Here is a 57,082-nt window from a genome sequence, read left to right as displayed (position 1 = left end):
GCTGAAGAAGCGCGAGCTGGACGACAAGCGCCAGCTGTCCGCCGAGACCGACCCGGAGCGCCGCAAGGATCTCGAGCACGACCGCTACGCCGCGAAGTCGCGCATCGCCGACCTGCTCTCCGAGCTGAAGGAGGCGCACAACGAGATCGCCGCGCTGCGCAACAACCGCGACGTCCACGCCGCCCGCGTCGACGAGGCCAACCGCAAGGTCGAGGCCGCCCAGCGCGCCGTGGACGCCCTGCCGTCCGAGGAGGTCGTTGACGTCGAAGCCCTGCGTGCGCAGTTGCCCGCCGAGGTATTGACGGCCTACGACGAGATTGGCGCCGCCAAGTTCAACGGCCGCGCCTGCGGCGGCTGCTTCATCCAGCTGCCGCCTGCCGAGCGCGCCGAGGTGCTCGCCGAGCCGGAAGACGAGCTGCCCACCTGCCCGAACTGCGGCACGCTGCTGGTGCGGGTTTCTCCGGCGGAGTAGCTGATGCAGGTATCCATGTACTGCGACGGCGGCTCCCGGGGGAACCCGGGTGTGGCCGGATCCGGCTCCGTGGTCTACGACTCTTCCGGGGAGACCCTGGGCGAGATCGCCTACGTCGTGGGCAAAAAGTCCACCAATAACGTCGCCGAATACTACGGCCTGATCCGCGGCCTGGAGGCCTGCCGTGAGGTCGGGGCGACGGTGGTGGACGTGTTCATGGACTCCAAGCTGGTTGTCGAGCAAATGACCGGTCGCTGGAAAATCAAGCACCCCGATATGCAGAAGCTGGCGCGGGAGGCCCGCGATTTGGCCTCCTCGTTTGAGAAGGTCACCTACACCTGGGTCCCCCGCGCGAAGAACAAAAAGGCCGACGAGCTGTCCAACGTGGCCATGGACGCCGCCGCCCGCGGCGACAAACCCGGCATCGTCAAAGGCACTGGCGTGTGGGTGGGGGAGAAGGCCGGGGAACCGGAGGGCGTCGAGAAGCCCTCGCACCAGACCGCGAGCCCCGCGCACTGGGCCGGCGAGGGTGCCCCGCGCACCCGGTTCATCCTGTTGCGGCACGGGCAGACCCAGCACTCGGCCGAGCAGCGCTTCTCCGGCACGTCCGATCCGGAGCTGACCGACACTGGCCGCGACCAGGCGCGCCGGGCCGCCGACGCGCTGCGGGGGTTCGGACGCATCGACGCCATCGTCGCCTCGCCGCAGGCCCGCGCGCAGGGCACCGCCCGCATCGCCGCCGGGGCGCTCGGGCTCGACGTGGTTGTGGAGGAGGGGCTGCGCGAGATCGACTTCGGCGACTTCGAGGGGCTCACCCGCGACGAGGCCGTGGCGCGGGATTCGTCGGCGTTTGAGCAGTGGCAGTCCTCCCCGAACAACGCGCCCCCGGGCGGCGAGTCGCTGACCGCGCTGCACCGCCGGGTCACGCGCACGCGGTCGAAGCTGCAGGAACGTTACGAGGGGAAGACCGTGCTGGTGGTCACGCACATGACGCCGGTGAAGTCGTTCGTCCGCCAGGCCCTCGGCGCCGGGCCGGAGCTGTTCAAGCACCTTTTCCTCGACCTGGCCAGCATCAGCGTCGTGGACTACTACGGCGACTTCGGCGTGGTGCGCTGCGTCAACGACGTCGCGCACCACCGCGGGTAGGTTTCGGGGCTAGATGCTTACCCCAGGATGCTTACTCCTCGAGTGGCCGCGAGAAATGCTCGGCAACGCTCTCGAGGGATAAGCATCCTTGGGTAAGCATCCTCGCACGATGCCCGACAGTTCCGTTCCAACCGGCGGAAAGCGTATGCTGTACCTCGCGAATGAGCCGGCCGGGCGGCCGCGGCACCGCGAACCACCGTTGAACGGGAAGGCGCGGGTCGAGGAAAGTCCGGACTCCACAGGGCACGGTGGTTGCTAACAGCAACCCGGAGCGATCCGCGGGAAAGTGCAACAGAAAGTAGACCGCCTCGGCAACGAGGTCAGGGTGAAAGGGTGCGGTAAGAGCGCACCGGCATCTGCGGTGACGTAGTTGGCCAGGTAAACCCCACCGGGAGCAAGGCAAGAGCCCCCGCCGCAAGGCGGAGGTCGTCGGATGTAGGCTGCCCGCCCAGTCCGAAGGTAGCTGCTTGAGGCGCCCAGCGATGGGTGGTCCAGATGGATGGTCGCCGCCCCGCAAGGGGAACAGAATCCGGCTCACAGGCCGACTCATTCGCCCTTTTCGTGGCACGATGGCTTCCTATGAAGCTCTACGCCGCGCCCCTGAACTTCCGCTCGATTGCGCGCGAATTCGACGTGCGCACCTCATTCGCGCCGGAGCTCCACACCGAAGCCGCCGAGCTCGAAGACCGCTTTTCGCATTTGCGTATCGACGCCCGCTCCGTGCCCCTGGTCACCATCGATCCCGTCGGGTCGAAGGACCTGGACCAGGCAGTGCACATCGAGGCCCGCGACGGCGGCGGTTACGTGGTGCGCTACGCCATCGCGGATGTGGCTGCGTTCGTGGAGCCGGATTCTGCGGTGGCGAAGGAGTCGCTGGAGCGCGGCCAGACCATCTACTTGCCAGACGAGCCCGCGCGCCTGCACCCGGAGGAGCTGTCGGAGGGCTCTGCCTCGTTGCTTCCCGACGTGGACCGGCCCGCCGTGCTGTGGACGTTTGAGCTCGACGAGCGCGGCGAGGTCGACTCGGCGCACGTGGAGCGCGCGCTGGTGCGCTCCGTGGCGCGGCTGGACTACGAGGGCGTGCACGAAGACATGCAGGCAGGGTCGGTGCACCCGTCGATTGCGCTGTTGGAGGAGGTCGGTCAGCTGCGGCAGCAGTCTTCGCTGCGTAGGCACGCGATCAACCTGCGCCTGCCGTCGGTGCGTGTGGTCGGCGACGGCGACACATTCGAGCTGGTCATCGAGCCGCGCCACCCGGTCATGGACTACAACTCGGAGATCTCGCTGCTCACCGGCATGGTGGCCGGGCGGATGATGGTCGACGCCGGGGTGGGCTTCCTGCGCACGTTGGGTCCGGCGGATGAGGGTGGCGAGGCGGAGTTCCGTCGAGAAGCACGCAACTTGGGCTACGAGGTCGCCGGCGACATCGGCGAGTTTTTGGCCGGCGTGGACGCCGACACCCCGCGCGGGATGGCGGTGATGCGGGAGGCGCAGAAACTGCTGCGCGGGTCCGGCTACGTGGACCTGTCCGAGAAGCAGGCGGAGGTGCACGCCGGCATCGGCGGGTTCTACTCGCACGTCACCGCGCCCTTGCGGCGGCTGATCGACCGCTACGCCACCGAAGTCTGCCTCGCCATCTGCGCAGGTGAGGACGTGCCGGAGTGGGTAGAGCGCGACGCCCCGCGCGTGATGAAGACGATGGGTCGGTCCTCCCAGCTCGCCAACACCGTGGAGAAGGCGTGCCTGCACTTGACGGAGGCGACGGTGCTCGAGCCGTGGGTGGGCCACAACTTCGACGGCGTGACCTTAAAGAGCGGGGAGGACGCTGCTCGCGTGTTCATCGTGGACCCGCCGGTGCTCGCGCCGTCCGCGGGCGCGCCCGAGGAAGGCGAGGAGACGAAGTTCTCCCTCGTGCGGGCGGACCCGGCGGCGCGAGAGGTCGGCTTCGCCTGGCCCGCGGACTAAGGGGCGGAGAGGCCTACCCCTCGAGGCGGGCGGGTTCGCCGGCGGCGACCTCCACCACCTCGAACTCGCGCGCCATCGCGGCCGCGAACGCGTCCGCCTCCTGCACCGGCACGAACGCGATCACGGCGTCGGAGGTGCCGATTGCGGCGGGGCGGGCGGCGACGGCGCCGCGCTCGCGGGCCAGGGCGACCAGGGCGTCGGGGGAGGCCAGGCCGTGGGACTCGGAAGGTGAGTTGAGCAGGGTTAACAGCTCGTTGGCGCGGCGCGAGCGCAGGGCCTTCGCCGCGGCGAGGGAGCGCAGCGTCTCCGATTCGCAGAACTGTACCCAGCGCCGCGCCGCCTCCGGCTCCGGTGCGGCGGTGTCACCGGCGGCGCGACGTGCCTCGACCCATTGGACGGCGCGGCCGGGGGCGTCGGGAAGCTGGCGCAGCGAGGACACGCCGAAGTTGGAGCAGGCGGCGTCGATGAACTCGCGTCGCTCGGCGATCGCCTCGCGTGACTGCGTAAACGGTGCGCCGAGCTCCTTCGACACGGAGAACACGCGCACGCCGTGGCGCGAGGGGTGCGGTGCCTGGGTCAGCGAGCCGTCGGCGTAATCCACCACCGACACCCCGTCGGCCCCGCGCAGCGCCACCGAGTGGCGGGCGCGCAGCACCGGCTGCGAGGAATAGGTGGCCACGGCGTGCGAGCAGATCTCTGCAAGCCGGGCCCGGAACGGGGCAGTGTCCACGTCGTCGTGAGAACCTGCCAGCGCCAGCGCAATCGCGGCGTCGGCGGCGTACAAAGCGCCCAGGCCTGCGCCGACCGGCACGTCCGACTCCACGGTGATGTCCATGCCAGCGGTGTCGCGGGAGAGCACCTGGCGCTGCACCAGCGTGTGCACCAGCCCCCACCAGCGGCGGGCGAGGCCGTGGGCGGGTTGGTCGTCGTAAGGCAATTGCGCCGAGAATTCCTGGCCGAGCGGGCCGTTAGCCGCAATAGAGATCACGCCGTCCGAACGAGGGCTTACCGACGCGGCCGCGCGCAGCGACGCGGTGCCGGCCAGGGTCACGCCGCCGAAGTGGTCGACGTTTTCACCGATGAGCACCCACGTGCCCGGCGCGGATGCGACACGCCCAGACGCTGCACGGACGCGCTCCACAGGGGACTTGGAGGGGGTTTCAAACAATGCCATGTCACGCTCCTTTTAACCGCCACCACACTACCAACCGCCCCGGTACAGTCGGACGGGTAAACAAACCACGAAAGGAACGAAACAATGGCAGACGAGCAGTTCTACTACAACCCCTCCACCGGCGAGGTCACCCAGGGCAAGGAGGCCGCCTGGGATAACCGCATGGGCCCCTACGCCACCCGCGAGGAGGCCGAGTCCGCGCTGCAGATCGCCGCGCAGCGCAACAAGAGCGCCGACAACCAGGACGAGGCGGACGACAACTGGGGCGAGGCCCCGTCCTGGGAGAAGTAGCCCGGGTAAGCCCTACGGCTTGATCTTCTTAAACGCCTTGCGCACCTCGCGCACGGCCTCGTCGTAGCCGCTCAAGGCCTGCTCCCCGCGGTCGAGTTCGCGCTGGTAGAGCATGCCGTAGCTGAAGGTGTCCTCGCCGCGTTCGCGGGCCTCCTCGGCAAGCCGCTGGATGCGGTCGCGCGAGGTCACGGCGTCCTGGAAATCGCCCAGCTTGGACTGCAGCGCCTTGCACGCCTTCGCCAGCCGCCCCGCCTTCAACCCCGCATCGGCCGCGGCGTTAGCGGAGTAGCGCAGTTTCTTCGCAGCCTTGCGCACGTCGTGGACGTAGTCTTCGCGCTCGTGCAGCGGCAGGTCGGTGTCGTGGTAGTGCTCGTCCACCTTGTCGTGGCGCTTCTTCAGTTTCTTGTAGCCGCGCTTCAAGTGGTCGTAGAGGACCTCCTTCGACTCTGCCGGGGGTTCTTCAGAAGCCTCTTGCTTTGCGACGGGCGGCTCAGCCAACAACCCGTCAATCGCGTCCAGCAGATCCATGAACCGCTGCGAGTCGAGCATGGCCACGATCTCGGCGTGGGCCTCGTTGTAGTCGCGGCGCATGTCGCCGGCGATGTGTGCGCGGGCGGCGTCGTCCACCAGCCCGGACTCGTCCGAATCCAGAAGCTCCAGGAAACGCTCTTCGACAACCTCGGCGTCGCGGGCCACGCCCAACACGCCAGCGGCGTGCTTGAGCTCGTCTTCAAGCGCGCCGAGCTGCTCGCCCTCGAGGATGCCCTCGAACGTCTCCAGCAGGGAGCGCATCTCGCGGGTGGCCACGCGCAGCTGGTGCACCGAGTCGTACTCGTCGGCGCGCACGCGCGGCTCCCAGGAAACGATGGCGTCGCGCTGCTTGCGCAGGGAATCCACCACTGCCGCCGCCGGGGAGTCCGCCTCAAGCTCCGCCTGCATGTGCGGCGGCAGGGGAGCGGTCTTCACCGAATCGCCCAGCGCGGTGGCCAGCTTCGACGGAGAGGACGACTTGCGCGCGCCCGCCGAGATCAAAAAGCTCGTGCCCTGGTTAATCAGCGTCTCGCCCGCCTCGGTGCCGGCGAGCGCCTCGGCCAGCTCGAGCTCCCACTCGCGCCAGTTGGTGCGCTCGCCACCGGGAAGCAGCGACCAGGCGGTGACGTGGTCGTCGCAAAACTCCGCGACAGCGCCTTCGGCGCCGGAAAGCAAAATTTCAACCCGACGGTTGTCCACCTGCGCCACCGGCGCCAGCTCCTCGGTGCGCACGATCGACCGCACCTGGGCCAGAAGTTCCTCGGGCACGGCCGATGGATCGTCGAGAGGCATCCGCACCTCGTTGCGCCCGCCCTCCTTGGGCAGCTTGAGGTGCCAGCCGTCATCTGCGCCGCCGGTGCGGCGGCGCAGCGTGATCTTGGAACGCGTCAGGCGCAGATCCTTGGTGTCGTAGTACACGGCGGAGAGGTTGTGCTCGCGCATGCTGGCGATTTCCTCCACGCCGGGCAGTTGCGTCAGGTCCGGCATGCCGGTGTCCTCGTCCACGGCGAGTTTGATTTCCACCTCGAGGAACTGCTCGGGTGCTTGTGCAGCCATGATCGTTGTCCTCCTTCAATGGTTTGTTGCCCCCAAGCTTAGCCTGCCTATCGACGCCCAAAGGCCCGCTACAGTTGAGCAGCATGAGCGCCCAAACCGACAACGTGCTGCGAATGGTGGAGCAGCAGGACATCGCCTTTATCCGCCTCTGGTTCACCGACATCTTCGGCTCGCTGAAAACCGTGATGATGTCGCCCGCGGAGCTGGAAAGCGCCTTCGAGGAGGGCGTGGGCTTCGACGGCTCCTCCATCGAGGGGTTTTCCCGTGTCTCCGAGTCCGACACCCTGCTGCGCCCCGACCCGTCGACGTACCAGCCGCTGCCCTTCGACGAGGAGGCGGGCCTACAAACCGCGCGGATGTTCTGCGACATCACCATGCCCGACGGCGACCCGCTCTACGCCGACCCGCGCCAGGTGCTGCGCCGCCAGATCACCAACGCCCGCGACATGGGCTTCGAGTTCGTGGCCAGCCCCGAAATCGAGTTCTACGTGGTCAAACCCGGCCAGGGTGACCAGCCGCCGACACCTGCGGACAAGGGCGGCTACTTCGACCAGGCCAAGCGCAACGAGGCGCCGAAGCTGCGCCGCATGGCCGTCTCCGCCTTGGAGTACATGGGCATTGTCACCGAGTTCTCCCACCACGAGGGCTCGCCTGGCCAGCAGGAGATCGACCTGCGCCACACCGACGCGCTGACCATGGCCGACAACATTGTCACGTTCCGCTACATCGTGAAGACGGTCGCGGAGATGAACGGCGTGCACGCCACGTTCATGCCCAAGCCGTTCAAGGACCTCGAGGGCTCGGCAATGCACACCCACTTCTCCCTGTTCGAGGGCGACACCAACGCCTTCCACGACCCGGACGACGAGATCAGCCTGTCCAAAACCGGCCGCCAGTTCATCGCCGGTATCATCGAGCACGCGGGCGAGATCTCCGCGGTGACCAACCAGTGGGTCAACTCGTATAAGCGCCTGCAGTTCGGCTCCGAGGCGCCCACCGCCGCCACCTGGGGTATTTCCAACCGCTCCGCCATGGTGCGCGTGCCCACCTACCGCCTGCACAAGGCGGATTCGCGCCGGGCGGAGGTACGCTCGCTGGATTCCGCGTGCAACCCCTACCTGGCCTTTTCCGCGATCCTCGCCGCAGGCCTGAAGGGCATCGAGGAGGGCTACGAGCTGGACGAGCCCGCCCGCGACGACGTGTTCGCCCTGACCCGCCGCGAGCGCCGCGCGATGGGCTACCGCGACCTGCCCAACTCGCTCGACCAGGCGCTGCGCCAGATGGAGCGCTCCGAGTTCATGGCCGAGGTCCTAGGTGAGCAGGTCTTCGAGTTCTTCTTGCGCGCGAAGTGGGACGAGTGGCACGACTACACGGCCCAGATCACGCCGTGGGAGATCGACACCGGGATCGACCTGTGATTTCCCCAGCGAAGCTCGGCTTGACCAGTCCGCGCGCCGCCGAGGACATCGAGGAACTTTCGCTTATCGACGAAGCTTCGCTCTACACCCTCGCCGGCGCAAGCGACCCGGACCTGGCGCTCAACAACGCCCACCGGCTCTTCGACGCGCTTGGTGACGGCTGGGCGGAGCTGCTCGCGGCCCTACGCGACTTCCCGGTGTTCCGCACCCGGTTGTTCGCCCTGCTGGGCGGCTCCACCGCGCTGTCGGACCACCTGATCGCGCACCCGCAGCAGTGGCGGCTGCTGCTCGAGGACCTGCCCGATGAGGCCGAGCTCTACCGCACCATGCTCGCCGCCGTGGGGGTCGACGCTGACTCGCCGGGGTTGTATAAGGCGGGGGAGGGCGAAGTAAGCGCGGGTAAGCAAAAGCTCCGCGCCACCCACCGCGACCTGGTGATGCGCATCGCCGCCGCCGACCTCGCCGGCACGTTTGCCGCGGTCAAAGGCTACGGCGAGGGCGAATCCATGAGCTACGCCTACACCACCGAGCGGCTCACGTGGCTCGCGGACGCCGCGCTGACGGCCGCGCTCGCGGTCGCGGTGCGCGACGTCTACGGCGACGAGGAAGCGGACGCCGAGCTCGCCGTGATCGCCATGGGCAAGTGCGGCGCCGGCGAGCTGAACTACATCTCCGACGTGGACGTCGTGTTTGTGGCCGAGCCCGCCTCGCCCAAAATCACGCGCGTGGCCGCGGAGATGATGCGCATCGGCTCCGCGTGCTTCTTCGACGTGGACGCGAACCTGCGGCCCGAAGGCGCCTCCGGCGCGCTGGTGCGCACGCTGGAATCGCACCAGGCGTACTACCGGAAATGGGCCGAGACCTGGGAGTTCCAGGCGCTGCTGAAGGCGCGACCGCAGACCGGGACGATGGCGCTGGGGCGGGCGTACTCCGAGGCGATCGCGCCGCTGGTGTGGGAGGCCTCCCAGCGCGACTCCTTCGTCGAGGACGTCCAGGCAATGCGCCGGCGCGTGTTGGAAAACGTCCCGGCCGAGGTGCGACGCCGCGAGCTGAAACTCGGGCCCGGCGGGCTTCGCGACGTCGAGTTCGCCGTGCAGCTTCTGCAACTCGTGCACGGGCGCATCGACGACACCCTGCGCGCCCGCAACACCTTGGAGGCACTCACTGCCCTGGCTAAGGCCGGATACGTCGGCCGCGACGACGCGCGCGTGCTCACCGAGGCCTACGAGTTCCTGCGCCTGCTCGAGCACCGCCTGCAGCTGCAGCGCTTCAAGCGCACCCACCAGCTGCCCGAGCCTGACGACGAGAAACGCAACCGCTGGCTCGCCCGCGCCGCCGGCTTCACCGCGAACCACCGCGGCTCCGCCCCGGACGCGATGTACCGCGAGCTCAAGCGCGTGCGCCGCGACGTCTCTGACCTGCACGAGCGCCTGTTCTACCGGCCGCTGCTCGGCGCGGTGGCGGACATGTCCGTCGGCGAGGCCACCCTCTCCGCGGACGCGGTCAAGGCCCAGCTCGCCGCGCTCGGCTACCGCCACCCGGCGCGCGCCTTTGACCACCTTTCCGCGCTGGTCAAGGGCACCTCGCGCAAGGCCAAGCTGCAGGCGATCCTGCTGCCGTCGCTGATGCACTGGCTCGCCGATACCGCGGACCCCGGCCAGGGCTTGTTGAACTACCGCAAGCTTTCGGACGCAGCCGTGGACCGCAGCTGGTTCCTCCGCATGTTGCGCGACGAGGGCGTGGCGTCGCAACGCCTCATGCACATCCTGGGCACCTCGCCGTACGCCTCCGACCTCATCACTTCCGCGCCCGACGTGGTCAAACTGCTCGGCGACGGCTCCAACGGACCGAGGCTTCTCGACGCCGCCCCCGACCAAGTCCACAAAGCCATCCTCGCCTCCGCCAAACGCCACCAGGCGGACCCCGACAAGGCCGTCGCAGTGGCGCGCTCCCTGCGCCGCGCGGAGCTTGCCCGCATCGCGTCCGCCGACCTCCTCGGCTTCATGGAGCCGCGGCAGGTCTGCCTCGAGCTGACCTACGTGTGGGAGGCCGTACTCGAGGCCGCGCTGCGCGCCGAGGTGCACGCCGATCTCGCAAGTTCGCCTCACGACGAGCCTCCCGCCCGCATCGCCGTCATCGGCATGGGCCGCCTCGGCGGCGCCGAACTCGGCTACGGCTCGGACGCCGACGTGATGATCGTCGCCGAGCCGAGCGAGGAAGCCGACGAAGCAGGCGACGCGATTGCTTGGGTGGCGAAGATCGTCGACCAGATGCGCGCCCGCCTGTCCAAGCCCTCCGGCGACCCGCCCCTCGAGGTGGATCTGGGCCTGCGCCCCGAGGGCCGCTCCGGCGCGGTGGTGCGCACCATCGCCAGCTACGAGCGCTACTACCGCGAGTGGGGCGAGGTCTGGGAGCGCCAGGCGCTGCTGCGCGCGGCCGTCGTCGCCGGGGACCGCGGCGTGGGCGACGCGTTTTTGGAGGCCATCGACGCCTTCCGCTACCCAGCTGGCGGCGCCAAGCCTTCCGACATCCGCGAGATCCGCCGTATCAAAGCCCGCGTCGACAACGAACGCCTGCCCCGCGGCGCCGACCGCGCCACCCACACCAAGCTCGGCCGCGGCGCGCTCGCGGACGTCGAGTGGACCGTGCAGCTATTGACCATGCAGCACGCCCACACCCACGAGGAGCTGCGCACCCCGTCCACCCTCGACGCGCTGGACTTCCTCGTCGAGCTCGACGACCCGTCCGTCATCCGTGGCTCGCACGCCGAGATACTGCGCACCGCGTGGCTCACCGCCACCCGCGCCCGCAACGCCATCGTGCTCGTGACCGGCAAGCGCACCGACCAACTTCCCGCGCCGGGCCCGCAGCTCGCGCAGGTCGCGGGCTCGGCCGGCTGCGACCCCGACGACCAGCAGGAGTTCTTAGAGGACTACCTGCGCATCACCCGCCACGCCCACAAGGTGGTCGAGGAGGTGTTCTGGGGCGAGGTGCCGTCGCACGAGTTCGATTAGGGCGGGGAGGCGCAGTGGCGTCGATAGGCAATATGCTCGAGCCCATGGCAGTGAACATGACCATCGACCTGAACAACGCCACCTTCGCAGACCTGATTGCGCTGGTGGACGCCGCGCGCGTGGCCGGCGTCGACCCCAAGACCGGGCTGGAGCTCGACGGCGAGACGCTGAGCATCACCGTCGAGCCGACAACCCGCACGCCCGCGCGCGAGCACGCGCCCGAGAAGGAGCGCACCGTGCCGCCGCTCGGCGACGCCGCGATTCGCTCGGTGGTGGATATTTTGACCGGTCGACAGGAACCGCCCCGCACGTAGGCGCCCATGACGTAGACTTCGCGGGGTGGACTACATCTCAACTCGCGACGCATCGGCGCAGCCGCGCTCCTTCACAGACATCCTGCTCACAGGCCTAAGCCCCGACGGCGGCCTGTTCATGCCGGCGGTGTACCCGTCCATCACCCCGGACCTTCTGAGCGAGTGGCGCGAGCTTTTGCTTCACGACGGCTACGCTGCCCTCGCCGCCGAAGTGCTGAAGCTCTACGTCGATGACATCCCCGAGGCGGACCTCGAGACCATCGCGCGCCGAGCGTACCGCACCCCCGTCTTCGCCGACGAGGAGATCGTGCCGGTGACCCGCCTGAACGACACGCTGCACATCGGCCACCTGTCCGAGGGTCCGACCGCCGCGTTCAAGGACATGGCGATGCAGCTGCTCGGCGAGCTGTTCGAGTACGAGCTGGCCCGCCGCGGTGAGGAGATCAACATCCTGGGCGCGACCTCGGGCGACACTGGCTCGTCGGCCGAGTACGCGATGCGCGGGCGCGACGGCATCCGCGTGTTCATGCTCACCCCGGCCGGGCGCATGACGCCGTTCCAGCAGGCGCAGATGTTTGGGCTGGACGACCCGAACATCTTCAACATCGCCCTGGACGGCGTGTTCGACGACTGCCAAGACGTGGTCAAGGCCGTCAGCGCGGACGCGGGGTTTAAGTCGAAGTACTCCATAGGCGCGGTGAACTCCATCAACTTCGCGCGCCTGCTCGCGCAGGTGGTGTACTACATCGCGACCTACCTGAAGGTCACCGAGACCAACGACGAGCGCGTCTCGTTCTGCGTGCCCACCGGCAACTTCGGCAACGTGTGCGCGGGCCACATCGCGAAGCAGATGGGCCTGCCCATCGACCGCCTCATCGTGGCCACCAACGAAAACGACGTGCTCCACGACTTCTTCGCGCGCGGCGAGTACCGCCCCCGCTCCGCCGCGGAGACCTACGCGACGTCCTCGCCGTCGATGGACATTTCGAAGGCGTCCAACTTTGAGCGGATGCTTTTCGACGCCACGTTGCGCGACTCCGACCTCACCCGCGAGCTGTTCGCCAACAGGGTGAAAGACGGCGGCTTCGCTGCCACCGATCTGGGCGGGGAAGAGGCGATGGAGCGCATCCGCGGCGAGTTCGGCTTCGCCTCCGGCACTTCCACCCACGCCGACCGGGTGGCCACCATCAAGCGCGTGCACGACGAGTTCGGCGTGCTGGTGGACCCGCACACCGCCGACGGGATCCACGTGGCCGAGCAGCTCGCGGGCGAGGTGGACACCCCGATCGTGGTGCTGGAAACTGCGCTGCCGGTGAAGTTCGCCGACACGATCGCCGAGGCGATCGGCAAGGCGCCGGAGGTGCCGGAGCGCTTCGCCGGCATCATGGACGCGGAGCGCCACGTGACCGACCTGCCCAACGACGCCGAGGCCGTCAAGGCGTTTATCGCCGAGGCCATCGAGGGCACTAACGTCTAGGGCACACCAAGGAAGGAGTGCGCGCAATGGCACAGGAGCAGTTCGCAGGCCCGGAGCACTACACCGACTTCGACCCGGAGAAGTTCATCCGGGACATGAAGATCATGGCCGAAGAAAAGGACCAAGAGAAGGAGCAGGACGGCGACGAGGGCTCGGCGGTTGACGCCTCCGAGTAGCCAGGGCGGTTCAGCCAAGCGCTACCAGCCCGAGCAGGGCCCGCAGTGGCGTTTCCCGGACATGCCCGGAGAGGCCGCGCAGCAACCCCAGCAGTACCCGCAGTATCCGCTGAAGTTCCCGGACATGCCGGCCCCCGGCTCCACTGCGCGGGCGCGCCGCAGCGGGCTGCAGACGGGCGGGTGGATCACCGTCATCGTCGCGACGGCGGTGATCGTGGGCATCGTGGTATGGCTTGGCCTGAACGCGTCGAAAATCCCCACCGGCACGGTGGAGGAGCGTGAGGCACTGTCCGAGGTGCAAACGCCTGGCGACGACGCTCCCGCGCCGGAGAACGAAAACAACGTGCTCGTGCCCGCGTTCGCCCCGTGGGCACCGGGCACGAAGATCCAGACCACGGACCACCGCCCGGCGCCCGGGGAGCATTTCACGGCGCAGTCGTGCACCGCGGCGTTTTCGTTTACCGGCAAGGACGGCCGGGCGTATGCGGTGACCGCCGGCCACTGCGGCCGCGAAGGCGACCTGGTGTGGCCCACCAACGCCTCCACCGCCTTCGACTACGCCTCCGAGGTCGGCCACTTCATTTTCTCCGGGCTGTATTCGCAGAACACCCCGGAGACGGAAGGCGCGGACGTCGGCATCATCGAGATCACGGACCCGGAGCGGTTCATGGACGTGGTCGGCGCGCCGATACCGACTGGGATCGGGGAGGGCCTTGGGCCCGTCGATAGGGTGTGCAAAACGGGCGCGACCACGGGCTACACGTGCGGCGATTTCGAGGACACTGAGCGGGTGCAGATAGTCAACCTCGACCCCGGCGTGGAGGACGAGACCTTCGGCGACATCGCCGCCGTGTGCGCCGCCTCCGGCGACTCGGGCGGGCCGGTGTTCGCGGACGTGGGCGGCCGCGCCACCGTCATCGGCGTCGTCTCCGGCACGGAAGCCGGCCGCGCGGGCGAGGAGTGCTACGAGGGCATGGAGGACCCGCACCTGATGAGCTACTCCAACGTCAAGCAGGTCATGGCCGTGATCCGGCACGCCGTGCCGGACGCGGAGTTTATTCCCCGGCGTTGGTGACAGGGTTGGCAAGCAGCGGCCAGCGCTTGAGGTGCTCGCCGGTTTCCTTGTCGTTGTCCACCACCACGACCTCGTCGTCGGTGTAGCCGTTGAACGTCACGCGGTCGATCTCGTCGGGCCGCTCCACATCGAGCCACCGCTTCGACAGCGCGTCGGCGTCGTCCACGTCCATCCAGTTCAGGGTGATCACGCGGAAGTGGTTGTGCGAAGCGTAGTCCACAAACGACACCGAATCAGCGCCCTCAGCCACGCCGAAATCGATGTACTGGGCGAGGGTCTCCGGAGGAAGCGTCGAGAAGCAAAAGCCCCAGAAGTTAAAGCGCATCCCGCTTTTCGACGTCAACGTCACCGTGTCCAAACAATTCTGCTCCAGCAGACGCGACAGGTGGCCCGCGATCTCGGTGGAGTCGTCGAGGGCGCCGTCCACAACGTCGCCGCGCATCATCGCGCCCGAGTTCGTCTCGCCCACGCGCACGTTGTCGATCAGGTTCGGTCGGATGCTCGCCGCGACGTTGCCCGGATCCGCCGGCGCCGGGTTGAACGGGCGCACCGGCTGCGGCAGCTCCGCGTCCTCCGGGGTGCTCGCGGTGGTGCGGCTCGCCGCCATCGCCACCCCGAAAATCACCAGGATGACCAGCGCGCCGTACACCGCGACGAACAGGGGCGCGGGGACGCGTCTGACCCAGGGCTGCTTGTCGGAAACGGCGGTGCTCATAATTCTGGGGATTGTACACTTGCCACCATGCCTATCCCGGAGTTCATCGTGGAAACCCGCAAGAAAATCGGCACCGACCTGATGTGGGTGCCCGCCGTGTGCGCCGTCGTGCTCCGCGACTCCACCGATGCGTCGCCGTGGGCCGTCCCCGAGGTGCTGCTGGTGCGCCGCGCCGACAACGGCGAGTGGACCCCCGTGACCGGCATCGCGGACCCGGGCGAGGAGCCGCACGTCGCCGCCGTGCGCGAGGTGCTGGAGGAAACCGGCGTGCGGGTCACCGCCGCGGCGATTTTGGGCGTGGGCGCGCACGGCCCGGTCACGCACGCGAACGGGGATCAGGCCAGCTACATGACGGTGCAGTTGCGCTGCGAGCCGCTCGACCCCACCGTGGACCCTGTTGTCGGCGACGACGAAAACACCGAGGCCGGCTGGTTCCCCATCTCCCAGATGCCGGTGACGGACCCGAAGTGGCGCCTGGCCATCGCCGACGCAGCCTCGCAGCGCCGCCACCCGGGCAGCTTCGCGCCGCGCATGGGGCTGACCAAGCGGTGAGGCTCGGCGTCGACGTCTCGGAGCACCAGGCCGGGCTCGACGTCTCCCGCTTCGACTTCGTCATCGCCCGCACCACCGACGGCACGTACCAGGATGCCGCGTTTTCGTCGTTCGCCCCGCACGCGACGGCGGCGTACCACTACCTGCGCGCCCCGTCCGAAGGCACGTCCGTCGCCTCGCAAGTTGCCGCCTCGCTTGAGGTTCTCGGGGACCGCCGCTTGCCTATGTGGCTCGACGTCGAGTCCCCGGCGGGGCTTTCGCTTCTCGACGTCCGCTCCGCCCATCACACCTTCTCCTCCGCAGGCGTCGAAGTAGCCGGGGTCTACACGAACGCCTGGTACTGGCGGCGGCACATGCTGTTCGCGGACGTGGCCGAGTTCGGCGCGCTGTGGTTGGCGCAGTGGGGTTCAAACCCGGTGGTTGACGTTTCTGCGCCTCTAGACGTGGGGGAGTGGCCGCGCCCGGTTGGCTTTCCGACGCCCACGGTGTGGCAGTTCACCTCGCGCGGCCGCGTCGACGGGATGGACGTAGATTTAAATTTGGCGCGCTGACCTGCCGATTGTGAATTTCACAGGTGAAGTTATCCACAATTCGGGCAGGGTCTGGTGTTGGGGGTTGCGCTGGCTTAGCTTCTGGGCCATGAACTTCACCGACTTTGTTTCCGCAGGCGTTTCTGTGCTCGCCGACTTCGACCGCGACGTAGCCATGGCCACCGGCCTGTCCACCGGCCGGGTGCGTGATTTGGCGCGGGTGCACCACACCTACTTTGGCCCGACCCAGTTCACCCGCAAGCAACGCGACGCCCTCGCCGCCGCCGAGGGTTTACCTATCGACCAGCTCGTGCACATCGAGAAGAAACTCCTCGCCGTCGAAGGCGCCGCCGAACGCTGGCGCATTAGGTTGGATTTGGTGCGCCACCGCGGCTCCTACCGGGCCCTGACCAAGCGCATCAAACGGTTGATCAAACAACCCGTCAAACCCGCCCCACCCTCGTGCAAGTTCAGCCGCTCGAAAGCAGGCATGCGCACCATGATCCTCACCTACAACGAGCGCGACCTCGCAGATTTGGAGCACCTGCTGCGCCAACTCATCGACGCCGACGACCCCGCCGCCGCCCAAATGGCCCACACACTCATCAGCATCCTGCGCGACGGCAAAGGCGTGCCGAAGGCGAACTTCCGGCCGATCATCCTGGTGCCGATCGCCGACTGGGCCCGCATCCAATCAGGCCACGCAGACGAAGTCACCCTGATCTGCACCGACGGCACCACCATGACCGGGGCCGAGTACATGGAGCACGAATTCGGCGACATACTCGAAGTCGCCGCGTTCCACCCCCAAGAAGGACCCGTCAACCTCTACTACGGTCAGCGCTGCGCCAACGCGAAGCAGAAGGTCATGTCGAAGCTGCTCTGCCCGTCGTGTGCGTTTCCCGACTGCAAACACTCGGCAGAGACCACCCAAACCCACCACATCAATGCGTGGCGCTACGGGGGAATGACCAACATGGACAACCTCGCCGAACTATGCCCCTTCCACAACGGGGTCAACGCCGACAACAGGCAAGGCCCGTTCGGCTACATCGACAACCCGAACGCGAGAATCCACTGGGTCGCACCCAACGGCACACGCGTCCCCATGACCACCCCGGGCGCGATGGAACTGCTCTTCGACTAACCACACAACCGAAAACCCGCCCCACCGGGCGGGCACATCGGCATGCCGTTTTTACCGGCGGCCTTCAATCGCCCAGCTGATGAAGCGGCCGGAACACAGCGACCAGTGCACGATGAGCAGGAACGGCAGCGACAACGCGATGACATCGAGCCAGTGCGAGCCGTTGACAAGCGCGACCTGGTGCCCGCCCATGCTCACCGTGCCCGGCGGGAAGGTGCACGCCCACCAGGCGGGGGAGTACTCCACCCAGCGCGCGACGTTGGGGTAGAAGTTGAACATCGCCCAAATGCCCAGGGGGATAGCCAAGACGAGCGCGACGTAGCCGTAGTGGATGGAGAATTTTCCGGGGAACAAAATCTGCATCGCGGTGGTGGATTGGCCGATCACGCCCAGCGGCACCCATGCGGTCGCCGACAGCGGCCCCGAAAGGTCCACCTTCCCGTGCCACGCGGCCCAGTACACGCGGGCGAACGTGGGCACCGCGGTGAACAGGGACATCAGGAAGAACACGGTGCCGAGCACGTGGTAGAACTGCCCGTAGTCGCGGGCGAGCCAACCAGCCACCGACGCGGAAATCATCGGGCCGACCAACGGCAGGCCCCAGGTGAACTTCGGCGCGCCCTCAAAGCGGCTGAGCTGGATGGCCCAGGTGATGACGGTGACGGGGGCGCCGACCCAGAAGCCGATGAGGCGGTAGACGCCTTCGTCGGTAAGCCCGGATAGCGCAGCACCCAGTGCGAGGATGCCGATGAAAAACATCGACCATTCGGCCATGGTGGTGCGCTTGAAGCTGGGGTGGCGGTAGCGCGCGAACCCGTACACGAGCACGACGAGGATGAAGCACGCGATCGCGGCGAAGACGGCGGCGAAGAACTGGTGGTCCATTTCCACGAGGAGTCGCGACACGATTGAGGTGCCCATGAGGCTGCCGCCCCACGCGGGGCCGGGCGGTGGCAGTTGGCGGAACTTGTCAGTCACTCAGCGCATGGTAATCCCTTTTTGCGGATGGTGCTCGCGCGGCCCACCGGGCGGGACCCGTTGCACCAAAACGGCCCCGGCAGCACAAAACCCGACCTGCGGTTTTGCGCCGATTCGGTCGGGTTCTGGTTGGGCAGGTCACTGTTGGACAGCGGTGTGTTTCTAGCCCACGTTCGCTCCGAACAGCGAGCCGATGGCGAACGTCGCCGCCAGCGCGATGGTGCCGCCGACCACGATGCGGGTCACCGAGCGGGTGACCGGGGCCTCGCCGAGCTTCGCGGACAGCGCGCCCGTCAACGCGAGCGCCACCAGGGTCAGCACGAAGATCGCGGCGATGCGCCAGGATGCGGGGGCGAGCAGCGCCGTCGCAAAGGGCAATGCGGCGCCGAGCAGGAACGACAGGAACGACGCGATGCCCGCGGACCACGGGTTGACCTGCATCTCCTCGGACATGCCCATGGCGCGCTCGGAGTCGCGCTGCGAGGACACTGAGACGTATTCGCCCAGCGCCATCGACACCGCGCCGCCGATCACCGCGGCCAGGCCGGACATCGCGATCGTGGTCGCATCGGACGTCGCGCCCGCAACGCCGACGACAACGGCGGCGGTGGAGACGATGCCGTCGTTCGCGCCCAGCACCGCGGCGCGCAGGCGGTTCAGCCGCTCGCCGGTGCCGGGCTCATGCCTATCGACGCCACCTTCCGCCGTGCCCGGACAATCCATCAGATCAGTCATGACCCAATCATCGCCCGGCCGAATCACCCCCGCAAGGAAGTTCGGCCTGCCTTACTGCAGGTCAGTCTATGCAAACCTAGCAGTCGAAGTACATCTCGAACTCCTGCGGGGTGGGACGCAGGCGCACCGGGGTGATCTCGTTGTCGTACTTGAGCTTGATGTAGGTCTCGATGAGGTCCTCGGTGAACACGTCGCCCTCGGTGAGGAAGTCGTGGTCCGCCTCCAGGGCCTTGAGCGCGGCCTCGAGTGAGGTCGGCGCCTGCGGGATGTCCTTGGCTTCCTCCGGCGGCAGCTCGTAGAGGTCCTTGTCCACCGGGGCGTGCGGCTCGATGCGGTTCTTGATGCCGTCGATGCCCGCCATGAGCATCGCCGCGAAACCGAGGTACGGGTTGCCCGATGGGTCCGGGGCACGGAACTCGATGCGCTTGGCCTTCGGGTTCGCGCCGGTGATCGGGATGCGGATGGCGGCGGAGCGGTTGCGCTGTGAGTACACCAGGTTGATCGGCGCCTCGAAGCCCGGCACGAGGCGGTGGTAGGAGTTCAGCGTCGGGTTGGTAAACGCCAGCACCGCACCGGCGTGCTCGAGCAGGCCGCCGATGTACCAGCGGGCGATGTCGGACAGGCCGCCGTAGCCGGACTCGTCGTAGAACAGCGGCTCGCCGTCCTTCCACAGCGACTGGTGGGCGTGCATGCCGGAGCCGTTGTCGCCGGCGAGCGGCTTGGGCATGAACGTCACGGTCTTGTCGTACAGCGTCGCGGTGTTCTTGATGATGTACTTGAAGTCCTGCAGGTCGTCGGCCGCGTGCAGCAGGGTGTTGAAGCGGTAGTTGATTTCCTGCTGGCCGCCGTTGCCCACCTCGCGGTGGAAGCGCTCGATGTCGAAGCCGGCGGCGGCGAGGTTGCGCACCATCGCGTCGCGCACCTCGACGGTCTTGTCGTGCGGGGCGACGGGGAAGTAGCCGCCCTTCCAGCGGTTCTTGTAGCCCAGGTTCGGCGAGCCGTCGGCCTCGACCTCGTTGCCGCGGTTCCACCAGCCTTCCTCGGCGTCGACTTCGTAGAACGCGGAGTGGCCTTCCACCTCGTAGCGGATGGAGTCGAACAGGTAGAACTCCGCTTCTGCGCCGATGGAGCAGGTGTCGGCGATGCCGGTGGAGCGCAGGTATTCCTCGGCCTTCTTGGCTACGTTGCGCGGGTCGCGGGAGAACGGCTCGTGGGTGAACGGGTCGTTGACGAAGAACTTCACGTTCAGGGTTTTCGCACAGCGGAACTGGTCCAGCTTGGCGGTGGCGAGGTCCGGCATGAGGGTCATGTCGGATTCTTCGATGGTGGTGAAGCCGCGGATGGAGGAGCCGTCGAAGGCGAGGCCTTCTTCCATCACGTCTTCGTCGAACATCGATGCCGGGATGGAGAAGTGGTGTTCGATGCCGGGCACGTCGGTGAAGCGCACGTCGATGAATTCCACCTCCTCGTCGGCGATGAATTTCTTGACGTCTTCGATGTTGTCGAAGGACACGGGTGGTACTCCTCGTTGTGTGTCGGACATAAGCGGTTTCAAGTCTACGCGGACGTCCCGCTACGCTTCGGAGGCATGGCTGCTTCTCGACGACAAACCTGGCACGACGGTCCCGAAATCCCCAACCAATTCTCCGGCGAGGATGCCCTGCCGGAGTACCCGGGGCAGTTTTTAGGCATGCCGAAGGAAGGGGCGGGATCCCAGGCGTCGGTGCTGCGCCGCATGGGCGGGGTGCTCATCGACTGGGCGTTGTGCGCGGTGGCGGCGTCGCTGATCACGGCGAACACCTCCGCGTTGGGGGACCGTTACACCGCGACGTACCTGCTGTGGATCGTCCTCGGCATCGTGTGCGGCTGGCTGTTCGCCCGCACCCCGGGCATGGCGGCGCTGGGCATGGGTGTGGCCCGCGTGGACAAGGAGGCCCCGGTGGGGCTGTGGCGCGCGGCGGTGCGCACGATCCTGACGGGCTTTGTGCTGCCGGCGGCGCTTGTGGACGCCGACGGCCGCGGCATGCACGACCGCGCCACCACCACGACGGTGATCCGCACCTAGTTGTTGATGGGGCGTTCCTCGCCGACGAGTTCGTGGTCGAAGTCGATGTAGCGGAAGAACGCCCAGGTCGGGTCGGTGAGCATGCGTCCGACGGAGAGCCCGCCGGCGATGAACAGCACCACGAAGGACACTTCGGTGAATTTCGACAGCGCGTTGATGATGTCGCCGACCGCGAAGTTGTGCACCGCGGCGTAGATGACGGGGCCGGGGATCATCACCACGGCTGCCGGGATGGTCACGGTGGTGCGCGGCACCTTCGCCACCTGGCCCAGCAGCCCGCCGACGATGCCGATGATCAGCGCGGCGACGAACGCGGCGAGGTAGGAGCGCACCCCGTCCGCAAGCAATGCGAGGCGCGCGGCGTTGGCCACCATCCCGAGGGTTGCGGCGATGAGCGCCATGCGTCTCGACGAATTGAACAGCAACGCAAAGCAGCCCACACTGACAAAGCTGGCCAGCGCGCCGGAAACCAAAAACTCCGCCGATTTTGGCACGGGCGCCGTCTGTGCCTGTGGCGTGCCGGAAAGCATCGCCACCACGGAGACTGTCAGCATGATCACCACGATGATCTCGAGCGCGAAGAACAGTCTCGGGATGCCGGCGGTGAAGTCGAAGCGTGCGAGGTCCACAAACGAGGTGAACAACGGGAAGCCGGGGATGAGAAACAGCACGGCCGCGACGAAGCCGGGGGAGATCACACCTGATATCGGCACCACCTGCGCCAGCAGCAGGAACGCCGCGGAGGCAACAAACGACGCGGTCATGGTGATGCCGATCAGGTTGAAGTGGGCCTTGTGTAAAAACGCGCGCACGAGCTGGCCCAGCATCGCCGCCAGGCACACCAGCGCGGCGGTGGCGAGCCCGAACTGGTTCAGCACTGCGAATCCGGCGCAGGCCAGCCCGGCGGCGAGCGTCGATAGGCGAAAGCCCCAGCGTGGAGAGGGGATGCGCTCGATCTCATCCAACACCGCGTCGATGACCTCGGGGGTGCGGTAGCTCTGCAAAAGCGAGTGTGCGGCGGTCTCCAGCGCCTCGATGCGCGAGGCGTTCACCCCCGGCAGCGGCACGTCGGACACGGCGGTGCGGAACTGCTCTCCGCGGTGGAACGTGCAGCTGATGGTGTTGAAGCCGACGATGACGTCGGCGTTGTCGAAGCCGACCGAGCGCGCGCAGCGCTTCACCGCGCGGATCACGCGGTAACCGGACGCGCCGGCAGCCAACAGCAAGACGCCGAAGCGAAGACAGGTGTTCGCCTCGGCGTCCATGGGCGGGTTGTGTGCGGTCACTTGCCGCCCTTGCGCTCCTGCATGCGGCGCATCTTGCGGTTCATTCCCGCCATGTTCTGCGCCTGCTTCGGCAGCGGGCCGCCCGGCAGGCCGGCCGCCTGGGCGCCGCGGCCCCGGGAATCCATCGCGTCGAGCTTGGCGGCGAGGTTGTACACCTCGTCCTTCTGGTAGTTCTTCGGCAGCTTGAGCAGGTGCTTCTGCAGGTCGCGGTTGCGCACCTGGCCTTCGCCCTCGCCGGCGTAGACCTCGTAGACGGGCACGCCCGCCAGCAGGCGCTCCACGCGCTTGTGCTCTTTGCCCATCAGGGACTTCAGGCGGTTCGGGTCGCCCTCGCCGACGAGCACGACGCCCGGGTTGCCCACCACTCGGTGCACGGTGTCCATGTGGGTGTTGGCCTGCACACCGGTTTTGGTCTGCCAGACGATGCCCATCGTGTTGCGCATGTTCTCCAGCGTCCAGCCGGCGGCGCCGGGGGTGTCGCCGACCTCGTCGTACATGGACTTCTCCAGGCGGCGGGAGAAGATGAACATCGCCAGCACGGCGCCCAGGATCAGGCCCATGATCAGCCAGAACCACTTCGCGCCCCACCACAGGCCGAGGAGGAAGAACAGCAGCCCGCCGCCCAGCACGCAGGCGAGCATGATTGGGATCAGCGCTTTGTCGCGCTTGCGCTGGATGTCGAACGCCTGCTTGAGCTGCGAGCGGGTTGCTTTGCCCTTGGCGCGCTTCGCGGCGCGCTGTTCTTTCTTGGCGGCTTTCGCCGCTTCCTTGTCCTGCGTCTTAGCCATGGCCATAACTGTATGCCACAGCTAAGACGCGGGCCAAAGACCCTAGCGGGTCTCCACTGGGTGGTCGGCGGATGCGCCGTACTTCTTCAGCAGGGTGGAGGCTTCTTGGGCAGTATCGCCTTGCGACGTCTCCGCCAAGTGCACGAGATTCTCCGGCAGCTCGAGGCCGCGGTGGGCCATCGCCTCGACGTAGAGCTTGCCGGCACGGTAGGAGGAGCGCACCAGCGGGCCGGACATGACGGCGCCGAAGCCCATCTCGTAGGCGGCGTCGCGGTACTCGATGAACTCTTCCGGCTTCACCCAGCGGTCGATCGGGTGGTAGGTCGGGCCGGGGCGAAGGTACTGGGTGATCGTGATGATGTCGCAGCCTGCGTCGACCAGGTCGTGCAGCGCCTCGAGGACTTCCTCGCGGGTCTCGCCCATGCCGAGGATGAGGTTGGACTTGGTGATCAGCCCGAAGTCGCGGGCCTGGCGGATCACGTCGAGGGAGCGCTCGTAGCGGAACGCTGGGCGGATGCGGCGGAAGATGCGCGGCACGGTCTCCACGTTGTGGGCGAAGACCTCGGGGCGGGCCTCGAAGACCTCCTGGAGCAGGTCCGGCTTGCCGGAGAAGTCCGGGGTGAGGTTTTCCACGCCGGTGTGCGGGTTGAGCTCGTGGATCTTGCGCACGACCTCGGCGTAGAGCCAGGCGCCCTCGTCGTCGAGGTCGTCGCGGGTGACACCGGTGATGGTGGAGTAGTTCAGGTTGAGGCTTTTGACCTCTTCTGCCACGCGGCGCGGCTCGTCGCGGTCCAGGGGATCCGGGCGGCCGGAGGCGATGTCGCAGAAGTCGCAGCGCCGCGAGCAACGGGATCCGCCGATGAGGAAGGTCGCCTCACGCGACTCCCAGCACTCGTGGATGTTCGGGCAGCCCGCCTCTTGGCACACGGTGTGCAGACCCGCGCCCTTGACCTTTTGCTTCATGTCCTCGTATTCGGGACCGGTCTTGACGGAGTTGCGGATCCACCGCGGCTTCTTCTCAATCGGTGTTTCGGAGTTGCGCGCCTCAACGCGCAAAAGCTTGCGGCCTTCTGGTGCTACAGTCACGCTTCTCACCGTACCTTCCGTGTCAAACCCTTCGAGGGGTCCGGTCGGGTGGCGAATGTGTGGTCCGCCACGACCAGCTCGCCGGACAGGGCGCGCTCGAGTTCGCGCACCATCGGCGCAGCCATGTCGGCTGGGGTGATGTCGCGGCCGAGCTCGAGCGACAGGGTGGTCACGTCGGCGTCATCGATGCCGCAGGCGACGATGTGTTCGTAGTGCTCGAGCGTGTTGTCGCAGTTCAGCGCGAGGCCGTGCATGGTCACGCCGCGGGTGATGCGGATGCCCAGGGCGGCAATCTTGCGTTCGCGTGTCGACGCCTCCGGGTCCACCGCCTTCGTCTCCTCCGGCACCCAGACCCCGGAGCGGCCGTCGACACGGCCCGCCGTGGTCACACCGGCGTCGCGCACGACCTGGATGAGCGCTTCTTCGAGACGGCGCACGTAGTCGACCACGTCCACCGGCTCCGCGAGCTTGATGATGGGGTAGACCACCAGCTGGCCCTCGCCGTGCCAAGTGATGCGCCCGCCGCGGTCCACCGGCACCACGGGCACGGGGTAGGCGGGGTCGGGCATGTCCTCCGGCTGCGTGCGCTTGCCGGCGGTGAAGGTGGAGGGGTGCTCGAGCACTAGCACTGTGTCCGGCAGTTCGCCTTTGGCCCGTCGAGAAGCAATGTCCGCCTGGAGGTCCCAGGCTTCCTGATAGTCCACGAGCCCCAGCTCGCGCACGTCAATGGGCGCGGCTGAGGCTCGGATGGATTTGTCGGCGGGGAAAAACGGGTCGCGCGGGGCAGTCATACCCTTAGACCCTAGTCCCCGCCGACTTAGACGCCGTTGGAGGAGGCGTACTCGTCGGCGGTCATCAGCGGACCGACCTCCTCGACCTCCACCTCGAAGAGCCAGCCCTCGCCGTACGGGTCGTTGTTGATGGCCTCGTAGGCGCCGTCGATGTCCTCGTTGACCGCGGTGACCGTGCCGGTGACCGGGGAGTACAGGTCGGAGACGGACTTGGTGGACTCGATCTCGCCACAGGTCTCGCCCGCGGTGACGGTGTCGCCGACCTGCGGCAGCTCCGCGAAGACGACCTCGCCGAGGCGGTCAGCCGCAACGTGGGTAATGCCCACGCGCACAGTCTTGCCTGCTGCTTCGTCCGGGGTGGCGTTGATCCACTCGTGGTCCTCGGAGTAGTAGAAGTCCGGCTTCAGCTCCATGGTTATGCGTCCTTTCGGGAGTAAAACGGGGTCGGTGCAATAGTAAACGGGTAACGGCGTCCGCGGATGTCGATTTCCACTTCCGTGCCCTTTTCCGCGTGCTTGGGGTCCAGGTGCGCGAGCGCGACCGGGTAGCCCAGCGTCGGCGACGGCTGGCCGGAGGTGACCACGCCGATTTTCTCGTCCGAGCCTGCGAGGAAGACCTCGGCGCCCTCGCGGGCGGCGCGGCGCTGCTCGGAGGTCAAACCCGCGATGACCACGCTCGGCTCGCGGCCGAGCAAAGCGTCCTTGCCCACGAAGTCCGCTTCCTTCTTGGCAAACGCGCGGCCCATACCGGCCTCCACCGGGGTGATCTCGGCGGTCAGTTCGTGGCCGTAGAGCGGCATCGAAGCTTCCAGGCGCAGCGAGTCGCGCGCCGCCAGGCCGCAGGGGGTGCCGGAGCCGATGACGGCGTCCCACACCTTCTGCGCGTCATCGCTTGCGCAGAACAGCTCGAAGCCGTCCTCGCCGGTGTAGCCGGTGCGGGCGACGAAGGTTTCCACGCCGTCGAGGGTCATCCACGCGCCGGAGTAGTAGGACAGGGCGGAGGCGTCGTCGCTAAGCAAAGGCTCCAGCACCTCGAGCGCACGCGGGCCCTGGACCGCAACCAGCGCGAACGATTCCGAATTGTTGGTCAGCTGTACGTCGAAGTCGCCCTTGCGGGCCTCAAACGCGGCCCACACGGCGGCGGTGTTCGCGGCGTTGGGCACGACCATGAAGTGGTTCTCGCTGAAGCGGTAGGTGATCAGGTCGTCCAGGATGCCGCCGTCCTCGGCGACGATCATGGAGTACTTCGCCTTGCCGTCTTTCAGCGCGGAGAAGTCGGAGATGAGGGTGTAGTCCAAAAACGCGGCGGCGTCGGGGCCCTGGACGGTGATCTCGCCCATGTGGGACAGGTCGAAGATGCCCACGTCGTTGCGGACGGCGCGGTGCTCCTCCAGCTCCGAGCCGTACTTCAACGGCATCTCCCAGCCGCCGAAGTCGGTGAAACTGGCGCCGAGCTTCTCGTGGGTGGCATGCAGCGGGGTCTGTGGCATTGGTGGTTCTCCTTTAAGACTCAGTTTCGATGTCAAACGCTTCCGGCGGCGGGCAGGCGCACTGGAGGTTGCGGTCGCCGAAGGCTTCGTCGATGCGACGCACCGGCGGGAAGTACTTCGCGTGCACCAGCGAGGCAACCGGGTAGGCGGCCTTCTCGCGGGTGAACTCGTACGGCCATTCCGAGCGGATCACGCTGGCGGCGGTAAACGGCGCGTTGTGCACGACGGAGTTTTCGTACTCGACGTTGCCGTCGATGATCTCCTGGATCTCGGCGCGGATGGAGCGCATCGCCTCGATGAAGCGGTCCAGCTCGGCCAGGTCCTCGGACTCGGTCGGCTCCACCATCAGCGTGCCGGCGACCGGGAAGGCGAGGGTGGGGGCGTGGAAGCCGTAGTCGATCAGGCGCTTGGCTACGTCAGCCGCAGTGACGCCGGAGGCGTCGGTAAGTTCGCGCAGGTCCAGAATGCACTCGTGGCCGACCAGGCCGTCGTTGCCGGTGTAGAGCACCGGGTAGGAGTCGTTCAGCGCGCGTGCGATGTAGTTCGCGCCCAGCACGGCGTGCTCGGTTGCGCTGCGCAGGCCGGCGGCACCGGACATGGCGATGTACGACCAGGAAATCGGCAGCACGCCAGCGGAGCCGTACAACGTGGAGGTCACCGGCACGCCGCCCTCGCCGTCGGCGGCGGTCGGGTCGCCCGGCAGGAACGGGATCAGGTGCTCGCCCACGCCGATCGGGCCCACGCCCGGTCCGCCGCCGCCGTGCGGAATGGTGAACGTCTTGTGCAGGTTCAAGTGCGAAACGTCGCCGCCGAAGTCGCCCGGGCGCGCGATGCCGGTCAGGGCGTTCATGTTCGCGCCGTCGATGTAGACCTGCCCGCCGGCCGCGTGCACCTTGTCGCAGACCACGCGCACGTCTTCCTCGTACACGCCGTGCGTGGACGGGTAGGTGAGCATGATCGCGGCCACGGCGTCGGCGTGCTTTTCCAGCTTCGCGTCCAGGTCCGCAAGGTCGATCGAGCCGTCGTCTGCGGTCTTGACCACCACGACGCGCAGGTTCGCCAGCGTCGCCGACGCCGCGTTCGTGCCGTGTGCAGAGGCCGGGATGAGGCAGATGTCGCGCTCGGTGTCGCCGTTGGCCACGTGGTACGCGCGGATGGCCAACAGGCCGGCCAGCTCGCCGGTCGCGCCGGAGTTCGGCTGCACGGACACTTCGGCGTAGCCGGTGATTGCTACCAGCCAGGCGCGGATTTCGTCGATAAGCTCGCGCCAGCCCTCGGTGTACTGGTCAGGGGTGTAGGGGTGCACGTTGGCGAAGCCCGGCCAGGTGATCGCCTCCAGGCCAGCGGTGGGGTTGAGCTTCATGGTGCACGAGCCCAGCGGGATCATCGTGCGGTCCAGCGCGAGGTCCTTGTCGCCGAGCGTGCGGATGTAGCGCATCATCTGCGTCTCGGAGTGGATGCGATTGAACGTCTCGTGGGTGAGGAAGTCGGTGGTGCGCTCCAGCGCCGCCGGGATGCGCGCCGCGCCCTCAGCGACGGAAGCCCCGAAGCCCGCAAGCAGCGCCTCGACGTCGGCGTCGGTGGTGTCCTCGCCGAAGGAGACACCGACGGTGGTCTCGTCGATTGCGCGGACCAGGTAGCCTGCATCCGCAAGCTTTGCGACGACCTCCGCTGCCCCCGCAACCTCAACCGCCACCGTGTCGAAGAATTCGGCGTGCTTGACTTTCACGCCGGCAGCCTCGAGCGACGCGGCGAAGTCTGTGGCGCGCTTATGCACCGCACGCGCGATGTCCTTCAAGCCTTCAGGGCCGTGGTAGACGGCGTACATCGACGCCGTGACGGCCAAAAGCGCCTGCGCGGTGCAGATGTTGGAGGTGGCGCGCTCGCGGCGGATGTGCTGCTCGCGCGTCTGCAGCGCCAGGCGGTAGGCGGGGTAGCCCTCGGCGTCCTTGGACACGCCCACCAGGCGGCCCGGCATCTGGCGCTGCAGCTTCTCGCGCACCGCCATGTAGGCCGCGTGCGGGCCGCCGTAGAACAGCGGCACGCCGAAGCGCTGCGTGGTGCCGATGGCGATGTCCGCGCCGAACTCGCCGGGGGACTCAAGCAGCGTCAGAGCCAGGATATCGGCATCGACGGCGACCAGGCCGCCGCGCTCGTGGATCGCCTCGATCACCGGGCGCGGGTCCACGATGTCGCCCTCGGTGCCCGGGTAGGCGAACACGGCGCCGACGAGGTCCTCGCCGACCACGCCCTCGGCCAGGTTGGCCACCTCGACCTCTAGGTCGATCGCGCGGGCGCGCTCGGAGGCGACTGTGATCACCTGCGGGTGCAGGCGCGAATCCAGGAGCACCCGGCGGCCCTTCTTCACCACACGCGACATCAGGCCGACGGCTTCGGCGGCGGCGGATGCTTCGTCGAGAAGCGAAGCGTTCGCGATGTCCAGGCCGGTGAGATCTTGCACCATGGTCTGGAAGTTCAGCAGCGCCTCAAGGCGGCCCTGCGAAATCTCGGCCTGGTACGGCGTGTAGGCCGTGTACCAGCCGGCGTCCTCCACCACACCGCGGCGGATCACGGGCGGGGTCAGGGTGGAGGAGAAGCCCTGGCCGTAGAACGCGCGCAGCACGGTGTTCTTGTCTGCGAGCTCGCGCAGGCGGGCCTGGGCTTCGTACTCCGTCAACGCCGCCGGCAGGTCGAGCGGCTGCTGCGCCAGGATGCCGGAGGGCACCGCGGCGTTGATCAGCGCATCGATAGAATCGTAACCCAGAGCATCCAGCATTTTCTGCTGTTCTGCCTGGTCTGGGCCGATATGGCGGGAGATGTAATCCAACTGGGGCTCCTTGAAAATCGGGTCGTGATAACCACGCGACAGCTTAGCTGTTTCTCAGCCCCAGTTAGCCCGATTTAGAACTCGTCTACACCCGCGTTTCCGAACAGCCACGTCACCGCGATCGCGCCCGGATCCGGCACGTCTTTCGCGCTCTCGCCGAGGTAGGACGCGCGGCCCTTTTTCGCCTGCATGCCGCGGGTCGCCTTCGCGCCCTCGACCGCCGGGGCGAAGACGTGCGCGAGCACTTCGTCGACGCTGCCGGTGGCGTCTTTGGCGGCGCGGGCGGCCGGTGCGAGGGCGTCGACGAGCGTGTTGTCGCCCTCCTTCGCGCCGCCGAGCTCCGTGATGGCGTCGACGCCGCGCTGCAGCCCCTCCGCGAGCGCCCCGGCAAACGCGGCGCCGTCCGCGTCGCGTGAATCCACGCCGGCGTCCTCGAACGCGTCCGCCATCTGGCGGAAGAGCGTGCCCAGCACCGCACCGGAGGTGCCGCCGGCGCGCACCAGCATGCGGTGGGCGAAGAAATTCAGCACCTCTGCATCAGCACCCCGCACAGGCCTGACGACGTCACCAAAGGCTGCCTCCATATTCTGACCGAAGTCGCCGTCGCCGGCCTCGCGGTCCAGGGCAGTCAGGTCGTCGTAGCTGGCGGCGAGGCGCTCCACAAAGCCGGTCAGCCACGCGTTTTCCTCGCCGCTATCCGGCTGTGCCTCGTTGTCGACCATGCGCGCTTCCGCGTACTCGGGGTCCGCGACGGTGCCGGGCCAGGCGGGGGCGGCGGTGTCGGCGTCGATGAGCTGGATCAGCTCGTCGTCGAGCACGGTGAGCGTGAGTGAAATGCCCGCCATGTTCAGCGAGGTCACTAGCGTGCCGCGCATCCCGCGGCGCACCTTCAGCCCCCGTTGCGTCAGCTGCTTGACCGCCTCGCCGAAGACCAGGTCCTGCTCCAGCTGGCTCGTACCACCCAGGCCGTTGACGAAGAGCATGACGTCCTCGCCCTTGACGCCCGCGTCGCGCAGCGAGGACAGGATGCTATCCAGGAGCTCTTCCACCAGCGCGGCGGCGGTCAGCTGCGCGCCAGCAATGTCGCGGCGCTCCACGCCCGGCTCGCCGTGGATGCCCACGCCGATCTCGATCTGGCCTTCGCCCAAGTCGAACGTCGCTCGGTCCGAGGTCGGGGAGTGGCCCGGCTGCAGCGCCACCGCCATGCTGCGGGACTGATCCGCCGCGCGCTGGGCAACCTCCGCCACCGCCTGCAGGTCGTCGCCGCGCGCAGCCGCAGCGCCGGCGACCTTCTCCACGATCACCGTGGCACCCGTGCCGCGGCGGCCCGGCGAGTCGTCGTTGTCGATCTCGGTGGCCACGTCGTCGTCCACAAGTACCTGCGCCACCTCAGCGTCGGCGTGGTTTCCCGCCACGGTGAAGTTCATCACGTCGCCGGTGTAGTTCTTCACCACGTGCACCACGCCCGCGCCGCGGTTGGCCCACTCGGTGGCCGCGCCGATCTGCACCGCGTTGGGGGAGGTGAACAGCAGACCCGGGCAGGCCGCATCCAGCATGCCGGCACCGATGAAACCGGCGTGCATCGGTTCGTGGCCCGATCCGCCGCCGGAGATGACGGCTACTCGGGGTTCGCCTTTGGTGGCGTCGTCAAGCAAAAGCCCCACGAAGCCCTCGTCGTGCCACTCGGCGCATGGGTGCGCGGCGACAAGGCCGCCGAGGGCCTCGCGCATGAAGTGGTCGGTGGAGTTACGAAATGATTTGAACGTGTCAGCCATACCGCCACTTTATGCCAAAAACGACGAAACCCGGCACCGAGAAACGGTGCCGGGTTCAGCGCATTCCGGGGCTAGATGTCGAGATCAGCCTCGAAATCGCCCTGCTCGATGCGGTCCTTGATCGTGGTTACGAAACGGCCCGCGTCCGCACCGTCGATCAGCTGGTGATCGTAGGTGAACGGCAGGTAGCACATCTGGCGGATTGCGATGGAGTCGATGCCGTCCTCGGTCACGATGACCGGGCGCTTCTCAATCGCGGCGGTGCCCAGGATGCCGGCCTGCGGCGGGGTCAGCACCGGGGTATCCAGCAGCGCGCCCTCGGAGCCGATGTTGGTCACGGTGAAGGTCGCGCCGGACAGGTCGTCCGGACGCAGCTTCTTGTCGCGTGCGCGGGACGCCAGGTCGGTGATCGCCTTCGCGATATCCGCCAGGTTCATGTCCTGCACCTTCTTGATTACCGGCACCAGCAGACCCATCGGGGTATCCACTGCGATGCCGATGTTGACGTCGGAGTGGTAGGTGATCTCCTTCGCGTCAGCGTCGTAGGAGGCGTTGACGTTCGGGTGGGACACCAGCGCCTCTGCCGTGGCCTTGATGAAGAAGGCCAGGTAGGTGATGTTTGCGCCATGCTTCTCGACGAATGCCGGCTTGACCTTCTTACGCAGCTCCGCAACGCGAGTCACGTCGACCTCCTGCACGTGGGTCAGCTGCGCGGTGGTCTGCAGGGACTCCACCATCTTCGCGGCGGTGATCTCGCGGATGCGGTTCACGCGCTGGGTGGTGCCGATGAGCTCCGCCTTCGCCGGATCCACGGACTTGGTGGACCAGTTTGCGCGCGGGCCCTTCGGGGCCGCCTTCTCGTCGCCCTTCGCCGCAGCTGCGTCAGCGGCGCCCTCGGCCTTGCCGCCCTCGGCAGCGGCCAGGACGTCCTGCTTGCGGATGCGGCCGCCGACGCCGGTGCCCTCAACCGTGTTCAGGTCCACGCCGTGCTTGTCGGCGAGCTTGCGCACCAGCGGGGTGACGTACGGGACGTTGTCGCCGTTGTTGACCTTGGCGGACGCGTTCTTGGAGTCAGCCTTGTCAGCCTTCTCGGTCTTCTCGGCCTTCGGTTCTTCCTGCTTCGGTTCCGGCTTCTCTTCAGCCTTTTCCTCGGCCGGCGCCTCAGCCTCTTCAGCCTCGTCGGCATCGTCTTCCTCGACGGCGGCGTCAGCGTCGCCGATGATCACGATGACATCGCCGACCTCTACGGTGTCGTCTTCCTCGGCCAGGATCTCCAGGATGGTGCCCTCGACCGGGGACGGGATCTCGGTGTCGACCTTGTCGGTGGAGACCTCGAGCAGCGGCTCGTCGACCTCGACCATGTCGCCGACGGACTTCAGCCAGGTGGTGATGGTGCCCTCGGTGACGGACTCGCCGAGCTCCGGCATCTCAACCTTGGTGCCTGCACCGCCGGAAGACTTCTTCTTCGGCTCGGCCTTCTTCTCTTCCTTGGGCTCTTCCTTCTCCTCGGCCGGCTCCTCTGCCTCTGCCTCGTCCTCGTTGGAGTCGTCGGAAGCTGCTGCAGCATCAGCGTCGCCGACGCGGGCGATGACGTCGCCGACCTCGACGGTGTCGTCCTCTTCAGCCAGGATCTCGATCAGGGTGCCGGCAACCGGGGACGGGATCTCGGTGTCGACCTTGTCGGTGGAGACCTCGAGCAGCGGCTCGTCCACCTCAACCTCGTCGCCGACTTCCTTCAGCCAGGTGGTGATGGTGCCCTCGGTGACGGACTCGCCCAGCTCCGGCATCTCCACGTCGGTGGCGTCGCCGGAGGCCTTCTTGGCCGGCTTGTCGTCCTTCTTCGGCGCCTCAGCCTTCTCCTCGGTCTTTTCTTCGGCCGGCTCCTCAGCCTCAGCCTTCTCTTCCTTCTTGTCGGAGGAAGAGTCCGCTTCCTCGCCCTCGTCGCCGATGATGGCGATCACGTCGCCGATCTCAACGGTGTCGTCCTCCTCGGCCTTGATCTCCAGGATCACGCCTGCGACCGGGGACGGGATTTCGGTGTCGACCTTGTCGGTGGAGACCTCGAGCAGCGGCTCGTCCACCTCGACCGTGTCGCCGACTTCCTTCAGCCACGTGGTGATCGTGCCTTCGGTGACCGATTCGCCCAGCTCGGGCATCTCAACTGAGTGCGCCATTTCTTAAGTCTCCTCATTGAAACGTTGGAAGCTATACAGGCATAAAGCGTACCTGTAACACGCCCCGCACGTCGCCCAAGGGGTGACCTTTTCTACCCGAGACGCCCCGTATGATGTGTGACGTGTTCAACCTGTTCGGCAAAGGCAAGAAGTCCACGACGTTTAAACCACCCCGCGCGCCGGGGGAGACGATTCGTCCGGACGATGCGCAGTACCTGCGCGACTGGGTCGTCGGCAGGTCCTATGTCGAGGGTTTTGTCGAGCCGGAAACAATGGTCAACGAGATGTCCGTCGTCCTCGTCGACGAGAAGGGCAATTACACCCGCCGCCGTATCGGCGGCCCCAAGGGCATCGACCAGGTGGCCGACATGCTGGGCATCATGCTCTACGACGTCGAGGAGACCGGCTACCCCGACCGCATGCGCAAAAAGATCGAGCAGGAGCGCATTCTGCGCAAGCGCGAGGAGCAAAAGCAGCGCCGCGCCCGGTTCGAGCGCGGCGAAAACCCCTACGGCTAGTTTGTACGAATCGACAAAACGCCCCGGCGTGCTGGTTTCCCACCTGGGAAAACGCCGGGGCGTTGTTGATTCGTACAAAAGACGCCGTTTGCGGGCTCCGCATTGCGGACAACCTCGTAAAAGTTGACATTCTGCCGAAATCGGCCCGTGGCGACCTGCGGAAATGTAGGGCTGTTGTCAGATCTTGCGAGCGCCGGAGCGTCGCCGACTCTTATTGCTTATCGACGAGGCGCGACAACGTCTCCACAATCGTCCGCACAGGCGCGCCAGTGGCACGCTTCGGGGTGTATCCGTAGGGGGCGCCGCCGTTCCAGGCGGGGCCGGCGATGTCGATGTGCGCCCACTCGACGTCCTCCGGCACGAAGCGGGACAGGTACAGGCCCGCGAACAGCATGCCGCCGGTACGCGCGTTGTGGGTGTTGCGGATGTCGGCGATGGGGGACTTCAACTCGTCCTCCTGCTCCTCCAAAAGCGGCATGGCCCAGGCCTGCTCGCCCACGCCGCGACCGGTCTCGGCGATGAGGTCGCGCAGCTTATCGGAGCCCATCACGCCTGCGGTGCGGTTGCCCAGCGCCACCAGCTGCGCGCCGGTGAGCGTGGCCGTTTCGATGAGGTAGGCGGGGGAGTCCTCGCAGGCGCGGGCGACGGCGTCGGCAAGCACGAGGCGTCCCTCGGCGTCGGTGTTAATGACCTCGCTGGTGATGCCGCCGTAGTGGGTGATCACGTCGCCCGGGCGGGTGGCGGTGCCGGACGGCATGTTCTCCGCCAGGGGCAGCCAGGCGTCGACGCGCACCGGCAGCTCAAGGCGCGCCGCCGCGGCGATCACGGCGAGCTGGGCCGCGGAGCCGCCCATGTCCGAGATCATGTCCTCCATGCCGGAGCCGGGCTTGAGCGAGATGCCGCCGGTGTCGAAGGTGATGCCCTTGCCCACCAGCGCGACCTTCTGAGATGCCCCGGACGGCGCCCAGGTCAGGTGCACCAGGCGCGGCGGGCGCGAGGAGCCGCGGCCCACGGACAGGATGCCGCCGAAGCCCTGCTGCTCCAGCGCGGCCTCGTCGAGCACCTCGATGTCCAGGCCGGCAGCCTGGGCGACCTCGCCCATGACGCCGGCGTAGGACTCCGGGTAGAGGTAGTTCGCAGGGGTGTTGACCAGGTCGCGCGCCAAGTTCACGGACTCGGCGACAATCACCGCGGCGTTGTACTCGGCCTCGTCGGCGCCGACGACGGTGACCTCGGTGGTCTGCGGCGTCTCGGCATCGGAGTTCTCGTCGTCGGCGACCTCGGCCTGGGACTTCATGCCGGTGTAGGTGTAGCCGCCCAGCAGCAGGCCCTCCACCACAGGCGCGACGCCGAACTCGGCGGAGATGGCGGCGCGCTCCACGTCGTTCAACGAGCGCGCTGCCGCGCCGACGCCGCGGCGGACCGCTTCGTCGTCGATCTCGGAGGCGTTGCCGAGGCCGAATGCGGTGACCAGGGAGCCGTCGATAAGCAGACGCGTCACCTCGCCCTCGGTGCCCTTGGCACCGACCGCAACCAGCGCCTCCAGCAAACCCTTCGGGGCGAGTGCGGTGACCGGGACCTCGATGCCGTCCTCGCCGTTCGCGACGGGGACGAGCAGCGCCGCACCTTCCGGGGCAGTGGTGCCGAGCGTTGTGCGCACCGTGGTGCCGCGGGCGGGGAGGCTGATGTCGAAGGCCATGGATGTCCTTTCGTTGTGCGGGCAATTACACCCTGTGAGCGTACTGAATGAGGGGAGTACCCTGGTCCGTATGGCTGAGATCGAATTCACAATTACCCCCACCGCAAACCCCACCCCCGACGCGGAGCGCGCGAAGATCCTCGAAGACCCGGCGTTTGGCCAGCAGTTCACGGACCACATGGTCTCCATCGATTGGACCGAGGACGAAGGCTGGCACAACGCGCAGGTGCGCGCCAACGAGCCGATCTCGCTGGATCCGGCGTCCAACGTGTTCCACTACGGCCAGGCCATCTTCGAGGGACTGAAGGCCTACCGCCACACCGACGGCAGCATCACCGCGTTCCGCCCGGAGCAGAACGCGAAGCGCCTGAACAACTCCGCCAAGCGCATGGCCATGCCGGAGCTGCCGGAGGAGGTCTTCCTGGAGGCGGTGCGCCAGATCGTGGACATTGACTCCGACTGGGTGCCGGAAGCCGGCGGCGAGGCGTCGCTGTACCTGCGCCCGTTCATGATCGGCACGGAGAAGACGCTGGGCGTGAAGCCGTCCTCGAGCTACAGCTTCTACATCATCGCCTCGCCGGCCGGCGCGTATTTCTCTGGCGGCATCAAGCCGGTGAGCGTCTGGATCTCCGAGGACTATGTCCGCGCGGCCCCCGGCGGCACGGGTGATGCGAAGTTCGCCGGCAACTACGCCGCGTCCCTTTTGGCGCAGCAGCAGGCGGCGGAGAAGGGCTGCGACCAGGTGGTCTGGCTCGACGCGATCGAGCGCAAGTACATCGAGGAGATGGGCGGCATGAACCTCATGTTCGTCGAGGGCTCGGGCGCGGACGCGAAGATCATCACCCCCGAGCTGACCGGCTCGCTGCTGCCGGGGATTACCCGCAAGTCGCTGCTCCAGGTGGCCGAGGACCTGGGCTACACCGCCGAGGAGCGCAAGATCACCGTCGAGCAGTGGCGCCAAGGCGTCGAGGACGGCACGATCACCGAGACCATGGCGTGCGGCACCGCGGCCGTGATCACCCCGGTGGGCACCGTGAAGTCCAACGAGGGCGAATTCACGGTGAACAACAACGAGGCCGGCGAGATCACCATGGCCATGCGCGAGCGCCTCCGCGGCATCCAGACCGGCGACGCGGAGGACACCCACGGCTGGAACACCGTGCTCATCGAGAGCTAATTGCCTATCGACGCACCTTCGGCCAGCACCTCACCCGCCAACTCAGCGGCGAGGTTGAGCTGACCAAGCGCGGCCAGGGCCCCTGCGCCCTGGCCCGTTTTCATTTCCAGCGCCAGTACTGGCGTCAGGCCCAGTGCCTCGAGGCAGCCGGCGTGGGCCGGTTCCGCGGTGGATTGGCCGGCGATGAGCCAGTCTTTCGTGCCGGGGGCGAGACGCTCGGCCACGTAGGCGGCGAGGGTGGGGTAGGCCTCGCCGATGAGCACCGGGGTGCGGCGCGCGGCGGACTGGGCGATCAGCCCGACCAAAAACGCGAAGTCCGGGCCGGTCAGTTCGGCGCAGACGCACTCGGTGTCCTCGCGGAAGTCGCGCACGCGGAACATTGCGTCGCGCACCGCGGCGACTTTGACCTTCCACACCTTGTCGTTGATGCCGGAGCCGCGGCCGATGGCCTTCACCGGCTCGGTGCGGGTGAATACGCCGTAGACCGCCGCAGCGACGGTGGTGTTGCCCACCCCGATGTCGCCGGGGATGATCAGGTCCGCGCCCGAATCGATCTCGTTGTCCGCCACCTCGGCGCCGGCGGCGAGGGCGGCGTCGAACACCTCGGGGGAGGTGGCGGGCTCCACGTCGATGGCGCCGGTGGGGGTGTCCAGGTAGTCGCCGATGAAGCGCACCGTCGCACCTGCCAGTCGCGCCGCGGCGTGGGCCGGGCCGCCGCCGGCGCGCAGCTGCTCGGCCTGCACGTCGCCGGCGTCTTCCGTCCACGCGGACACGCCGCGCGCGGCAACGCCGTGCTTGCCCGCCACGATCACAACCCGCGGACGGGCAAACGGGGCGGGGACATCCGTGCCCTGCACCGAGGCGATCCTGGACGCCAGAGAACCCAGCCTGCCCAGCGCCAGCCCCGCAGCAGAGCCAGCCAAGGCGTCGGCGACGGCGTGGCCGTGGGACTGCTTCGGGGCGTCAACCGGTGGAAACTGCATGGCCTAAACCTTCTCGCCCACGGCCACGCGCGGCTTCGGGGTGCGCCAGTTGCGCGGCTGGGTGGCGCGGGAGAAGGCGTACATGCCCAGGCCGAAGCCGGTGTCGGCCTCCGGGAACTTCTCGCGCACGGCGCGGTTGGCCCGGATGCCGATGATGAACCCCTCGATGAAGATGGTCAGCATGAACAGCAGGCTCAGCAGCGACAGCACGGCGGACACGCGCGGTAGCCAGGTGCCGATCAGCATGATCAGCAAGAGCACCAGCGCGGCTGGCATGACGTAGTTGTTGAAGAAGCGCTTGGAATCCACCCAGTCGCGCACGAACCCGCGCACCTCGCCGCGGTCGCGCTCGGTGAGGTAGCGCTCGTCGCCGGCGTCCATGCGGGCCTGGATCTCGCGGTTGCGGGCGCGGTTTTCCTCCCGCACCTGCTTCTTGTGCGCCTTCCACTCCTCCTTGGACATGGTCTTCTTCAGCTCTTTTTCGCGCTGACGGATCTGCGCCGGGGTGGCGGCGTTCGGGTCGCGCACCACGCCGCGCTTGATCTCTTGGTCGATGCGCTTCGGCGTCGGGCGGCCCTTCGGCGGGGTGTAGCCCTTAGGGAGCTTTTCCCCCGTCTGCTCGGCCTGCTCAGCCTCAGGCAGCTCGACCTTCGTCGAGCCCTGCGCCGCGTCTGCGCTCTGCTCGGTTTTCTGCCAGGGAAGTTTCACGCTCATTAGGCTACAAGGCCCGCGTGCGGGAGTGGAATAACCCGGCACGCCTACCGGTTGCACTGTGCATGGCCAGTGGCGCGTAGCATGGGCGCCACTCCACATCGAAAGACTTGAGTCGAGGCACGAAGGAGACTGCAATGACTGCCCCCACCTCTACCACCGGCGTGAACCTCACCGAGGCCGCCGCTGCGAAGGCGAAGGCCCTGCTTGATCAGGAGGGCCGCAACGACCTGTCCCTGCGTATCGCTGTCCAGCCGGGCGGCTGCGCCGGCCTGCGCTACCAGCTCTACTTCGACGACCGTGACCTGGACGGCGACAAGGCCGACGAGGTCGGCGGCGTGCGCCTGGTCGTGGACAAGATGAGCGTGCCGTACCTCATGGGCGCCACCATCGATTTCGCGGACACCATCGAGCAGCAGGGCTTCACCATCGATAACCCGAACGCGGGTTCCGCCTGCGCCTGCGGCGACAGCTTCAACTAAGCACTTCGTGCTTATCGACGACTAAAGCTCCGCACCGTCACACAGTGCGGAGCTTTTTCGCGTCTTATGCGCAGCTGTGCTCGGCCGCGAGCCACGCGAGGGCTGCGTCTTCGCCGCCGGGCTCATCGGGCTGGATCGGGTCTTCGGAGAAAACTTCGCCGGTGCGTGCCTTATCTTTCGCAATGGTCAGCATCAGTGCGCTGCCATCGGGGAAGTCGTAGACCATGTTGGCTGAGGCGTAGCCGGCTGTCGGGGTGCCGAAACTCTTGGCGTGGTCCAAGCCTCGGAACGCCAGCATGGTCGCTTCGGCGGAGGAAGCGGTATCGCCGTCGACAAGCACTGCGACCGGCGCGTCCCACTTGCCGCCGGAGGTAGTCGTCGGACTACCGCCGCCGCGCACCCCGTTGCCCTCGATCGTCACGGGGCTGGAGTACGCGTTGGAGACAAACTCCAGTGCTGTGCCGTCCGGCAGTAGGGGAGAGACCCCGGCGAGCATCGGCCCCATGTCGCCTCCGTCGTTGCCGCGGAGGTCCACCACCGCGCCGCAGGCACCGCCGTCGCGAGCGGCAGCCAGCCCCTTGGCAAGCGTGTCGGCGTAATGCTGGCCGTCGTCGTGGCGGCCCACACCGGGCACCGTCGCCCAGGCCACGCCGTCTTTGACATTCACAGACGGGGAGCGGGTGTCCGCTTCACTTGCGTTGTCCTGCTCGGCACCAGGCTCGATGAGCTTGGAGTGCTTGCCGCCGGCAGCCTTCACGGCATCGTTGAGGGCGGAGCGGACGTCGTCACGCGAAGATGCCCCCTGAACCGCATCTTCGGCTGCGGCGCGCGCGGCCCGGAACTCCTCGGAGTCGCCGTAGATGCCCTCCTCCGACAGATCCAACACTGTCTTTGCGTAGCGGCGTGGTGTGTCCGTGCCCCAGAATCGCGCGGTTCCCGAAAACTTCGCGGTCATGGTGGGGCCGTAGACGAACGCGGCGGCGACGGCGACAAGTATCAGCGCGCCGAGGACGCCGGCTACTGCGATGAGGACTTTCCGTGCAGTTGACATGCAAACCATTGAACCAGGCAGCCGTCATGCCGGCAGCCAGATTCGCCGGAAAATGGCTGCGCTAGAGCTGGACCGGGTAGTCCTTGTGCTCGATCTGCGGGTCGATGCGGTGCTCGACAAAGATGCCGTGCCAGACCATGAACGCCAGCACCGTCCACAGTCGGCGGGAGTGGTCGGAGACACCGTCGCGGTGTTCCTTGAGCATCTCCATCACCTGGTCCTTGGCAAAGATGTCGTCGGTCTGGGACTCGCGGATGGTGTCCTGCGCCCAGCCGAAGAGCTCGTCGCCGGCCAGCCAGTGGCGCATCGGCACCGGGAAGCCCAGCTTCTTACGGTGCAGCACGTGCGGCGGCACGATCTGCTCCATCGCCTTGCGCAGCGCGTACTTGGTGGTGCCGTTGGCGATCTTTTGATCAAACGGGATGGTCTGGGCGACCTCGAAGACCTCCTTGTCCAAGAACGGCACGCGCAGCTCGAGGGAGTTGGCCATGTTCATCTTGTCGGCCTTGACCAGGATGTCGCCGCGCATCCAGGTGAACAGGTCCAGGTTCTGCATGCGCGCCACCGGGTCCATCTCGGTGGAGGCGGCGTAGATCGGGGCAGTGACCTCGCGGTGGTCCCACTCGCGCTTCGCCCACGGCAGCACGCGGTTGAGCTGGTCGAAGTTGAAGGAGCGGGCGTTGCCGTAGTAGCGGTCCTCGATCGGGGTGGTGCCGCGCTCGAGCAGGCTCTTGCCCTTCATGCCTTCCGGCAGCACGCGGCTGAGCCGGTTCAGCCCCTTGTTCAGAGCGCCCGGCAGCTTCTCAAACGGCGCGAGCGACAGCGGCTCCTTGTAGATGGTGTAGCCGCCGAACAGCTCGTCGGCGCCCTCGCCGGAGAGTACCACCTTGACGTGCTTGCGGGCCTCCTGCGCCACGAAGAACAGCGGCACCAGCGACGGGTCCGCCACCGGGTCGTCCAGGTACCACATGATCTTCGGGATGGCGTCCGCGTACTCCTCGGGGGAGACAATCTTCACGATGTGCTCGACACCGATCGCCTCGGCGGACTCGGCGGCCACGTCAACCTCGGAGTAGCCCTCGCGCTCGAAACCGGTGGTGAAGGTGAGCAGGTCCGGGTTGTGGCGCTTGGCCAGCGTGGCAATGGCGGTGGAGTCGATGCCGCCGGAGAGGAACGAGCCCACGGTGACGTCGGCACGCATGTGCTTTTCCACGGAGTTCTCCAGCGCACGCGCGATGCGGTCGTAGAGGTCCTGCTCCTTGCCCTTCGTCACCGGCTGGGACTGAAAGTGCGGCTTGAAGTAGCGGTCCGAGTGCACCTCGCCGCCCGGCTTTAAGGTGACGGTGCAGCCGGACTCGACACGGCGGATCTCCTTGTGCAGGCTCTCCGGCTCGGGCACGTACTGCAGGTCCACGTAGTGCTCGATCGCGCGGCGATCAAGGTCCAGGCCTAGACCGAGCTCCGGCGCCATCTCCAGGATGGACTTCTTCTCGGAGGCGAACACCGTGCCCTTGTCCGTGGTGGCGTAGAACAGCGGCTTGATACCGAACTGGTCGCGCGCCGCAAACATCGTCTGCGTCTCGGTGTCCCAGATGACGAAGGCGAACATGCCGCGCAGGTGCTCGACCACGTTCGCGCCCCAGTGGTGGTACCCAACCACGATCGGCTCGCCGTCGCCGCTGGTGTTGAAGGTGTAGCCGGCGGACTGGAGCTCCTCGCGCAGCTCGATGTAGTTGTAAATCTCGCCGTTGAACGTCAGCGCGTAGCGCTCCGGGTTGTCCGCCGGCCCCCAGCGCAGCGGCTGGTGGGAGTGCTCGATATCGATGATGGCCAGGCGATTAAACCCGAACACCGCAGAGTCGTCGTTCCAGGTGCCGGCGGCGTCCGGGCCGCGGTGGTACATGCACGGCAGGGCGCGCTCGACAGCATCAACGAACTTGGCTGCGTTTGCGTCCGCGCTAAGCAGGGCAAGAAGGCCACACATACTCAAACCTCTCCGTATATATAAGGTGCGCCGTTGCTACGCGGCGGGAAGTCCCCTCAACAATAAGGTTTTGCGTCCAGTTTTCGTGAACCGGAACCGCCCAACTTTCGCCGTGCCCCATAAGGGGGCCAACTTATGGATGAACTTTTTCACGGGTTCGTTTGCTTGGCGAAGCGTTATCGTCGCTAAGCACTTGCTTATCGACGTTCCCCCGGTGCCCGCGGCTGCGCCTCCCTCCGAGATTCCGACGGGGTAGGCGAGATGAACTATTCTGACCACGTAAGAATGTTCTGTCATGAGCATGGGCATTCAGTGTTTTTAGTGTGGACAGGAAGGCAGACACACGTGGATAAGGAAGTAAACCGCGGTATCGCCAGGAAGCTCGGCGTCGCGGGCGCGCTCCTGCTCGGCAGCTTCGGGCTTGCCGGCTGTGACGTTGCTGCGCCGGAGGCGCTCGCAAACATCCTCGACATGGGCTGGCCGGACCCGGTCACCCCGGAGGGCACCCAGATGTACAACTTCTGGGTGTGGACCTGGCTTGCCGCCTGGATTATCGGCATCATCATGTGGGGCCTGTTCATCATGGCCATCGTCCGTTGGAACGGTAAGGCTCGCGCCAAGAAGGGTGCCGGCGAGTTCCCGCGCCAGCTGCAGTACAACGTCGGCCTCGAGCTGGGCCTGACCATCCTGCCGGTCATCATTGTGATGGTGCTGTTCTTCTTCACCGTCCAGGCGCAGACCAAGACCACCGCCCTGGACAAGGACCCGAAGGTGACCGTGGACGTCACCGGCTACCAGTGGAACTGGAAGTTCGGCTACGCCAACGTTGCCGGCGACCTGACCGAGGACGGCAAGGACTACGACGGTCTGGACTCCGAGCGTCAGGCGCTCGCCGAGAAAACCAAGTACGACCCGGAGGACATGCACAACGCGAACCCGATTCACGGCACCTCCATGGGCGACCAGTCCTACCTCAACTTCAACGAGATTGAGACCATCGGCTCCACCGAAGAGGTGCCGGTGCTGGTGCTGCCGACCGACACCGCGATCGAGTTCCGCCTCGCCTCCGGCGACGTGAACCACGCGTTCTGGGTTCCGGAGTTCCTGTTCAAGCGCGACGTCTACGCGCACCCGGAGAACAACCAGCAGCAGCGCGCGTTCCAGATCGAGCGCATTGAGAAGGAAGGCGCATTCGTCGGCCGTTGCGCCGAGATGTGCGGCACCTACCACTCGATGATGAACTTCGAGGTCCGCGCCGTGAGCCCGGAGAAGTTCGAGCAGTACATCCAGTTCCGCCGCGACAACCCGGACGCACCGAACTCCGAGGCACTGAAGTCTATCGGCGAGGATCCGTACGCAACCTCCACCCGTCCGTTCGTCACCCAGCGCGATGCGACCCGCGACGGCAACAACACTGTCGACCCGAACGCGAACGTTTAAGAAAGAGAGAGCGAAGCCATGGGAACTGGATCAAAGGTTTTCTACGCCATCGGCACCTTCCTTGCTTTGATGGCCGTGTTCTACATCCTCGCTACGACGTGGATCGGCGAGGACGCGTACCTGTTCGGTATCGAGTGGATCGGCTCGGTCGGCCTCGTACTTGCCACCGTCTTCTCCTTCATGCTGGGCGGCTACCTCAGCATCACTGAGCGCCGCATGGACATCGTCCCGGAGGACTGGGAAGAGGCGGAGATCGAAGACGGCGCCGGCGTGCTCGGCTTCTTCTCTCCGAGCTCCATCTGGCCGTTCACGATGGCGATGGCGATCTGCGTGCTCGGCTTGGGCATTGCCTTCTGGCAGCTGTGGCTGCTCGCCCTTGGTGCGGTGTTCCTGATCTGGGCCACTACCATGCTGAGCCTGCAGTACGGTATTCCGCGCGAGAAGCACTAAACGCTGAAACGAAAACTCCCCCCGCCGCGATGGGTCGCGGCGGGGGAATTTTTGCGTTTGACGGTCGAAAATGGTCCGATCATCCGAAAGTTTGTCCCCCATTTTGCGCGGGCGGGCAAGCCGCGGGAGATGTGAGATCAGGCACACCGGGGAACTTTTTGAGGGCGGGAGAGCCGGCCAGAAAAATGTCGGCCAATTCTGCGAGGTAGGGCGGTAGGCGTGCACCCGATGCGATGACCAGCATCGTTCTAGTCGGATATGAGGCAGAAAAGTTCCCGTGGATATGAAAAAAGTTTTTCCGCAATACGGGCCATGTGAAAAGGTGCTGGTTGCGCGCGAGTTCACAGGAAAACTGCGGGGGTGAGTGAGATGAATATCAGGACGAAATAGGGGATAATCTCATCCGTGACGACCGCAATGACAAACCAAGATATGGCGACGCCGCAGAATCGCGTCCCAGCGCTGAACCGTCCGAACATGGTCAGCGTGGGCACGATTGCGTTCCTCGCCCAAGAGCTCATGTTCTTTGCCGGTTTGTTCGCGATGTACTTCACGTCGCGCGCAAACGGCCTCGCTAACGGTGACTGGAGCACCCAGACCGATCATCTCAACATCGTGTTCGGCGGAATCATCACCGCCGTGCTGATCGCGTCCTCCTTCACCTCCCAGTTCGGTGTGTTCGCCGCCGAGAGGGGTGACGTGTTCGGCCTGCGCAAGTGGTTCACCGTGACCATTGTGCTGGGCGTCATCTTCCTCGGCCTGGTGGCCTTCGAGTGGACCGAGATGGTCACGGCCGGCGTTACGCCGCAGTCTTCCGTCTTCGGTTCGGTGGTGTACATCATCACCGGCTTCCACATGGCTCACGTGACCGCCGGCATCATCGCGTTCATCGTGGTGCTGCTGCGCGTGGCCAAGTCGAAGTTCACCCCGGCTCAGGCAACCGCCGCAATGGCAGTTTCCTACTACTGGCACTTCGTCGATGCCATCTGGATCGGCGTGTTCATCACCATCTACATCGTTCAGTAGTCCTCTTCCAGGTGAATGCCTGGGGGAGCGGAAAAGTTCTGAAAAGTCGATAAAGGGAACACAATGGAAAACACACCCAAGAAGAAGCGCCAGGGACGCAAGACGCAGCGCACGCTCGCTGGCGCTGCGGCCTTGACGCTGGGGTTGACCGGCGCGGGGCTTCTCGCGTCTGCACTGACCCCGAACGCACAGGTGGCAACGGCGGCCCGTGATGAGCAAGCGATGATCCAGGAGGGCAAGGACCTCTACGACGTCGCCTGCATCACCTGCCACGGCGCAAACCTGCAGGGCGTTCAGGACCGCGGTCCGTCGCTCATCGGTACCGGCGAAGGCGCCGTGTACTTCCAGGTCAACTCCGGCCGTATGCCGATGATGTCCAACGACGCGCAGGCGGAACGCAAGCGCCCGCGCTACACCGAGGAACAGGCTCTCGCCCTCGCTGCCTACGTTGCAGCGAACGGCGGCGGCCCGGAGCTGGTGTACAACGAGGACGGCTCGCTTGCCATGGAGGAGCTCCGCGGCAAGGACTACGACGGCAAGATCCAGGAAGGCGACGTCGCCCGCGGCGGCGAGCTGTTCCGCCTGAACTGCGCTTCCTGCCACAGCTTCACCGGCCGCGGCGGCGCACTGTCCTCCGGTAAGTACGCGCCCGCACTGGATCCGGCCAACGAGCAGGAGATCTACCAGGCCATGCTCACCGGTCCGCAGAACATGCCGAAGTTCTCCGACCGTCAGCTCTCCGCTGACGAGAAGAAGGACATCATCGCCTTCATCAAGTCCACCAAGGAAACCCCGTCCCCGGGCGGCTACGCCCTCGGTGGCCTAGGCCCGGTTTCTGAAGGTATGGCGATGTGGATCATCGGCGTGACCCTGGTCGCTGCCGCTGCTATGTGGATTGGATCTCGCTCATGAGTGATGTGAAGAAGAATTACACGAAGGAAGAGCTGGACCGCATGAGCAATGCGGAGCTGGCTGCCCTGGGCACCGAGCTCGACGATGTCACGGTGGCGTACCGCAAGGAGCGCTTCCCGGTCGAGGGCGATCCGCGCGAGAAGTCCGCTGCTGCCGGCATCGGTATCTGGCTGACCATCTCGATCATCTCGGCGTTGGCCTTCCTCGGCGTTTACCTGTTCTGGCCGTGGGAGCCGAAGTTCCACGGCGATGAGGGTCTGTTTATCTACACCCTCTACACCCCGCTGCTGGGCCTGACCGCGGCTTTGGCGTTTGTCGGTCTCGGCGTGGCGATCATCCAGTACGTGAAGAAGTTCGTGCCGGAAGAGATTGCAGTGCAGCGCCGCCATGACGGCCGTTCCAGCGAGCTGGACCGCCGCACCACCACCGCGCTGCTGAACGACGCATGGGAGACGTCGACCCTCGGCCGTCGTTCGGCACTGAAGGGCCTGCTCGGCACCGCTGGTGTCCTCGCCGGCCTGATGGTGATCGCCCCCCTCGCCGGCGCGATCAAGAACCCGTGGAAGGTCCGCCACGAACTGGACTACCACGGTGACGGCACACTGTGGACCCACGGCTGGACCATCCAGGACAAGGGCGTGAAGGTCTACCTCGGCCGCGACACCGGTGCCATCGCCGAGCTGCACGAGGGCGACACCGGTTCGCACTACACCACCGCGGGCGTGTCCCGCCTGGTGCGCATGCGCCCGGAGGACCTCGCGGCAGCCGCAATGGAAACGGTGTTCCCGCTCTACCCGGAGGACGTCAATGACGGCGACGATTACGATCCGACCCGCGACGTCTACGAGCACCACATGCACTCGATCCACGGTCCGCGTAACCCGGTCATGCTCATCCGCCTGCGTTCCAAAGACGCGCAAAAGGCGGTTGAGCGCGAAGGCCAGGAGGACTTCCACTACGGCGACTACTACGCCTACTCCAAGATCTGCACGCACATCGGTTGCCCGACCTCGCTGTACGAGGCTCAGACCAACCGCATCCTGTGCCCGTGCCACCAGTCGCAGTTCGACGCGCTGCAGTACGGCAAGCCGGTCTTCGGCCCGGCCGCCCGCGCACTGCCGCAGCTGCCTGTGACTGTTGACGAAGACGGTTACCTCATCGCCAACGGGAACTTCATTGAGCCCGTCGGCCCGGCATTCTGGGAGCGTCAGTCCTAATGAGCACTAAACTTGAGCAAGTCGCGGACAACGTTGATTCGCGCTACACAATCTCGGGCGTGCTGCGCCCGCAGCTGAACAAGGTCTTCCCGACCCACTGGTCCTTCATGCTCGGTGAGATGGCGCTGTACAGCTTCATCATCCTGCTGCTGACCGGTATCTACCTGGCACTGTTCTTTGACCCGTCCATCACGAAGGTCATCTACGACGGTGCGTACCTGCCGCTCAACGGCGTCGAAATGTCCCGCGCGTACGCAACCGCGCTCGATATCTCCTTCGACGTCCGCGGCGGCCTGTTTGTCCGCCAGATGCACCACTGGGCCGCGCTGATGTTCATGATGGCGATGTTCGCCCACATGATGCGCGTGTTCTTCACCGGCGCGTTCCGTCGCCCGCGTGAGGCCAACTGGCTCATCGGTGTCACTCTGGTGCTGCTGGGCATGATCGAGGGCTTCATGGGCTACTCCCTGCCGGACGACCTGCTCTCCGGCGTCGGCCTGCGAATCATGTCCGCGATCATCCTGGGCCTGCCGATCATCGGCACCTGGATCCACTGGGCAATCTTCGGCGGCGACTTCCCGTCCGACCTGATGCTGGACCGCTTCTACATCCTCCACGTGCTGATCCTGCCGGGCATCATCCTCGCCCTGGTTGCGGCTCACCTCGCGCTGGTTTGGTTCCAGAAGCACACCCAGTTCCCGGGTCCGGGCCGCACCGAGAACAACGTCGTCGGCGTGCGCATCATGCCGGTGTTCGCAACCGAAGCTATCGGCTACATGATGGTCGTTTTCGCGGTGCTGGCTGGCATGGCTGGTCTCACCTCCATCAACGCGATCTGGAACCTTGGCCCGTACAACCCGTCCCAGGTGTCCGCTGGTTCCCAGCCGGATATCTACATGCTGTGGACGGACGGCGCCGCCCGTGTCATGCCGGCGTGGGAGCTCTACCTGGGCAACTACACCATCCCGGGCGCATTCTGGGTTGCTATGTTGTGTGCCCTGATGGTCGTGCTGCTGATCACCTACCCGTTCATCGAGCAGAAGGTCACCGGCGACACCGCCCACCACAACCTGCTGCAGCGTCCGCGCGATGTTCCGGTGCGTACCGGCGTCGGCGTGATGGGCCTGACTTTCTTCCTGTTGCTGACCCTCTCCGGTGGTAACGACCACGTGGCGCACTTCTTCCAGATCTCGCTCAATGCGATGACCTGGGTCGGCCGTATCGGCTTGATCGTGCTGCCGCCGCTGGCCTTCTTCATCACCTACCGCCTGTGCATCGGCCTGCAGCGCTCTGACCGCGAGGTCCTCGAGCACGGTATCGAGACCGGCGTCATCAAGCGCCTGCCCAACGGCGCGTTCGTGGAGATCCACCAGCCGCTGGGCCCGGTGGACGAGCACGGCCACCCGGTGCCGCTGGAGTATGCAGGTGCCCGCGTGCCGAAGCAGATGAACCAGCTCGGTTTCGCGGACTCCGACACCATCGGCAAGTTCTCCCCGGCGGAGCTCGGCGTCACTGAGCGTGTGCGCGACGCTGAGGAGCAGAAGCACCACGAGGCCGTCGAGACGATGCGTGCGCTCGAGGCGACGAAGGATCGCTCCGACCGCGACGCAACTCACGAGAGCGCAGAGTAAAAATAGCGCTCTTGCGGTCGCAAGCTGACCCCCTTTCCCGGCTATGGGAGAGGGGGTTTTGCTTTGTTACAAACGCGTAAACAAGGCCATGTGACAAAGACCACAGGAGATTTAAGGTTGTGTCTGCGTGCAAACCTTGAGTGAAGTCGCGCGGGCTGAGCGCCACTCAAAAAACGCCAGCGTACGCGTGGAAAACTGTCTTGTTCTGCGTCCCTGAGAGGACGTTAAAGCATGCTGAGAGGCGGTCGTGTCACACAATATTTTTGTTGATAACGGAACTGTAACGGCGTGGCGGGTGGACACCGTTGTTGCCGTTTCGTAACCTGTTCGAGACATTGCGACAACAGCCGTTGGCAGCATGTACCGAAAACAACATATGAGCCGACACCCGAAGCGGCGGTCCGAATCCGCGGACCGTACGCCATGGGGACCGGGGAACCGCAGTGGAGCCAGAAGCTCCCGTGGGGCGCAGGGTCTTTTCTCAACGCCCGGCCCGACAGCTAACTCGGTTGGCGAAGAGAAGATATGGAGAAAACTATCGTGGCAAAGCACCGTCGCCAGGACAACACCGCAGCACGCGCAGCAGCGGCTACCGTAGCCGTCGCAGCGGGCGCCGCTCTGGTCGCGCCGGCCGCCGCCTCCGCAGCAGAGGTCCGTGTTCCCAACACTCCGGTTTCCGTCCAGGTTCCGGGCATCGAGAATGTCCCGGGCATCGCATCCATCCCGGGCATCGACGCTTGGATCCCGTCGCTCGCAGGCGCACCGGCCAGCGGTAACGTCCAGAACGCCATTGCCTCTGTGAAGGCAATGCCGGGCGTGGCCAACGTTCCGGGCTTCACCCAGTTCCTCGCTAACGTCGAGCAGCAGGTCCGCCCGGCGGCTCCGGCTCAGGCACCGGTCCAGCAGACCTACTCCGCACCGGTTGCCGCTCCGGCTCCGGAGCCGTCTATTGGCGAGCGCATCGTTTCCATCGCGCAGTCCAAGATCGGCTCCCCGTACGTCTACGGCGCTGCGGGCCCGAACGCCTTCGACTGCTCCGGCTTCACCTCCTGGGTTTACGCGCAGGCCGGCAAGTCCATCCCGCGCACCTCCCAGGCACAGGCGTCTGCCGGCCAGCAGGTCGCGCTGAGCGACATTCAGCCGGGCGACATCGTCGCCTACTACGGCGGCGCTTCCCACGTTGCCATCTACGCTGGCAACGGCCAGATCATCGACGCGCTGAACTCCGGCATCCCGGTCGGCTACCGCGATCTGCACATGATGCCGATCCACTCCGTGGTCCGCTTCTAAGAGCAGACTCTGTGCCCCGTCCCGCATTGTGCGGACGGGGCATTTTTTCTCTCTCACCTCAGTATTCACTCAAATCACACGTTGAGCATTTTGCTTGGCGACGGCCACGGGAGCAGCTATAGTTTGTTCGTTCGTGCAGAAATCTGAAGAGGTGTCCACCGTGGGTAAGCACTCCCTCCGCCCCAACCGCTCCCGCGCCGCCGTCGCGGCCACTGTCGCCGGCAGCGTCATCGCCACAACGGTGTTTCCCGCGGCCCCCGCACATGCGGACGACGTGGACGCGTTGATCGAGGAGATGGAGTCCGTCTCCCACGACGCCACGGCGAAGGCGGAGGAGATCAAGGAGCTGGAGGACGAGATCACCGAGTCCGAGGCGAAGCTGCGTTCGGCGAACGCCCGCGCCGCTGAGGCGAAGTCCCAGCTCGAGTCCTTGCGCGGAGTGTCGGACGCGCAGCGCAAGAACGTCGGCGACATCGCGCATTCGCGTTACCGCATGCCGAAGTCGGACGCGCTTTTGACCACCCTGGATTCCGGCAACCCGCAGGAGGCGATCGACCGGTCCGCGTACCTGGCCGCATTGGGCCGGAACTCGCAGCGCGCGCTGACGGAGCTGGAGGACGCCAACCGCGCCGCCGGCGAGCGCGCGAGCGTGGCCAGCATCGCGGTGGCAGAAGCGCAGCACGCCCGCAACGAGCTGGACGGCAAGCGCAAGAAGCTGGAAGAGGAGCGCGAGGAGTTGGATCTGCGCGTCGCCGACATTGAGCGCCGCGTGGACAGCCTGAACGAGGCGGACCGCCAGCGGTGGATGAACAAGGACAACCCGGTGGATTCCGCGTCCCTGCCGGGTGTGGACTCCGGTATCGTCGCCGCGGCCATGGCGCAGCTGGGCAAGCCGTACGGCTGGGGCGCTGCCGGCCCGGATGCGTTCGACTGCTCCGGCCTGATGGTGTGGGCCTACGCCCAGAACGGCATCGGCATCCCGCGCACCTCGCAGGCGCAGCTCGCCGGCGGCACTCCGGTGTCCATGGACGCCCTGCAGCCGGGCGACATCATCGGCTACTACCCGGGCGTGACCCACGTGGGCATGTACATCGGCGATGGCATGGTGGTCCACTCCTCGGACTACGGCATCCCGATCCAGGTGGTGCCGCTGAACTCCATGCCGGTCCAGGGTGCAGTTCGCTATTAAGACGCTGCTGGTCACCAACGACTTCCCGCCCACAGTGGGCGGGATTCAGTCGTATTTGCGGGACTTCGCCGCCGAACTCGCGAACCGCCTCGGCCCCGACAACCTCGTGGTGTTCGCCTCCACCCAAGACGCCGACGCGGCCCGCGAGTGGGACGCGACCGCGCCGTACACCGTGGTGCGCTGGCCGCGCCGCGTCATGCTGCCCACCCCGGCCACAAGCCGCGAGATGCAGCGTCTTATCCGCGAGCACGGCATCGGCACGGTGTGGTTCGGCGCCGCCGCACCGCTGGCGCTGATGGGCGCTGCCGCGAAGCGCGCCGGCGCCGCCAACGTCATCGCCACCACCCACGGCCACGAGGTCGGCTGGGGCATGCTGCCCGTCGCCCGCGAGGCCCTAACCGCCATCGGCCGCAGCGCCGACACCGTCACCTACATCTCGGAATACACGCGACAGCGCCTGACCGCGCTGGGCACCCGCCCCCGGTTCGTGGCTCTGCCGTCCGGCGTGGACACCGAGTTCTTCCGCCCCGCCACCGCCTCCCAGCGGGCCGCCGCCCGCGAACTCATCGGCGTCGGCGACGCGCCGCTGGTGGTCTGCTCCTCGCGGCTGGTGGCCAGGAAGGGGCAAGATGTGCTGATTCGGGGATGGCCGGAGGTTCGTCGACAAGCAAAAGGCGCCCGGCTGGTCATCGTGGGCTCCGGGCCGTACGAGCGGAAGCTGAAGGCGATGGCGGGCGAGGGCGTCGTGTTCACGGGCGCGGTGCCGGGGGAGCGGCTGCGCGACATCGTGGCGGCCGCGGACGTGTTCGCCATGCCCGCGCGCACCCGCCTCGGTGGGCTCGACGTCGAGGGCCTCGGCATCGTCTACCTGGAGGCGCAGGCGTGCGGCGTGCCCGTCGTCGCGGGCGACTCCGGCGGCGCGCCCGAGACAGTCACCGCGGAAACGGGGGTGGTGGTGGACGGCCGAGACACGGGTGCCGTCGCCAAAGCGATTACGCAGCTGCTTCTCGACGACCAAAGGCGCACCCAGATGGGTCGCGCCGGACGCGCGCATGTGACCGAGCGCTTCTCCTGGGACGTGCTCGGGGCGCGGTTGGCTGCGCTATGCGGCGCTCGCGGGCGGCGGGACTAGACTGCCATTCCATGGTTGCTCACTCACCGATGACCGTCGGATTCGACATCGGCGGCACGAACGCACGCGCAGCAGTGGTGGACGCTGACGGGGTGATCGTCGATTCGCTCGGCACCGACACACCGCACGACGCGGAGGGGCTCACCCGCACGATCGTGGAGATGGTCGGCGAGCTGCGCGCATCCCACGACATCGGGGCAGTCGGCGTGGCCGTGGCGGGCTTTTTGGACCCGGACTGCGAGATCGTGCGCTTCGCGCCCCACCTGGCCTGGCGCGACGACCAGCCCGTGCGCCGCGACCTCGAGCAGGCGCTGGGCCTTCCGGTGCGCCTGGAGCACGACGCGAACTCCGCCGCCTGGGGCGAGTACCGCTACGGCGCCGGCCGCGACCTGGACACGTGGGTGTTCTTCGCCGTCGGCACCGGCATCGGCGCCACGCTGATGCACCACGGGGAGATCTACCGCGGCGCGTTCGGCACCGCGCCCGAGTTCGGCCACATCACCGTGGTCCCCGGCGGGCGCGTGTGCTCCTGCGGCAAGCAGGGGTGCCTGGAGCGCTACGCCTCCGGCACGTCGCTTGTGGACTGCGCAATTGAAATTGCCACCAAGGGCAGCTTTCGGGATTCGGCGGTGTACCGGGCGGTCGTCGAGAAGCGGGCGAGCGGACACGACATCATGGCCGCCGCACGCGCCGGCGACCCGCTGGGGCAAGCCGCGCTGGACAGCTTCTCCACCTGGCTCGGCCGCGGGCTGGCAATCGTGGCCGACGTGCTGGACCCCGCGCACATCGTCCTCGGCGGCGGCGTAAGCGAGGACGCGGACCTGTACCTGGACGACGCCCGCGCGTCCATGTCCGCCAACATCGTCGGCGCCGGCTACCGCCCGCAGCCGGAGATCCTGTGCGCTGAGCTGGGATCCCGGGCGGGTATGATCGGGGTCGCTGATCTGGCCCGTGAACTGCTGTAGAAGGCGAGTAAACGATGAACAACAAGTGGTATTCCCTGTTCAAGGTCATTTTCGGGCCGCCGCTGCTGGTGTGGAACCGACCCACCATCGAGGGCGCGGAGAACATCCCCAGTGAAGGCGCCGCGATTTTGGCGTCCAACCACCAGGCCGTGCTGGACTCGTTCTACCTGCCGCTGATGGTGCGGCGCCAAATCGCCTTCCCCGCGAAGAAGGAGTACTTCACCGGTACGGGTCTGTCCGGGCGCATCCAGAAATTCTTCTTTTCCTCGGTCGGCCAAATTCCCGTGGACCGCGGGGCCAAGGACGCCGGCGCCGCGATGCAGACCGCGGCGAAAAGCGTGCTGGACAAAGGCGACCTGTTCGGCATCTACCCGGAGGGCACCCGCTCCCCGGACGGGCGCGTGTACAAGGGCCGCACCGGCATGGCGCGCGTGGCCATGGCCACCGGCGCACCCGTCGTGCTCATCGGCATGATCGGCTCCGGCAAGGCAAACCCGATCGGCACGACGATCCCGCGGCCGGTGAAGGTGCGCATCAAGGTATCCGAACAGATCCACCCGCACGCCTGGGCGGCCGAGCACGGCTTCGACCCCGCATCTCGCGAGGTCATGCGCCCGTTCACGGACTACTGCATGCACCGCCTCGCGGACATGGTGGGGGAGGACTACGTGGATGTTTACGCCTCGGACGTGAAGAAGTCGCTGGCGGAGACGGGGGAGTACCCGGAGGAGGCACGCCCGTGAACAAACCCCTGATCATCCGATTCGCGCTGGTGGCCGTTGTTGTGGCGATCTACCTGGTCGCCTCCGAGGCAGGCTGGTACCCCAAGCTGGCCGGCCCTCTGGCCGTGTTGGCGGTGGCTGCTGTGATGTTCTGGCCCCGCCGCGGCGGCGGGCCGAAGGGGCCGTCGAGACGCGAGCTTCTCGACGACATCCGGTCGGAGCAGCGCAAGTAGATGCGGTATTTCTACGACACTGAATTTATTGAAGACGGCTCCACCATCGAGCTCGTCTCCATCGGCATTGTCGCCGAGGACGGCCGCGAGTTTTATGCCGTGAGCACGGAGTTCAACGCCTCCAACGCCAATGAATGGGTGCGCGAAAACGTGCTGAGCAAGCTGCCGCGCGCCTCGCACCCGGCGTGGAAGCCGCTGCAGCAGATCCGCGACGAGGCCCACGCGTTTCTCACCGCCGGCCGCGGCAAGCCCGAGCTGTGGGCGTGGGTCGGCGCCTACGACCACGTGGTGTTCGCCCAGCTCTGGGGCGACATGGCGGGCCTGCCCAAGGACCTGCCGCGTTACACGCGCGAGCTGAAGCAGTATTGGCAGATGGCGGGCCGTCCGCGCCTGCCGAAGGTGCCGGACGGCAATCACGACGCGCTCGTGGACGCGCGCCACAACCTGCGCAAATTCCGCGTGTGCATGGAGGCATTGCCTATCGACGCCTCCGGCGCAGTGTCCAAATAGTGAGATTCATTCTTCGCATTTTGGGAAATTGCAGGTGAAATGGGTTGTAGTGCGGTGGGATTCGTGCTACTACTAAATGGGTGAGTTGGACAATCGACATCCCCAAAGACGTACTGCCGGACCTGCCCCCGCTGCCGGGCGACCTGAACGAGCAGTTCCAGGACGCACTCTCCCGCGACGCGAAGCAGCAACCCTCCTGGGACCCCAACCAGGCGCAGTATGTGCGCAAGATCCTCGAGTCTGTGCCCCCTGTTGTGCTCGGACCCGAGGTGGAGGAGCTGAAGGCCCAGCTCGCGGACGTCGCTAACGGCAAGGCGTTCATGCTGCAGGGCGGCGATTGCGCAGAGACCTTCGAGTCCAACACCGAGCCCCACATCCGCGCCAACGTCCGCACCCTGCTGCAGATGGCCGCAGTACTGACCTACGGCGCGTCTATGCCCGTCGTAAAGCTGGCCCGCATCGCCGGCCAGTACGCCAAGCCGCGCTCGTCCGACCTGGACGCGAACGGCCTGCCCAACTACCGCGGCGACATCGTCAACGGCGTCGAGCCCACCGAGGAGGCCCGCCGCCACGACCCGGCCCGCATGGTCCGCGCCTACGCCAACTCGTCTGCGGCGATGAACCTGGTCCGCGCACTGACCGCGTCCGGCACCGCCGACCTGCACCACATCAACGACTGGAACCGTGAGTTCGTGACCAACTCCCCAGCGGGGGCACGCTACGAAGCTTTGGGACGCGAGATCTCCCGCTCCCTGGCCTTCATGGACGCCTGCGGCGTGCGCGACGACAATCTGCGCACCTCCAACGTCTACGCCTCCCACGAGGCACTGCTTGTGGACTACGAGCGCGCCATGCTGCGCCTAGCCGCCGACTCCAACGGCGACACCAGGCTCTACGACCTGTCCGCGCACCAACTCTGGATCGGCGAGCGCACCCGCGGCATCGACGACTTCCACGTCAACTTCGCCGCCCTGATCTCCAACCCGATCGGCATCAAACTCGGCCCGACCACCACCCCGGAGGAGGCCGTCTCGTACGCCGACAAGCTGGATCCGGACCGCATCCCTGGCCGCCTGACCATGGTCATCCGCATGGGCCAGGACAAGGTCCGCGAGGTCCTGCCGGGCATCGTGAAGGCCGTCGAGGCGTCCGGCCACAAGGTGGTATGGCAGTCCGACCCGATGCACGGCAACACCTTCACTTCCTCAAACGGATACAAAACCCGCCACTTCGACAAAATCCTCGACGAGGTCCAAGGCTTCTTCGAGGTCCACCGCGAGCTGGGCACCCACCCGGGCGGCATCCACATCGAGCTCACCGGCGAAAACGTCACCGAGTGCCTCGGCGGCGCCCAGGACATCACCGACGTCGACCTGCCGGGCCGCTACGAGTCCGCCTGCGACCCCCGACTCAACACCGAGCAGGCCCTCGAGCTGTCCTTCCTCGTCGCCGAGATGCTGCGCTACTAGTCTTCAGTCGGCCCGCTTGTGTGCTCTGCTGGCTTCCCAGGGCCTTCGGGGCCGGCGGGTTTTGTACGAATCGACAACGCTCCGGCATTTCCCCAGGTGGGGGAATGGAGACCCGGGGCGTTTTGTCGATTCGTACAAAATTGCGCTGCTTGCGGACTCCGCATTGCGGACAACTCGGCCAGCACCAATGGTTGGTCGGCGCCCACTATGCAGCTGCATAGTGACGGGTGGTGGTCCCTCGCAAAAGTTGACATTTTGCCGGAATCGGCCCGTGGCGACCTGCGGAAATGTCGGGCAGTTGTCAGATCTTGCGAGAGTCGGAAGGTGGTCGGCGCTTGCGGGCTCCGCATTGCGGACAACTCGGCCAGCACCAATGGTTGGTCGGTTCTCACTATGCAGCTGCATAGTGACGGGTGGTGGTCCCTCGCAAAAGTTGACATTTTGCCGGAATCGGCCCGTGGCGACCTGCGGAAATGTCGGGCAGTTGTCAGATCTTGCGAGCGCCGGAAGGTGGTCGGCGCTTGCGGGCTCCGCATTGCGGACAACTCACCCGCCACCAATGATTGGCCGGTTCCCACTATGCAGCTGCATAGCGACGGGGCGTTGGTTGCGGACTCCGCATTGCGGACAACTCGGCCAGTACCAACGGTTGGTCGGTTCCCACTATGCAGCTGCATAGTGACGGGGCGTTGGTTGCGGGCTCCGCGTTGCGGACAACTTGGCCAGCACCAATGGTTGGTCGGTGCCCACTATGCAGCTGCATAGCGACGGGTGGTGGTCCCTCGCAAAAGTTGACATTTTGCCGGAATCGGCCCGTGGCGACCTGCGGAAATGTCGGGCGGTTGTCAGATCTTGCGAGCGCCGGGACGGGCCGCGGGTTGCGGACTCCGCATTGCGGACAACTCGGCCAGTACCAACGGTTGGCCGGTACCCACTATGCAGCTGCATAGTGGAAGTCGCCCGGCTAGGGCTGGGGAACGATGACCTCCGGGATTTCGCCGTACATGCCGGAGCCGAACCACCAAGCCCCCAGTGCCACGGCGACGATCGCGATGATGACGAAGACGGTGTACAGGGCCACGCCGAACGGGGAACGGTTCGACACGGGGTTAACGGAGGGACGTCGGGAAGCGGATTCGCGGGAGGAGGGGGCATCCGGGGCGTCGGGGGGCATCGGTCTCGGCGCAGGTGCAGGCACTGGAGCAGGTGCCGGGCCAGAGGCCGGGACTGGCGCAGGAACGGGG

At 66.6% G+C, this 57,082-nt stretch carries 52 protein-coding genes and 1 other RNA gene (1 of these 53 cut by a window edge); 32 read left to right on the top strand and 21 right to left on the bottom strand.

Annotated elements, in window-relative coordinates; genetic code table 11:
- The 4 genes from MHY23_RS05135 to MHY23_RS05120 all read left to right on the top strand — a co-directional run.
- Window positions 1-472: the 3' portion of a zinc ribbon domain-containing protein gene (locus tag MHY23_RS05135; RefSeq protein WP_239306673.1), read on the top strand. 209 nt of this gene lie to the left of the window's left edge; the window shows 472 of its 681 coding nt (coding positions 210-681); its start codon lies beyond the left edge, outside the window; it ends in the stop codon at window positions 470-472.
- 3 nt (window positions 473-475) lie between these two features.
- On the top strand, window positions 476-1,618 hold the full coding sequence (locus MHY23_RS05130) for a bifunctional RNase H/acid phosphatase (RefSeq protein ID WP_239306672.1): 1,143 nt from the start codon (window positions 476-478) through the stop codon (window positions 1,616-1,618).
- Between the two features lie 162 nt (window positions 1,619-1,780).
- Window positions 1,781-2,171, top strand: an RNA gene (gene rnpB / locus MHY23_RS05125) — RNase P RNA component class A.
- 26 nt (window positions 2,172-2,197) lie between these two features.
- Complete coding sequence (locus MHY23_RS05120) at window positions 2,198-3,583, top strand: RNB domain-containing ribonuclease (RefSeq protein WP_239306671.1); 1,386 nt, start codon at window positions 2,198-2,200, stop codon at window positions 3,581-3,583.
- Between the two features lie 13 nt (window positions 3,584-3,596).
- Here MHY23_RS05120 and MHY23_RS05115 read toward each other — a convergent pair whose 3' ends face one another.
- Window positions 3,597-4,757 (bottom strand): galactokinase family protein, encoded by a 1,161-nt coding sequence (locus MHY23_RS05115; protein WP_239306670.1) that lies wholly within the window; start codon window positions 4,755-4,757, stop codon window positions 3,597-3,599.
- 84 nt (window positions 4,758-4,841) lie between these two features.
- Here MHY23_RS05115 and MHY23_RS05110 point away from each other — a divergent pair, with 84 nt between their 5' ends.
- Window positions 4,842-5,048 carry a hypothetical protein gene (locus MHY23_RS05110; RefSeq protein WP_181888791.1) on the top strand — a complete coding sequence of 69 codons (207 nt, stop codon included), beginning with the start codon at window positions 4,842-4,844 and terminating at the stop codon, window positions 5,046-5,048.
- A gap of 12 nt (window positions 5,049-5,060) precedes the next feature.
- On the opposite strand, the gene MHY23_RS05105 is transcribed toward MHY23_RS05110, so the two are convergent.
- Window positions 5,061-6,635 carry a CYTH and CHAD domain-containing protein gene (locus MHY23_RS05105; RefSeq protein ID WP_239306669.1) on the bottom strand — a complete coding sequence of 525 codons (1,575 nt, stop codon included), beginning with the start codon at window positions 6,633-6,635 and terminating at the stop codon, window positions 5,061-5,063.
- An 83-nt stretch (window positions 6,636-6,718) separates the two neighbouring features.
- Here MHY23_RS05105 and glnA (MHY23_RS05100) point away from each other — a divergent pair, with 83 nt between their 5' ends.
- The 6 genes from glnA (MHY23_RS05100) to MHY23_RS05075 are packed head-to-tail and all read left to right on the top strand — an operon-like array spanning window position 6,719 to window position 14,109.
- A complete protein-coding gene (gene glnA / locus MHY23_RS05100; protein ID WP_239306668.1) occupies window positions 6,719-8,053 on the top strand; it encodes a type I glutamate--ammonia ligase in 1,335 nt (444 codons plus the stop codon).
- Complete coding sequence (locus tag MHY23_RS05095; protein ID WP_239306667.1) at window positions 8,050-11,067, top strand: bifunctional [glutamine synthetase] adenylyltransferase/[glutamine synthetase]-adenylyl-L-tyrosine phosphorylase; 3,018 nt, start codon at window positions 8,050-8,052, stop codon at window positions 11,065-11,067. Before glnA (MHY23_RS05100) ends, MHY23_RS05095 begins: the two co-directional genes overlap by 4 nt.
- A gap of 44 nt (window positions 11,068-11,111) precedes the next feature.
- Complete coding sequence (locus MHY23_RS05090) at window positions 11,112-11,381, top strand: hypothetical protein (RefSeq protein WP_239306666.1); 270 nt, start codon at window positions 11,112-11,114, stop codon at window positions 11,379-11,381.
- 25 nt (window positions 11,382-11,406) lie between these two features.
- Window positions 11,407-12,858, top strand: coding sequence for a threonine synthase (thrC, locus tag MHY23_RS05085; RefSeq protein WP_239306665.1), 1,452 nt, complete (start codon window positions 11,407-11,409; stop codon window positions 12,856-12,858).
- 26 nt (window positions 12,859-12,884) lie between these two features.
- A complete protein-coding gene (locus tag MHY23_RS05080; RefSeq protein WP_239306664.1) occupies window positions 12,885-13,034 on the top strand; it encodes a hypothetical protein in 150 nt (49 codons plus the stop codon).
- Window positions 13,018-14,109, top strand: a complete 1,092-nt coding sequence (locus tag MHY23_RS05075) for a S1 family peptidase (protein WP_239306663.1) — start codon at window positions 13,018-13,020, stop codon at window positions 14,107-14,109. The genes MHY23_RS05080 and MHY23_RS05075 overlap by 17 nt, the downstream gene beginning before the upstream one ends.
- Here MHY23_RS05075 and MHY23_RS05070 read toward each other — a convergent pair.
- Window positions 14,090-14,824, bottom strand: coding sequence for a hypothetical protein (locus MHY23_RS05070; protein WP_239306662.1), 735 nt, complete (start codon window positions 14,822-14,824; stop codon window positions 14,090-14,092). The genes MHY23_RS05075 and MHY23_RS05070 overlap by 20 nt on opposite strands.
- Window positions 14,825-14,851: 27 nt before the next feature.
- Here MHY23_RS05070 and MHY23_RS05065 point away from each other — a divergent pair, with 27 nt between their 5' ends.
- The 3 genes from MHY23_RS05065 to MHY23_RS05055 all read left to right on the top strand — a co-directional run bounded on the left by MHY23_RS05065 (window position 14,852) and on the right by MHY23_RS05055 (window position 17,053).
- Window positions 14,852-15,376, top strand: a complete 525-nt coding sequence (locus tag MHY23_RS05065; protein ID WP_239306661.1) for an NUDIX domain-containing protein — start codon at window positions 14,852-14,854, stop codon at window positions 15,374-15,376.
- Entirely contained in the window at window positions 15,373-15,927 is a 555-nt protein-coding gene (locus MHY23_RS05060; protein WP_239306660.1) for a GH25 family lysozyme, read from the top strand. Before MHY23_RS05065 ends, MHY23_RS05060 begins: the two co-directional genes overlap by 4 nt.
- Window positions 15,928-16,015: 88 nt before the next feature.
- Window positions 16,016-17,053, top strand: a complete 1,038-nt coding sequence (locus MHY23_RS05055) for an HNH endonuclease signature motif containing protein (RefSeq protein WP_239306659.1) — start codon at window positions 16,016-16,018, stop codon at window positions 17,051-17,053.
- Between the two features lie 51 nt (window positions 17,054-17,104).
- Here MHY23_RS05055 and MHY23_RS05050 read toward each other — a convergent pair whose 3' ends face one another.
- The 3 genes from MHY23_RS05050 to glnA (MHY23_RS05040) all read right to left on the bottom strand — a co-directional run bounded on the left by MHY23_RS05050 (window position 17,105) and on the right by glnA (MHY23_RS05040) (window position 20,309).
- Window positions 17,105-18,031: a TDT family transporter gene (locus MHY23_RS05050; protein ID WP_239306658.1), complete on the bottom strand. Its 927-nt coding sequence runs from the start codon at window positions 18,029-18,031 to the stop codon at window positions 17,105-17,107.
- A 162-nt stretch (window positions 18,032-18,193) separates the two neighbouring features.
- Window positions 18,194-18,766: a VIT1/CCC1 transporter family protein gene (locus tag MHY23_RS05045; RefSeq protein ID WP_370645821.1), complete on the bottom strand. Its 573-nt coding sequence runs from the start codon at window positions 18,764-18,766 to the stop codon at window positions 18,194-18,196.
- A 76-nt stretch (window positions 18,767-18,842) separates the two neighbouring features.
- Window positions 18,843-20,309, bottom strand: a complete 1,467-nt coding sequence (gene glnA, locus MHY23_RS05040; protein WP_255713876.1) for a type I glutamate--ammonia ligase — start codon at window positions 20,307-20,309, stop codon at window positions 18,843-18,845.
- 45 nt (window positions 20,310-20,354) lie between these two features.
- Here glnA (MHY23_RS05040) and MHY23_RS05035 point away from each other — a divergent pair, with 45 nt between their 5' ends.
- Window positions 20,355-20,831, top strand: a complete 477-nt coding sequence (locus tag MHY23_RS05035) for an RDD family protein (protein WP_239306656.1) — start codon at window positions 20,355-20,357, stop codon at window positions 20,829-20,831.
- On the opposite strand, the gene MHY23_RS05030 is transcribed toward MHY23_RS05035, so the two are convergent.
- The 9 genes from MHY23_RS05030 to sucB form a co-directional block, all read right to left on the bottom strand.
- On the bottom strand, window positions 20,828-22,117 hold the full coding sequence (locus tag MHY23_RS05030; protein ID WP_239306655.1) for a threonine/serine exporter family protein: 1,290 nt from the start codon (window positions 22,115-22,117) through the stop codon (window positions 20,828-20,830). The genes MHY23_RS05035 and MHY23_RS05030 overlap by 4 nt on opposite strands.
- Entirely contained in the window at window positions 22,114-22,905 is a 792-nt protein-coding gene (locus tag MHY23_RS05025; RefSeq protein ID WP_370645820.1) for a DUF4191 domain-containing protein, read from the bottom strand. The genes MHY23_RS05030 and MHY23_RS05025 overlap by 4 nt, the downstream gene beginning before the upstream one ends.
- Window positions 22,906-22,947: 42 nt before the next feature.
- A complete protein-coding gene (gene lipA, locus MHY23_RS05020; RefSeq protein WP_239306653.1) occupies window positions 22,948-23,991 on the bottom strand; it encodes a lipoyl synthase in 1,044 nt (347 codons plus the stop codon).
- 5 nt (window positions 23,992-23,996) lie between these two features.
- Complete coding sequence (gene lipB, locus MHY23_RS05015) at window positions 23,997-24,782, bottom strand: lipoyl(octanoyl) transferase LipB (RefSeq protein ID WP_239306652.1); 786 nt, start codon at window positions 24,780-24,782, stop codon at window positions 23,997-23,999.
- Between the two features lie 26 nt (window positions 24,783-24,808).
- Window positions 24,809-25,195: a glycine cleavage system protein GcvH gene (gene gcvH, locus MHY23_RS05010; RefSeq protein WP_181888773.1), complete on the bottom strand. Its 387-nt coding sequence runs from the start codon at window positions 25,193-25,195 to the stop codon at window positions 24,809-24,811.
- Window positions 25,196-25,197: 2 nt separating this feature from the next.
- Window positions 25,198-26,271 carry a glycine cleavage system aminomethyltransferase GcvT gene (gene gcvT, locus MHY23_RS05005; RefSeq protein WP_239306651.1) on the bottom strand — a complete coding sequence of 358 codons (1,074 nt, stop codon included), beginning with the start codon at window positions 26,269-26,271 and terminating at the stop codon, window positions 25,198-25,200.
- A gap of 13 nt (window positions 26,272-26,284) precedes the next feature.
- A complete protein-coding gene (gcvP, locus tag MHY23_RS05000) occupies window positions 26,285-29,098 on the bottom strand; it encodes an aminomethyl-transferring glycine dehydrogenase (protein ID WP_239306650.1) in 2,814 nt (937 codons plus the stop codon).
- Between the two features lie 74 nt (window positions 29,099-29,172).
- Window positions 29,173-30,873: a dihydroxyacetone kinase family protein gene (locus tag MHY23_RS04995; RefSeq protein WP_239306649.1), complete on the bottom strand. Its 1,701-nt coding sequence runs from the start codon at window positions 30,871-30,873 to the stop codon at window positions 29,173-29,175.
- 71 nt (window positions 30,874-30,944) lie between these two features.
- Window positions 30,945-33,047 carry a 2-oxoglutarate dehydrogenase, E2 component, dihydrolipoamide succinyltransferase gene (sucB, locus tag MHY23_RS04990; RefSeq protein ID WP_239306648.1) on the bottom strand — a complete coding sequence of 701 codons (2,103 nt, stop codon included), beginning with the start codon at window positions 33,045-33,047 and terminating at the stop codon, window positions 30,945-30,947.
- 122 nt (window positions 33,048-33,169) lie between these two features.
- On the opposite strand from sucB, the gene MHY23_RS04985 reads away from it, so the two are divergent.
- On the top strand, window positions 33,170-33,565 hold the full coding sequence (locus tag MHY23_RS04985) for an oxidoreductase (protein ID WP_239306647.1): 396 nt from the start codon (window positions 33,170-33,172) through the stop codon (window positions 33,563-33,565).
- Between the two features lie 211 nt (window positions 33,566-33,776).
- Here the strand turns inward: MHY23_RS04985 and MHY23_RS04980 are convergent, their stop codons facing one another.
- On the bottom strand, window positions 33,777-35,264 hold the full coding sequence (locus tag MHY23_RS04980) for a leucyl aminopeptidase (protein ID WP_239306646.1): 1,488 nt from the start codon (window positions 35,262-35,264) through the stop codon (window positions 33,777-33,779).
- A 70-nt stretch (window positions 35,265-35,334) separates the two neighbouring features.
- On the opposite strand from MHY23_RS04980, the gene MHY23_RS04975 reads away from it, so the two are divergent.
- Window positions 35,335-36,441 carry a branched-chain amino acid aminotransferase gene (locus MHY23_RS04975; protein ID WP_239306645.1) on the top strand — a complete coding sequence of 369 codons (1,107 nt, stop codon included), beginning with the start codon at window positions 35,335-35,337 and terminating at the stop codon, window positions 36,439-36,441.
- Here MHY23_RS04975 and MHY23_RS04970 read toward each other — a convergent pair.
- Both MHY23_RS04970 and MHY23_RS04965 read right to left on the bottom strand, forming a co-directional pair.
- Window positions 36,438-37,424, bottom strand: a complete 987-nt coding sequence (locus MHY23_RS04970; RefSeq protein WP_239306644.1) for a nicotinate-nucleotide--dimethylbenzimidazole phosphoribosyltransferase — start codon at window positions 37,422-37,424, stop codon at window positions 36,438-36,440. The two genes, MHY23_RS04975 and MHY23_RS04970, sit on opposite strands and share 4 nt — an antisense overlap.
- A gap of 3 nt (window positions 37,425-37,427) precedes the next feature.
- Window positions 37,428-38,132, bottom strand: coding sequence for a DUF3043 domain-containing protein (locus MHY23_RS04965; RefSeq protein WP_181888764.1), 705 nt, complete (start codon window positions 38,130-38,132; stop codon window positions 37,428-37,430).
- Between the two features lie 140 nt (window positions 38,133-38,272).
- Here MHY23_RS04965 and MHY23_RS04960 point away from each other — a divergent pair, with 140 nt between their 5' ends.
- Window positions 38,273-38,617 (top strand): iron-sulfur cluster assembly accessory protein, encoded by a 345-nt coding sequence (locus MHY23_RS04960; RefSeq protein ID WP_034998489.1) that lies wholly within the window; start codon window positions 38,273-38,275, stop codon window positions 38,615-38,617.
- Between the two features lie 64 nt (window positions 38,618-38,681).
- Here MHY23_RS04960 and MHY23_RS04955 read toward each other — a convergent pair whose 3' ends face one another.
- Both MHY23_RS04955 and asnB read right to left on the bottom strand, forming a co-directional pair.
- Entirely contained in the window at window positions 38,682-39,668 is a 987-nt protein-coding gene (locus tag MHY23_RS04955) for a S41 family peptidase (protein WP_239306643.1), read from the bottom strand.
- 61 nt (window positions 39,669-39,729) lie between these two features.
- Complete coding sequence (asnB, locus tag MHY23_RS04950) at window positions 39,730-41,652, bottom strand: asparagine synthase (glutamine-hydrolyzing) (RefSeq protein ID WP_239306642.1); 1,923 nt, start codon at window positions 41,650-41,652, stop codon at window positions 39,730-39,732.
- A 345-nt stretch (window positions 41,653-41,997) separates the two neighbouring features.
- Here asnB and MHY23_RS04945 point away from each other — a divergent pair, with 345 nt between their 5' ends.
- From MHY23_RS04945 to MHY23_RS04880, 14 genes are all read left to right on the top strand, one after another.
- A complete protein-coding gene (locus MHY23_RS04945) occupies window positions 41,998-43,092 on the top strand; it encodes a cytochrome c oxidase subunit II (RefSeq protein WP_239306641.1) in 1,095 nt (364 codons plus the stop codon).
- Between the two features lie 18 nt (window positions 43,093-43,110).
- The gene (locus MHY23_RS04940) at window positions 43,111-43,542 is read left to right on the top strand and encodes a cytochrome c oxidase subunit 4 (protein WP_239306640.1); all 432 of its coding nucleotides are present in this window, start codon (window positions 43,111-43,113) and stop codon (window positions 43,540-43,542) included.
- Window positions 43,543-43,947: 405 nt separating this feature from the next.
- Window positions 43,948-44,568 carry a heme-copper oxidase subunit III gene (locus MHY23_RS04935; RefSeq protein WP_239306639.1) on the top strand — a complete coding sequence of 207 codons (621 nt, stop codon included), beginning with the start codon at window positions 43,948-43,950 and terminating at the stop codon, window positions 44,566-44,568.
- Between the two features lie 63 nt (window positions 44,569-44,631).
- A complete protein-coding gene (locus tag MHY23_RS04930; RefSeq protein ID WP_239306638.1) occupies window positions 44,632-45,480 on the top strand; it encodes a cytochrome c in 849 nt (282 codons plus the stop codon).
- On the top strand, window positions 45,477-46,697 hold the full coding sequence (locus tag MHY23_RS04925; RefSeq protein WP_239306637.1) for a ubiquinol-cytochrome c reductase iron-sulfur subunit: 1,221 nt from the start codon (window positions 45,477-45,479) through the stop codon (window positions 46,695-46,697). The genes MHY23_RS04930 and MHY23_RS04925 overlap by 4 nt, the downstream gene beginning before the upstream one ends.
- Complete coding sequence (locus tag MHY23_RS04920; protein WP_239306636.1) at window positions 46,697-48,328, top strand: cytochrome bc complex cytochrome b subunit; 1,632 nt, start codon at window positions 46,697-46,699, stop codon at window positions 48,326-48,328. Before MHY23_RS04925 ends, MHY23_RS04920 begins: the two co-directional genes overlap by 1 nt.
- Before the next feature lie 540 nt (window positions 48,329-48,868).
- A complete protein-coding gene (locus MHY23_RS04915; RefSeq protein ID WP_338026594.1) occupies window positions 48,869-49,618 on the top strand; it encodes a C40 family peptidase in 750 nt (249 codons plus the stop codon).
- A gap of 160 nt (window positions 49,619-49,778) precedes the next feature.
- A complete protein-coding gene (locus MHY23_RS04910) occupies window positions 49,779-50,807 on the top strand; it encodes an NlpC/P60 family protein (protein WP_181888754.1) in 1,029 nt (342 codons plus the stop codon).
- On the top strand, window positions 50,791-51,939 hold the full coding sequence (locus tag MHY23_RS04905; RefSeq protein ID WP_239306634.1) for a glycosyltransferase family 4 protein: 1,149 nt from the start codon (window positions 50,791-50,793) through the stop codon (window positions 51,937-51,939). The genes MHY23_RS04910 and MHY23_RS04905 overlap by 17 nt, the downstream gene beginning before the upstream one ends.
- 11 nt (window positions 51,940-51,950) lie before the next feature.
- Window positions 51,951-52,904 (top strand): ROK family protein, encoded by a 954-nt coding sequence (locus tag MHY23_RS04900; protein ID WP_239306633.1) that lies wholly within the window; start codon window positions 51,951-51,953, stop codon window positions 52,902-52,904.
- A gap of 14 nt (window positions 52,905-52,918) precedes the next feature.
- Window positions 52,919-53,647: a 1-acyl-sn-glycerol-3-phosphate acyltransferase gene (locus MHY23_RS04895; protein WP_239306632.1), complete on the top strand. Its 729-nt coding sequence runs from the start codon at window positions 52,919-52,921 to the stop codon at window positions 53,645-53,647.
- Window positions 53,644-53,859, top strand: coding sequence for a hypothetical protein (locus MHY23_RS04890; protein ID WP_034998511.1), 216 nt, complete (start codon window positions 53,644-53,646; stop codon window positions 53,857-53,859). Before MHY23_RS04895 ends, MHY23_RS04890 begins: the two co-directional genes overlap by 4 nt.
- On the top strand, window positions 53,860-54,369 hold the full coding sequence (locus MHY23_RS04885) for a polyadenylate-specific 3'-exoribonuclease AS (protein WP_239306631.1): 510 nt from the start codon (window positions 53,860-53,862) through the stop codon (window positions 54,367-54,369).
- A gap of 80 nt (window positions 54,370-54,449) precedes the next feature.
- Complete coding sequence (locus tag MHY23_RS04880; protein WP_239306630.1) at window positions 54,450-55,838, top strand: class II 3-deoxy-7-phosphoheptulonate synthase; 1,389 nt, start codon at window positions 54,450-54,452, stop codon at window positions 55,836-55,838.
- Window positions 55,839-56,802: 964 nt separating this feature from the next.
- Here MHY23_RS04880 and MHY23_RS04875 read toward each other — a convergent pair.
- Window positions 56,803-56,943: a hypothetical protein gene (locus MHY23_RS04875; protein WP_239306629.1), complete on the bottom strand. Its 141-nt coding sequence runs from the start codon at window positions 56,941-56,943 to the stop codon at window positions 56,803-56,805.
- Window positions 56,944-57,082: the final 139 nt, after the last annotated feature.

The sequence above is a fragment of the Corynebacterium sp. ACRQP genome, assembly GCF_022345915.1.
Classification (GTDB): domain Bacteria; phylum Actinomycetota; class Actinomycetes; order Mycobacteriales; family Mycobacteriaceae; genus Corynebacterium; species Corynebacterium lehmanniae.
Note: the sequence above shows the minus strand (reverse complement) of the source record. Positions and strands in the feature narration are given on the sequence as shown.

Coding starts and splice junctions, on each gene's coding strand:
- MHY23_RS05130 (WP_239306672.1), top strand. CDS start 476: ATGCAGGTATCCATGTACTGCGACGGCGGCTCCCGGGGGAACCCGGGT.
- MHY23_RS05120 (WP_239306671.1), top strand. CDS start 2,198: ATGAAGCTCTACGCCGCGCCCCTGAACTTCCGCTCGATTGCGCGCGAA.
- MHY23_RS05115 (WP_239306670.1), bottom strand. CDS start 4,757: ATGGCATTGTTTGAAACCCCCTCCAAGTCCCCTGTGGAGCGCGTCCGT.
- MHY23_RS05110 (WP_181888791.1), top strand. CDS start 4,842: ATGGCAGACGAGCAGTTCTACTACAACCCCTCCACCGGCGAGGTCACC.
- MHY23_RS05105 (WP_239306669.1), bottom strand. CDS start 6,635: ATGGCTGCACAAGCACCCGAGCAGTTCCTCGAGGTGGAAATCAAACTC.
- glnA (WP_239306668.1), top strand. CDS start 6,719: ATGAGCGCCCAAACCGACAACGTGCTGCGAATGGTGGAGCAGCAGGAC.
- MHY23_RS05090 (WP_239306666.1), top strand. CDS start 11,112: ATGGCAGTGAACATGACCATCGACCTGAACAACGCCACCTTCGCAGAC.
- MHY23_RS05080 (WP_239306664.1), top strand. CDS start 12,885: ATGGCACAGGAGCAGTTCGCAGGCCCGGAGCACTACACCGACTTCGAC.
- MHY23_RS05070 (WP_239306662.1), bottom strand. CDS start 14,824: ATGAGCACCGCCGTTTCCGACAAGCAGCCCTGGGTCAGACGCGTCCCC.
- MHY23_RS05065 (WP_239306661.1), top strand. CDS start 14,852: ATGCCTATCCCGGAGTTCATCGTGGAAACCCGCAAGAAAATCGGCACC.
- MHY23_RS05055 (WP_239306659.1), top strand. CDS start 16,016: ATGAACTTCACCGACTTTGTTTCCGCAGGCGTTTCTGTGCTCGCCGAC.
- MHY23_RS05045 (WP_370645821.1), bottom strand. CDS start 18,766: ATGACTGATCTGATGGATTGTCCGGGCACGGCGGAAGGTGGCGTCGAT.
- glnA (WP_255713876.1), bottom strand. CDS start 20,309: ATGTCCGACACACAACGAGGAGTACCACCCGTGTCCTTCGACAACATC.
- MHY23_RS05035 (WP_239306656.1), top strand. CDS start 20,355: ATGGCTGCTTCTCGACGACAAACCTGGCACGACGGTCCCGAAATCCCC.
- MHY23_RS05025 (WP_370645820.1), bottom strand. CDS start 22,905: ATGGCTAAGACGCAGGACAAGGAAGCGGCGAAAGCCGCCAAGAAAGAA.
- lipB (WP_239306652.1), bottom strand. CDS start 24,782: ATGACTGCCCCGCGCGACCCGTTTTTCCCCGCCGACAAATCCATCCGA.
- gcvH (WP_181888773.1), bottom strand. CDS start 25,195: ATGGAGCTGAAGCCGGACTTCTACTACTCCGAGGACCACGAGTGGATC.
- gcvT (WP_239306651.1), bottom strand. CDS start 26,271: ATGCCACAGACCCCGCTGCATGCCACCCACGAGAAGCTCGGCGCCAGT.
- MHY23_RS04995 (WP_239306649.1), bottom strand. CDS start 30,873: ATGGCTGACACGTTCAAATCATTTCGTAACTCCACCGACCACTTCATG.
- sucB (WP_239306648.1), bottom strand. CDS start 33,047: ATGGCGCACTCAGTTGAGATGCCCGAGCTGGGCGAATCGGTCACCGAA.
- MHY23_RS04980 (WP_239306646.1), bottom strand. CDS start 35,264: ATGGCCTTCGACATCAGCCTCCCCGCCCGCGGCACCACGGTGCGCACA.
- MHY23_RS04975 (WP_239306645.1), top strand. CDS start 35,335: ATGGCTGAGATCGAATTCACAATTACCCCCACCGCAAACCCCACCCCC.
- MHY23_RS04970 (WP_239306644.1), bottom strand. CDS start 37,424: ATGCAGTTTCCACCGGTTGACGCCCCGAAGCAGTCCCACGGCCACGCC.
- MHY23_RS04960 (WP_034998489.1), top strand. CDS start 38,273: ATGACTGCCCCCACCTCTACCACCGGCGTGAACCTCACCGAGGCCGCC.
- MHY23_RS04955 (WP_239306643.1), bottom strand. CDS start 39,668: ATGTCAACTGCACGGAAAGTCCTCATCGCAGTAGCCGGCGTCCTCGGC.
- asnB (WP_239306642.1), bottom strand. CDS start 41,652: ATGTGTGGCCTTCTTGCCCTGCTTAGCGCGGACGCAAACGCAGCCAAG.
- MHY23_RS04940 (WP_239306640.1), top strand. CDS start 43,111: ATGGGAACTGGATCAAAGGTTTTCTACGCCATCGGCACCTTCCTTGCT.
- MHY23_RS04930 (WP_239306638.1), top strand. CDS start 44,632: ATGGAAAACACACCCAAGAAGAAGCGCCAGGGACGCAAGACGCAGCGC.
- MHY23_RS04925 (WP_239306637.1), top strand. CDS start 45,477: ATGAGTGATGTGAAGAAGAATTACACGAAGGAAGAGCTGGACCGCATG.
- MHY23_RS04920 (WP_239306636.1), top strand. CDS start 46,697: ATGAGCACTAAACTTGAGCAAGTCGCGGACAACGTTGATTCGCGCTAC.
- MHY23_RS04900 (WP_239306633.1), top strand. CDS start 51,951: ATGGTTGCTCACTCACCGATGACCGTCGGATTCGACATCGGCGGCACG.
- MHY23_RS04895 (WP_239306632.1), top strand. CDS start 52,919: ATGAACAACAAGTGGTATTCCCTGTTCAAGGTCATTTTCGGGCCGCCG.
- MHY23_RS04885 (WP_239306631.1), top strand. CDS start 53,860: ATGCGGTATTTCTACGACACTGAATTTATTGAAGACGGCTCCACCATC.